Below are 56,892 nucleotides of genomic sequence, written 5' to 3'. Positions count from 1 at the left end.
CACCGGCACCGTGCTCACCCGCGACGAGCTGACCGTCATCGCTGATCTGTGCCGCGAGCACGACCTGATCGCCATCACCGACGAGGTGTACGAGCACCTCACGTTCGACGGCGTCGAGCACGTACCACTGGCCACGCTGCCCGGCATGCGCGAGCGCACCGTGATGATCTCCTCGGCGGGCAAGACGTTCTCCGTCACCGGCTGGAAGACCGGCTGGGTGTGCGCGCCCGCGCCGCTCGTGACCGCCGTGCAGTCGGTCAAGCAGTTCCTCACCTTCACCGCGAGCGCGCCCTGGCAGGTCGCCGTCGCCTACGGGCTGCGGCACGAGGGCGCCTGGGTGGCCGCGCTGCGCGACTCCCTCCAGGACAAGCGCGACCGGCTGATGGAGGGCCTGGCGGCGGCCGGGTTCGAGGTGTTCGGGCCGGCCGGGACGTACTTCGTGCAGACCGACATCCGGCCGCTCGGCTTCACCGACGGGCTCGCCTTCACCCAGCGGCTGCCCGAGCTCGCCGGCGTGGTCGCCATCCCCACGCAGGTCTTCTACGAGCACCCCGAACGCGGCCGGCACTTCGTCAGGTTCGCCTTCTGCAAGAAGGACGAGGTCATCGACGAGGCCGTGACCCGGCTCAAGCGCCTGTCGGCCTGAGCCGGGCCGGCCCCGGCTGGTCTCCTCAGCCCCGGTCGACGTCGTCGACCTCGTCGACCTCGTCAGCCCTGGTCGTCCGCCGCCAGGTCCACGATCGCCGCCACCGGCCCGCCGCCCGACGGGCCCTGGTGCACGGCCGCCACCGACACGAACACCGCCGGATCGCCCGTGACGGCCGCGGCCACCCCGCCCACCGCGGCCTTGATCTGGCGGTGCCAGTGCACGTCGGAGTCGTCCAGCATGATGTTGCGCCGCCCCCGCACCCGCCCCGACGGGTCGGCCTCGCACTTCATGAACACGTTCACCAGCCGCCCGCCCAGGTCGGAGTGGTGCGGCCGCTCCGGCAGCGCCAGGCCGGCGTCGCGGATCGCCGCCCATATGCCGTCGGCGTCCAGCGCGTCGCGCATCACCGCGTGCCCCGCCCGATAGCGCCCGCCGATGCCGCGCACGTTGCCCACCAGCACGATCTGCGCCCGGTCCAGCTCCACCCCCGACGAGCACGACGCCACCGAGGAGTAGAGCGACAGGTCCTTGTGGATCTGCTCCGCCGACGGCATCGCGATCTCCCCGAGCGCCACCGCCACCCCCAGCGCCGTGGTCGAGTTGGACAGGTCCATCGACGGGCCCGTCTCCTCGATCGCGGTGTCCTGGCCACGCTCCCGCGCCTCGGTGATCGTCGCCAGCGTCAGCAGCGGCGTCTTCGTCTGCACGTAGTGGACGTCACGCGGGTCGTCGATACCGGCGAGCTTCATCGCCTCGCGCACCCCCGCGGCCACCTTCTCCACCATGGCCGGCCTGCCGATGTCCTCCGGCAGGATCACCTCGCTCATCGCCACCCCGACCGACACGCGCGGCTCGTCCGACGGCACCGCCCGCGCCGGGTCGAGCGTCGCGAAGATCGTGGCGTGCGGGCTCAGCACCCCGTCGGTGCCGCCCGACCACACCAGCGGCACGCTCTCCGGCGCCGGATGCCCCCGCGACGCCAGCACCTCACGGAAGGCGCGGTCGGCCAGGATGCGCGTGTAGTCGTTCACGCCGCCGTTGCCCTCGGTCTTGCCCACCACGGCCAGCACCCGGTGCGCCTCGATCACCCCGTCGTCGATGAGCCGCGCCAGCCCCGACGCGTCGGTCACGCTCTCGATCGGCACCTTGCGCACTTCGATCGGATCCGGCATCCGCCCGCCCCTTCCCGCCACGTCGATCGGCATACCCAGCCTGACGCTAGTGACGCCGCCGCACGGCCACACCGGCAATGTGTGCCAGTAGGGTCCAGGTGTGATTCGTGAAACCGTCGCCAACGGGATCAAGCTGACGTACCGCGAAGAAGGCGACCCGGCCGCGCCGGCGCTCGTGCTCCTGCACGGGCGGACCGCCGACCACAACGACTGGAACGGCATCACCCAGCACCTCGCCAGGCGCCACCACGTGCTCGTACCCGACCTGCGCGGCCACGGCGCCAGCGACCGGCCCGGCACGTACGCCATCCCCGACATGGCCGAGGACGTCGCCGGCCTCCTCGACGCCCTCGGCATCGACCGCGCCGTCGTCGTCGGCCACTCCCTCGGCGGCATGGTCGCCTACCACCTGGCCATGAACCACCCCGGCCGCGTCACCCGCCTCGTCATCGAGGACTCCGCCGCCCCCGAGCCCATGCACGGCCGCGCGCCGCTCGTGGAGGACGACTCCACCGGCTTCGACTGGCGCATGATGCACGACACCGAACGGCAGTTCCTCGACCCCGACCCGGCCTGGCTCGCCGGGCTCGCCCGGATCACCGCCCCGACGCTCGTCATCTCCGGCGGCGCCGCCAGCCCCTTCCGCGCCGACCGCCTCGCCGCCCGCATCCCCGGCGCCGCCCTCGTCACCATCGAAGCCGGCCACCTCGTCCACGTCACCAACCCCAAGGCCTTCAAAGCGGCCCTGGACACCTTCCTCTCTGCCTGACTCCCGCCCCTACAAGCCCCCCACCCCGTCGAGGGAACCCGCCCTCCAGCCCACCCCGACCCCGGGCCCGTACGCACCACCGGCCTACCGAACGCCCCGCCGCTCACCTCGGGGGAGCACTGCCCCGCCCCTCTTGGGGGCGCGCCTTCGGGCTGGTGCGGCGGCCCACCCCGGGTGGTCGCACGGGTGAGGGAGGAGACGGCGTGGGCCGCGCGAGCTCGGGCCGCGCCTTCGCGCCTGGCGCGGCGGCTCCACGGGTGTGCGGCGGCGGCTCCGGGGTCGCGGAATTGGCGCTCGGGCAGTGTCCCGGACGGAGGCCCCCGGCAGGCGCTCCCCTTACGGGGTCAGCCCGGCGTGCTGCGGAGGGGCGGTGCCGTGGAGGCCGGACGGGGTCAGGTGAGGCAGGCGCGGAAGACGGCGGTGAGCCGTTGGACGACCTTGTCGCGGGGCGTCGTCGTGGCCGGGCCGAAGAGCTGGCGGAACTGGCCGCTGCCCATGACGATCGCCGTGGCGATCGTGGCGCGCAGCTCGGCGTCCTCACCCGGCAGGCGGTCGACGAGCGGCTCCAGGATGGCGGTGCGGACCCGGTCCTTGGTGATGCTGCGGATCTCGGCGCTGGACCCGGACCGGGTGAGGGTGGCGAGCACCGGGCTGTCGGCCTCGGAGCCGAGCCGGTCGGCGACGTACTCGGCGAGCCGCACGGCCAGGTCGTCGCCTTCGTCGAGCACGCCGGGGAAGCGCCCCTGCTGGGCCAGCACCTCGGCGAACAGCTCCCGCTTCGACCCGAAATATCGGTTGATGAGCGCGACGTTGGCGTTCGCCTCGGCGGCGAGCATGCGCATGGTCACCTCGTCGTAGCCGTGCTCGGCGAACAACCGGCGGGCCGCGTCGAGGATGCGCCGCCGGGTGCCCTCCCGGCTCCTTGGTTCCACGATGACGACAATAGGGGGCCCGCCAAGCGCCCCAGGCCAACGCGACGCGGGAATACTGGCCGTTATCGCCCGCCTTGGACTGTGTGACCGTAATGTCATAAAGATCCGTCAGGGTGGGAAGGGTGGGTACGAAGCTCGGCGATCACATGCGGGAGCGGCTGCGGACGTTCGGGCTGACGGCTCCCTCGATCGCGCAGTCCGCCGTGGGCTCGGCCGTGGCGTGGATGATCGCCACGCAGTTCCTCGGGCACACGCGTCCCTTCTTCGCCCCGATCGCGGTGCTCATCAGCGTCGGCATCGGCCTCGGCCAGCGGCTGCGCCGGGTGGCGGAACTCGTCGTGGGCGTCAGCCTCGGCGTCGGCGTCGGCGACCTGCTGGTGGCCTGGATCGGCTCCGGCCCCTGGCAGATCGCCCTCGTGGTGGCGCTGGCCATGGCGACCGCCGTGCTGCTCGACAGCGGCGCGCTGTTCGCCGCGCAGGCCGCCTCCTCGGCCGTGCTGGTCGCGGCGGTGGTGCCCGGCGACGACATGGGCGGCTTCGACCGCATGCTCGACGCGCTCACCGGCGGCGTCGTCGGCCTGGCCGCCGTGGCGCTCATGCCCGCCAGCCCGCTGACCATCGCGGCCAAACACGCCTCCGGGGTGCTCGACGCGCTGTCCACGGCGCTGGAGCAGGCGGCGGTGGCGATCGAGAAGCGCGACGCCGACCTGGCCGCCGAGGCGCTGGAGGAGGCGCGCGGCACCCAGGCGGCGGTGGAGGAGTTCGAGCAGGCGCTGCAGACCAGCAAGGAGATCATCATGATCTCCCCGATGCACTGGCACCGCCGCGCCAGGCTCGCCCGGTACGAGACGGCCGCCGAGCCCGTCGACCACGCGCTCAGGAACGCCCGCGTGCTGGCCCGCCGCACCCTGGCCGCGCTCGGCGAGTACCCGCCGCCCCCGCCCGCGCTGGCCGACTCGCTCCGTGAGGTGTCGGAGGCGGCGCTGCTGCTGCAACTGGAGCTGGGCGCGGGCCGCGAGCCCGTGCTGGCCAGGCAGGCGCTGCTGGCCGTCGCCACCCGCCAGCGCCCCGAACGCCTGGGCTTCTCCGCCGACGTGATCGTGGCCCAGCTCCGCTCGATCGTGGTCGACCTGCTCCGGGCGACGGGCACCGGCGAGGAGGAGTCGACGGCCGCCCTGCCCCCCGTGAACGTCCCACCCCGCCCCTGACCCTCCCGTCCCTCGCTGCCCCGTCCGCCCCTGACCCGTCTCACGGCCGCACGTCATGGAGTCGTCGTACGGGATCGGCGGCGTGAGCCTGGTGGGCGGGGCGGGAGGGGGCGCGGGTAGTCTCGGACGCTGTGCCGAGCATTCCGCAACCCCTCGACCCCGACGACGACGGCGGCGTCGCGCCCGCCGTGGCCGCCGCGCTGGACGACTACCAGCGGGGTGCGGCGGGCCCCGACCGGGTGCTCAACGCGCTCACCGGCGCCCGCCTCCTGGTGCCCGTCGTGGCCCTGCTCACCGAGTCCGAGGTGGGCGAGCACGGCCTGCGGCAGGAGAAGGAGAGCGAGATGGCCCTGCCCAAGCTCGTCGGCAAGGACGGCAGGCAGGCGGTGCTGGCGTTCACCGGCACGGAGGCGCTGATCAGGTGGCGTCCCGACGCCCGGCCGATCCAGGCGAGCACGCTGCAGGTGTGCCGGGCGGCCGTGGGGGAGGAGGCGGCGGCGGTGGTCGTGGACGTGGCGGGCCCGGTGACGTTCGTGATCGAGGGTGACGTGCTGCGGGCGCTGGCCGCCGTCGAGTCCGGCACGCTCGACCAGCTCCCCGGCGTGACCGTCGCCCGCGTCGAGCCGGTCGCCCGACGCCGCTGGTTCCGCCGCCGCACGAACTGAGCCCGCACGAACTGAGCCCGCGCGGACGGGACGCGGGTCAGGAGCCCGACTCCGGCCACTCCTGCTCCTCCTGGTCGACCATGGACACGCAGCTGCCCTCGATGTACCGGGCGAGGGGCTCCAGCAGGACGGGCGCCAGCACGAAGGTCGAGAGGACGACGGCGATCCTGGTGAATTCGTCCCCGCCCATCTGGAAATCCTCCGACGGCCGGGCCCGCGCCCGCAATAGTGTCGGGCCGTGCTCGCACTGCTGGGGGTGCTCGGCCTCGTCGCCGGTCGCTACGTCAGGACCCTGGCCGCCGCCTTCGCCCCCGACCCCGCCGACCATCGGGCCGAGGCCCGCGCCGCGCTGCGCGCCCTCGTGCGCACCGTCCCGGTCCCGGCCTGGCCGCCGCTGCCCGAGGTGGTCACCGCGGTCGTGACCGTGCTCGTGGCCTGGCGGGCCGGTCTGCCGTACGTGTACGCGGCGGTGGCGGGGACGGCGCTGGCCTTCGTCGACTGGCGCACCAGCCGCCTGCCGGACGTGATCACGCTGCCGTCGTACCCGATCCTGGCGCTGACGCTGCTGCCCACCGGGGAGCTGCCCAGGGCGCTGCTCGGCGGGCTCGCGCTGGCCGCCGCGTACGGCGTGCTCTGGTTCGTCAGGCCGGCCGATCTGGGGCTGGGCGACGTCAAGCTGGCCGGGCTGATCGGCCTGGCGGGCGGGGCGCTCGGCTGGCAGGCGTGGGCCGTCGCGGCGCTGGGCGGGCAGTTCCTGGGCGCCCTGTACGCGGTCGTCCTGCTGGCCACCCGGCGCGCGACACGCGCGACCCAGTTCCCGTTCGGGCCGTTCATGCTGCTCGGCGCCCTGGCCGGGCTCTGTCTCGGTGGATGAACGCCGGACATCCCACTGGGCCGCGCATGGAAGACTTGGAGGCATGTTGCGCTGGTTGACTGCCGGAGAGTCTCACGGCCCCGAGCTCGTTGCCGTTCTGGAAGGCCTGCCCGCCGGGGTCGAGGTGACCACGGCCGCCATCGACGAGGCGCTGCGCCGGCGCCGCCTCGGCTACGGGCGCGGCGCCCGCATGAAGTTCGAGCAGGACGAGGTGACGATCGTGGGCGGGGTGCGGCACGGCCGCACCATGGGCAGCCCCGTCGCCGTCCGCATCGGCAACACCGAGTGGCCCAAATGGGAGAAGGTCATGTCGGCCGACCCGGTCGACCCGGCGGAGCTGGAGGGCCTGGCGCGCAACGCGCCGCGCTCGCGGCCCCGGCCGGGCCACGCCGACCTGGCCGGCATGCAGAAGTACGGGTTCGACGACGCCCGCCAGGTGCTCGACCGGGCCAGCGCCCGCGAGACGGCGGCCCGCGTCGCGCTCGGCGAGGTGGCCAGGCGCTTCCTCAAGCAGGCGCTCGGCGTCGACATCGTCAGCCACGTCACCTCCATCGGCGACGCCGTCACGCCGGCCGACGAGCTGCCCGGCCCCAACGACCTGGCCCGCGTCGACGCCGACCCGGTCCGCTGCGCCGACCCGGCGGGCAGCGCCGCCATGGTCGAGGTGATCGACCGGGCGCACAAGGACGGCGACACGCTCGGCGGCGTCGTCGAGGTGCTGGCCTACGGCCTGCCGCCCGGCCTGGGCAGCTACACGCACTGGGACCGGCGCCTCGACTCGCGGCTGGCCGGCGCGCTCATGGGCATCCAGGCGATCAAGGGCGTGGCCGTCGGCGACGGCTTCGAGACCGCCCGCAGGCCCGGCTCGCGGGCCCACGACGAGATCGCCTACACCACGGGCGACGGCGTGCGGCGCGTCACCAACCGGGCGGGCGGCGTCGAGGGCGGCATGACCAACGGCGAGATCCTGCGCGTCAGCGCCGCGATGAAGCCCATCTCGACCGTGCCCAGGGCGCTGGCCACGATCGACGTCAAGACGGGCGAGGCCGCCAAGGCCCACCACGAGCGCTCCGACGTGTGCGCGGTCCCGGCGGCGGGCATCGTCGCCGAGGCGATGGTGGCGCTGGTGCTGGCCGACGCCGCGTTGGAGAAGTTCGGCGGCGACTCCGTGGAGGAAGTCGCCCGCAACCTGTCCGGCTACCTCTCATCCATGGTGATTAAATGACCAAGGCCGTGCTGATCGGCCCGCCCGGGTCGGGCAAGACCACTCTCGGCCGCCTCCTCGCCGAGCGGCTCGGCGTCGCCTTCCGCGACACCGACGCCGACGTCGAGGCCGTCGCGGGCAAGCCCGTCAGCGAGATCTTCATCGACGACGGCGAGGAGCGCTTCCGCGAGCTGGAGCACGAGGCGGTGCGGCGGGCGCTGGCCGAGCACGACGGCGTCCTGTCGCTCGGCGGCGGCGCCGTGCTGCACGAGGAGACGCAGGCCCTGCTCGCCGGCCACCCGGTCGTCTACCTTCAGGTCGGCCTGGCCGACGCGGTGCAGCGGGTCGGCCTCGCCTCGGCCAGGCCGCTGCTCGTGCTCAACCCGCGCAGCCAGCTCAAGCGGCTGATGGAGGAGCGCCGGCCCGTCTACGAGCGGCTGGCCGTGCTGACGGTCGACACCGGCGGGCGTGAGCCCGACGAGCTGGCCGACGAGATCCTGAAGGGCCTGGGGGCATGAGCGTGACGCGGATCGCCGTGCGCGGCGACAGCCCGTACGAGGTCGTCGTCGGCACGGGCGTGCTCGGCGAGCTGCCGGGGCTGTTCAAGCCCGGGGTGCGCACGGTGGCGGTGATCCACCCGGAGAGCCTGCCGGAGATCTCGCGGCCGGTGTGCGCGGCGCTGTCCGACGCCGGGTTCGACGTGGTCGCGCTGCCGGTGCCCGACGGCGAGCAGGCCAAGACCGTCGAGGTGGCCGCCCAGCTCTGGTCGGCGCTCGGCCGCCACGGCGTCACCCGTTCCGACGCGGTCGTCGGCGTGGGAGGCGGCGCGACCACCGACCTGGCCGGGTTCGTGGCCGGGACGTGGCTGCGCGGCGTGCAGGTCGTGCTCGTCCCCACCACGCTGCTGGCGATGGTCGACGCGGCCGTCGGCGGCAAGAACGGCATCGACACCCCCGAGGGCAAGAACCTGGTCGGCACCTTCCTGCCTCCGGCGGGCGTGCTGTGCGACCTGGCGACGCTGCCCAGCATGCCGCGCGCCGACTACGTGGCCGGCCTCGCCGAGATCATCAAGGGCGGCTTCATCGCCGACCCGCGCATTCTCGAGCTCATCGAGGACGACCCCGACGCCGCCACCAGGCCCGAGGGCGGCCACACCCGCGAGCTGATCGAGCGCAAGATCCAGGTCAAGGCCGACGTGGTCGGCGCCGACCTGCGCGAGGCCGGGCTGCGCGAGATCCTCAACTACGGCCACACGCTCGCCCACGCGATCGAGCGCGCGGAGAGCTACCGGATGCGCCACGGCGAGGCGGTCGCCATCGGCATGGTGTTCGCCGCCGAGCTGTCCCGGCTCGACGGCCGCGTCGGGCCCGACCTGGTCGAGCGCACCCGCGCCATCCTGACGTCGGTCGGCCTGCCCACCGCCTACCCGGCCGACGCCTGGCCGAGGCTGCGCGACCACATGCGCCTCGACAAGAAGAACCGCGGCGCCAAGCAGCGCTTCGTCGTGCTCGACGGCCTGGCCCGGCCAGGCCGGCTGGAGGACCCGCCCGAGGAGCTTTTGGAAGCCGCCTACCGTGCCGTCGCGCGTGTCACCGGGCATTAACGTGTGTGGGCCACTACAGTCGTGGCCCACGCCGCGGCACGACGAAAAAGCGGAGATGAACAGCAGGTCATGAGGCATTACGGCTCCTTCGTGGCGCTCGGTGACAGTTTCACCGAGGGCTTGAACGACCCCGGCACCAACGGCCACTACCGAGGCTGGGCCGACCGGGTCGCAGAACGGCTCGCACAGGACGATCCGTCGTTCCGCTACGCCAACCTGGCGGTGCGCGGCAGGCTGCTCGACCAGATCGTCGCCGAGCAGGTCCCCGCGGCCGTGCAGATGGCTCCTGACCTGGTCAGCCTCTGCGCCGGCGGCAACGACCTGCTGCGGCCGGGCAGCGACCCCGACGTGATGGCCAAGCGGCTGGCGGGCGCGGTGCGCGAGCTGCGCTCCTGCGGCGCCGACGTGCTGCTGTTCACCGGCGTCGACCCGCGTGACATGCCGCTGATGCGGCGGCTGCGCGGCCGCTTCGCCGTCTTCTACCTGCACGTGCGCTCGATCGCCGACCTCTACGGCTGCCACTTGGTGGACCAGTGGTCGATGCAGGGCCTGCGCGACTGGCGGGCGTGGAGCGAGGACCGCCTCCACATGAACGCCGACGGTCACCGGCTGGTGGCCGCCCGCGTGCTCGACATCCTCGGCGTCCCGTTCGACGACTGGCACAAGTCGTGGCCGGAGCGGGCCGTGGATCCGCGCGCCCGCCGCAAGGAGGACGCCCAGTGGATGCGCGAGCACCTGGTGCCGTGGGTGTCGCGCCGCCTGCGCGGCGTCTCCTCGGGCGACGGGCTCGCGCCCAAGCGGCCGGAGCTGTCGGTCTGGTCCTGACCGCCCGCCCGCTCACCTGACGATCCCGTACGGCAATCCGTACGGGATCGTGTCATTCGGCGGCGAGCCGTTTGAGGGCGGCGCGCGGGACGGCGGGGTCGGTCGTGCGCCAGAACGGCGGGAGCGAGCCCAGCAGGAAGCCGCTGTAGCGGGCGGTGGCCAGCCGGGGGTCGAGGACGGCGATGACGCCCTTGTCGTCCTGGGAGCGCAGCAGGCGGCCGGTGCCCTGGGCGAGCAGGAGCGCGGCGTGGGTGGCGGCCACGGTCATGAAGCCGTTGCCGCCGCGGGCGGCCACGTGGCGCTGCCGGGCCGAGGTGAGCGGGTCGTCGGGGCGCGGGAACGGGACGCGGTCGATGATGACCAGCCGCAGCGACGGGCCGGGCACGTCGACGCCCTGCCAGAGCGACAGCGTGCCGAACAGGCAGGTCTTCTCGTCCTCGGCGAACTGCTTGACCAGCAGCATGGTCGAGTCGTCGCCCTGGCACAGCAGCGGCACGTCCAGGCGCTCGCGCAGCGCCTCGGTGGCGGCCTTGGCGGCCCGCATGGAGGAGAACAGGCCGAGCGTGCGCCCGCCCGCGGCCTCGATCAGCTCGGTGATCTCGTCGAGGTAGGCCTGGGGGAGGCCGTCGCGGCCGGGCTGGGGCAGGTGCTTGGCGACGTAGAGGATGCCGGCGCGCGGGTGGTCGAACGGCGAGCCGACGTCCATGCCCTGCCAGCCCTTGTCGCCCAGCCCCCACTGCCGGGCCATGCCGTCGAACGTGCCGCCGAGCGCCAGCGTGGCGGAGGTGAGCACCACGGTGCGGTCGCCGAACAGCTTGTCGCGCAGCATGCCGCCCACGTTGAGCGGGGCGACGCGCAGCATCGGCGGGCGGCGGTCGGTGCCGGCCTCCAGCCACACGACCTCGGCCCGGTCGGCCTCGGAGGCGTGGCCGTAGGCCTCCAGCATGCGCACGGCGGTGTCGTGGACCTCGTCGAGCGCGGTGAAGGCGGCCTTGCGCTGCCCGGCGCGGTCGGGGTCGTCCTTGTCGCCGCCGCGCGGGCCGAGCGCGGTCAGGCAGCGGGCGGCGCTGTCGCGCACCAGCGCGAGCGTCAGGCCGAGCACCTCGGGCAGCTCGTCCACGCGGCCGGGCGGGGCGGCGGCCAGCAGCGCCTTGAGGTCTTCGCCGGCCTCCAGGAGCTGGTCGGCGATGGGCTGCTCGATGAGGCGGCCCACCCGGCGCACGGCCAGCGCCACCGAGCTCTCCGACAGCTCGCTCGTCACCACCGAGGTGACCCGGTCGACCAGCTCGTGCGCCTCGTCGACGACGACGAGGTCGTGCTCGGGCAGCACCGGCAGGTCGCCCATGGCGTCGATGGCCAGCAGCGCGTGGTTGGTGACGACGACGTCGACCTCGCCGGCCCGCGCCCTGGCCAGCTCGGCGAAGCACTCGGCGCCGCTGGGGCAGCGGGTGGCGCCCAGGCACTCCTGGGCGCTGACGGAGAACTGCCGCCAGGCCTGCTCGCTCACGCCGGGCACCAGCTCGTCGCGGTCGCCGGTCTCGGTCTCGTCGGCCCACTCCTGGATGCGCTGGACCATGCGGCCGGTCGCGCTGACCTCGCGCGGGTCGAACAGCTGGTCCTGCTCGTCGTCCTCGGGCCAGCCGGCGGTGGCCTTGTAGCGGCACAGGTAGTTGCGGCGGCCCTTGAGGATGGCGAACGTCGGCTCGTGCGGCAGCTCCTTGGCCAGCGCCTCGGCCAGCCGGGGCAGGTCGCGGTCGACGAGCTGGCGCTGCAGCGCGATCGTGGCCGTGGAGACGACCACGGGGGTGTCGGTGTCCATGGCGTGCCGGATCGAGGGCACCAGGTAGGCCAGGGACTTGCCGGTGCCGGTGCCCGCCTGGACGGCCAGGTGCTCCTCGGCGTCGATGGCCTGTTGCACGGCCTTGACCATGCTGATCTGGCCGTGGCGTTCGCTCCCTCCGAGAGCGTCGACCGCGATGCTGAGCAGTGAGTCCGCTGACGGGAGATGGGAGTCCGGCACGGCAGTAAACGCTACCCGCATTCCGAGGTCGCCGCGCCGAACGCGGTGTGATCGGCCATACGCATCCCGGCGTTCGCGGGCCCGTCCGCCGTCGCCCGTGGCACACTGGCCGTCGGTGCTCCAACTGGTCGTGGAGTGACCTGCGGGGGTGTCGGTGGAGATGGTTTTGTAGGCTTCTCCGGGGTTGAGTGGACGTATTAGGGCTGGATGTGCAGGATGTCTGCCATGTCGGAAGTTGTCCCGTTGCCGTCGTTCGGCGAAGTGTTCTTCGATGCCCGAGGCCAGGAGCGGTGTCTCCGTGTCACCTGGCACGAGGGCACGCTGGTGCTCAGCCTGTGGCGGGGGGAGATGTGCACGGCGAGCTTCCGCATGCCGATGGACGACGTCGGCCGGCTGCTCGACACCCTCGACGACGGCTTCGCCGAGGCCACCGGTGAGCAGCCCGCCGTGCCCGCCCACGACCCCGGTACCGAGGTGATCCCCGGCACCGGGACCTACCACCGGCCGCCGCAGACCGGCCAGCACCAGCCGGCCCCCGACGACCGGCCGGCCGCCTCGCTGTCGCCCAACGACGTGCTCGTGGCCCGGGGCAACCCGGCCCACCAGGACAAGCTCGTCGCCTCCTACGGCGACACCCGCGAGCAGCAGCGCCAGCCCTTCTCCGGCCCGCAGTACAGCGACCCGCTGACCGGCCCGGCCCCCGCCGAGCCGTTCACCGGCCCGCAGTACACCGACAGCGGCTACCACGACCCGCTGTCCGGCCCCCACTTCACGCAGGACCAGCAGCCCTTCACCGGCCCCCAGTACGCCGAGGAGTCGCCCACCGCCTCCACCGGGCCCGTCTACCAGCTGCCCGGCGACCGCCCGTCGCCCCTGTCGACCGACCCGCTCGGCTTCCCCTCCCAGGCCAGTACTCCGTACCAGAGCGACTCCTACCAGGCCGACTCCTACCAGGCCGGGTCCTACCAGAACGAGCCGTACCACTCGGGTGAGACCTACCGGCAGCCCGACCCGTACCCGCAGCACCAGGCCGACCCCTACGCGGGCCGGCAGGCCCCCAGCCGTCCCCAGCCGCCCGTACAGGCCGCCGCCGGGCTCGGCACCCCGATGCACGGCATCCCGGGCGCGGGCCGCCGCCAGGACCCCTTCCAGGACCGTGCGTACGGCCAGGAGCCGTCCTACGGCCAGGACCCCGGCTACGGGCAGAGCGGCGCTTACGGCCAGGACCCCGGTTACGGCCAGGATCCCGGCTACGGGCAGGGCGGCGGTTACGGGCAGGACCGGGCCGACGGGCGCACGCCGCCCAACCCGGTTGACCCGCTGCTCGCCCTCGGCAAGCAGGCCGAGCCGTACCACCCGCAGGACTCCGACATGACCCGCCCGTACGTCGGCGACCCGATGTTCTCCACCGGCGAGCGGCTGCGCCCCGAGCAGCAGCCGTACGACGATCGCGGCGAACGCCGCGAATGGTGATCGCCACCCGCTAGCGGCGTTTCCTACACTTGGCCCGACAAATTGGGCGCCATATGTGGAGGAGCCGCCGGTGAACCCGTCGACTGGCCTGCAACTGCTGCTGCTGGCCGGGGGCGCCGTCGCGCTCGCGGCCGTGGCCCGGCGCCGGGGCTGGCCCGCGCCGCTGCTGCTGGTCGCGGCCGGGCTGCTCGTCTCGCCGCTGGTCCCGGCGGTGCGGCTGGACCCGGAGCTGGTGCTCTACGTGTTCCTGCCGCCGCTGCTCTACTCGGCCGCGTTCGACAGCTCCTACCTGCGGCTGCGTGACGCCCGGGGCCCGGTGGCGCTGCTGTCGGTCGGCCTCGTGCTGTTCACCACGGTCGTGGTGGGCCTGGTCGTGCACCTCATGCTGCCCGCCGTGCCGCTGGCGGCGGCGTTCGCGCTCGGCGCCGTCATCGCGCCGCCCGACGCGGTCGCCGCCGTGGCCGTCGGCAGGCGGCTCGGGCTGCCGCGCCGGACGCTGACCATCCTCATCGGCGAGAGCCTGTTCAACGACGCCACCGCGCTGACCGCCTACCGGGTGGCGATCGCGGCGGCCGTCGGCGGCAGCATCGACCTGCTGGAGGGCGGCTGGCAGTTCCTCGTGGCCGCCGCCGGTGGCGTGCTGATCGGGCTGGCGCTGGCGTACGCGTTCGCCTGGCTGTTCCGCCACACCCGCGACTCGCTGGTCGAGAACACGCTGATGCTGCTCATCCCGTTCGCCGCCTACCTGGCGGCCGAGAGCGTGCACGCCTCCGGGGTGATCGCCGTCGTGATCGTGGGGCTCCATCTGGGCAACCAGATGCACCTGCGCGGGTTCGGCACCCGGCTCGTGTCGGACTCGGTGTGGAAGGTCAGCGACTTCTTCCTGGAGACGATCGTCTTCGCGCTGATCGGGCTGCAGCTCGTCACCGTGGTCGAGGGCATCGTCGGCTACAGCCCGTGGGAGGTCGCGCTCTACGCGCTCGTGGTGTTCCTGGTGACGGTCGCGGTGCGGTTCGCCTGGGTGTTCGCCGCCGCCCACCTGCCGCGCCTGTTCAGGCGGGGGTACGAGGCGCCGTCGCCGCAGCAGCTCACGATCGTCGGCTGGGCGGGCATGCGGGGTGTGGTCTCGCTGGCGGCCGCGCTGCTCATCCCCGACATCCCGAACCGCGAGATCCTGCTGTTCCTCACCTTCACCACCGTGATCAGCACGCTGCTCGTCCAGGGCCTGACGTTCCCGGCCCTGATCAGGCGGCTGCGCGTGTCGAGCGAGCAGGAGCTGTACGAGGACCGCCTCGCCGAGGCGTCGGCCCAGCAGGCGGCGCTGGAGGCCGGCCTGGCCGAGCTGGACCGCCTGGTCGCCGCCGAGGGCGAGCCGGACGAGATCCAGCGGCAGGTCATCGACCAGCTCAGGGAGAAGTCCTGGCGGCGCTCCCTGTCGGCCTGGGAGCGCCTGGGCGGCGGCACCGGCCACGGCGGCGCCGAGACGCCCAGCGCCCTCTACAGGCGGCTGCGCCGCGACATGCTCCAGGCCGAGCGGCAGGTGTTCGTCCGGCTGCGCGACGAGCGGCGGCTGGACGACGAGGTGCTGCGCGAGGTGATGGCCCAGCTCGACTTCGAGGAGGCCATCCTGGAGCGTTAGCCCATCGAGCTGTCGACGAAGCACCACCGCCACTTCTCGTTCGGCTCGAACGACTGCACCACCGGGTGGCCGGTGCCGTGGAAGTGCGCGGTCGCGTGCTTGCCGGGCGAGGAGTCGCAGCAGCCCACATGGCCGCACTCCAGGCAGCGCCGCAGGTGCACCCAGCGGCCGCCGGAGGCCAGGCACTCCTCGCAGCCCTCGGGAGTGCGCGCCTGCGGGTCGTCAGCCTGGGAAAGATGCTCACACATAGCCATGAGCCGATCCTATTTCGGGCCGGCCGGCCGCCGGATGCCGGGCGCCGTGCCGCCCCAACCGGCGGCCCGTTGGGTAGGGTCGAGATATGTCTCGCCCACGCAGCCGCTTCGTGCCCCTGCTCGCCTTCTCCGCGTTCGTGTTCGCCGCCGGATGCGGTGAGGTGAACGACACGATCGACCGGGCCCAGGCCTGTCTCGAAGCTCCCAAGATCGTCGGAGAGCTGACCGCGCAGCTCACCTCCCTGGCCAACGACCCGCAGGCCATGGAGAAGGCCCTCGACAGCACCGCCACCAAGCTCGGTGAGGTCGCCGACGGCGCGGCCAACACCACGCTCAAGGAAGCCACCGACAAGCTGGCCGGCACGCTGGCCGGCATCAACGTCCAGAATGCCAACGACGCGGTCGACGCCGTCCAGAAGGTCGGCACCGACACGGCCGTCTATCTGGAGAAGGTCGCCACGGCCTGCACCGGAGGCTGAATCCCGGTTTCTCTAGGGAGAATAGGTACGAACTACCGTTTTTCTCATGGAGCCCGACCCGCGTTTCACCCTCGCCAACGAACGCACGTTCCTCACCTGGCTGAGCACCGCCCTGGCGCTGAGCGCGGGCGGCGTGGCCATCGCGGCGGTGCCCGCCGACGTGTTCGTCCCCTGGCTGCGCACGGTGCTCGCGGTCGTGCTCGTCACCCTGTCGGCGCTGGCCGCGGGCCTGGCCTACCCGCGCTGGCGCAACATCCAGCGCGCCCTGCGCGCCGAGGCGCCGCTCCCGCCGCCCGCGCTGGCCGCGGTCTTCGGCTACGGCGTCGCCGCCGTGGCCGTGCTCGCCCTCGTCCTCATCCTGCTCGCCGCGTGAGGGCCAGGTCGCGCATGCCGTCCCGTCCGGCGTCGCAGGCAGGGAGGTGAGATGTCGGAGGAGATCTGGGACCGGGGGCTGCAGAGCGAGCGGACGCGCCTGGCCTGGGTGCGCACCGCCGTGACGCTGGCCACCGGCGGCCTGGGCGCCACCGGGCTGGCCGCCCGCGCCGGGCTGCCCCTGCCCGCCCTGGCCGCCTTCGCGCTCGCCGCGCTGTGCGGGGCCGTCCTGCTCATCAGGACCCACGTCCGCTTCCGCCGCGTCCAGCAGGCGCTGCACGGCGGCCACCCGCTCGACAACGGCGCCGACGCGCTGCTCGCCTGGCTCGGCACCCTCGCCGTCGTCGCCGGCGCCCTGACCTTCGTCATCGCCGTTCGCTGACCCTGCTTGCGGGTACTCCGTCAGCAGGCGGACACTCGAAGTGAGGAGGTGACCTCCATGGACGAAGAGCGCAGGACCGTGCCCTTCGAGTGCCGGAGCTGCTGGCATGTCTGGGAAGAGGACTACCTCGTCCGGCACGTGCCGGGGCGGCACGGAGCCGAGAGCGAGGTGTGGATGCGCGGGGGAGTGGCGGTGCCGCCGCCCGCGCCGAGCGGCGTCGTCTGCCCGCGCTGTGGCTGCCAGGGGGCTGTCATGTTCCCCGACGGCTACCTCGCCCACCATCCGGAGCTGGTCGAGTCCGGCGAACCCGCGCCGCCCGACCCCACCCCGCTGCTGAGCCCGGTGCCCAAACGGTTCTATTGACTCCATAACATGACGGAGGGTGAGCTTTCCCTAACGGAAGGTGTCACAAGGCCCATCTTGCCGGTGGTATGAACCGGGCGGACACTCGGTGCGGATGGCGGTCCGTTACCGGGGGGGTGGTCCTGGTGCACGATGGTTTCGACACTCATCAGCTGTGGCCCTACGAGTGCCTGCGCTGCTGGCACGTATGGGAAGCGCGCTACACGGTCAGGCGGCTCGACGACGGGCACGGTCACCCCGTCGAGGTGTGGCTGAGCAACGGCGTCCCCGTGCAGCCTCCCTGGGCCGGGGCGTGCTGTCCCGGCTGTGGAGCGTTCCACGTGACCTCGTTCCCGCCGGGCTACCTCAGCCGGCACCCCGAGCTGGTCTCGGCGCCCGAACCGGCGCCGGTTCCGGCCCCCGCGCCCGTCGAGCCGCTGCCCGCGGCCACGCCCGTGCCCGCGATGCGGCCCAGGCGGCTGCTCCTCGGGCTCGGCGTACCGGTGCTGCTGATCGCCGGGTACGAGCTCTACCGGGTGGTTTTCGCGGTCGCGCACACCAACTAGCGGCCGTGCCGACCAACTGGCGGCGTACGCCGGCCGGCCGGTGCGCGGCCGGCCGGCGTACGCCTGCCGGGAGGGGCGGGCCGCCTCAACGGAGAGGCGGCCCGGCGGAACGAAGAGGCGGCCCGGCGGAACGGAGAGGCCGCGCGATGCTCAGCTGAGGCTGTCGAGCCAGGCGCGGTGCAGGCTCGCGAACCGGCCGGAGGCGGCCACGAGCTGGCCGGGCGCGCCGTCCTCGACGATCTCGCCCCGCTCCATGACCAGGACCCGGTCGGCGATCTCCACCGTCGACAGCCGGTGCGCGATGATCAGCGCCGTGCGGTCGGCCAGGATCGTGCGCAGCGCCCGCTGGACGAGCCGCTCGCTCGGCACGTCCAGGCTGGACGTCGCCTCGTCCAGGATCAGCACGGCCGGATCGGCCAGGAACGCCCGCGCGAACGCGACGAGCTGCCGCTGCCCGGCCGACATGCGCCCGCCGCGCTTGCCGACCTCGGTCTCGTACCCGTCGGGCAGCGCCGAGATGAACTCGTGCGCCCCGATCGCCATGGCGGCCTCGCGCGCCTCGCGGTCGGACGCGTCCGGCCTGCCGAACCTGATGTTCTCCATCACCGTGCCGCTGAACAGGAAGTTCTCCTGCGTCACCATGACCACGGCCCTGCGCAGCGTGGCCTCGTCCAGCGTGCGCAGGTCGACGCCGTCGAGCAGCACCCGCCCGGCCGTCGGGTCGTAGAAGCGGGAGATCAGCTTGGCCAGCGTGGTCTTGCCGGCCCCGGTCGAGCCGACCAGCGCCACGCTCTGCCCGGCGGGGATCGTCAGGTCGAGCCCCGGCAGGATCGGCATCTCCTCCACGTACGCGAACCGGACCCCCTCGAACCGCACCGCGCCCCGCGCCTCGGCCAGCGCGTGCGGCTCGCGCGGCTCGGGCACCGCGGGCTCCTCCTCCAGCACGCCGGACAGCTTCTCCAGCGCCGCGCTGGCCGACTGCAGCGTGTTGTAGAACTGGCTGATCTCCTGCATCGGCTCGTAGAAGCCGCGCAGGTAGAGCAGGAACGCGGTGAGCACGCCGACCGTCACCTCGCCGTGGAAGGCCAGGTAGCCGCCGTAGAACAGCACCACCGCCACGGTCACGTTGCCGATCAGCTTGATCCCCGGCATGAAGATCGCGATGAGCTTCATGGCCCGGACGTTGGCCTGCCGGTAGTCGTCGTTGAGCTGCTGGAAGATCTCCTGGTTGCGCGGCTCGCGGCGGAACGCCTGCACGGCGCGGATGCCGGTCATCGACTCCACGAAGTGCACGATGACCAGCGCTACCGTCTCGCGGGTGCGCCGGTAGACGAGCGCCGACTGCCGCCGGAACCAGCGCGTGAACAGCAGCAGCAGCGGCAGCGGCACCAGCGCCACCAGCCCGAGGTGCACGTCCAGGACCAGCAGCAGCGCCGCCGTGCCGAACATCGTCAGCACCGCCGTCACCAGCCCGTCGAAGCCCGACTGCAGCAGCTCGGCGATGGCCTCGATGTCGGAGGTGAGCCGGGAGATGACCCGCCCCGAGGTGTACTTCTCGTGGAAGCTCAGCGACAGCCGCTGGAAGTGGTCGAACACCCGGCGGCGCAGCTCCAGCAGGATGTCCTGGCCGATGCGGCCCGACAGCTTGAGGAACCACTGCCGGGTCACCGCCTGCGTGGCCGCCGCCGCCAGGATCACGCCGACGACGGTCAGCAGCGTGCCCGGCCCGGTGCCGCGCAGCATCGGCGGGATGCCCGCGTCGATGCCGACCTTGACCAGGTACGGGATCGCCAGCCCCGCCGCGTTCGAGACGACGATCACCGCGGTGAGCAGCGCGATCGCCTTGTGGTGGGGTTTCAGCAGGTCACCGAGGAGCTTGCGGGAGCGTGCCCGCAGCAGCCCGCTGACCTTGTCCGTCAGCTCGTCCTGGTCCTCCGAGGCGACCCCGCGCCAGGTCGTCGTCGCGGTCATCGCAGCGCTCCTTCGGACGGGTCGAGGTCGGCGTCCTGGGCCAGCAGCTCGCGGTAGGCCGGGACCTCGTTGAGCAGGTCCTGGTGACGGCCCACGTGCGTGATCGTGCCGCCGGACAGCAGCGCGACCTTGTCGGCCAGCAGCACCGTGGAGGCCCGGTGCGCGACCACGATGCCGGTCGCCTCGCGCAGCACCTCCCGCAGCGCCTCCTCGACCAGCGCCTCGGTCTCCACGTCGAGCGCGGACAGCGTGTCGTCCAGCACCAGGATGCGCGGCCTGCTCAGCACGGCCCGCGCCAGGGCCAGCCGCTGCCGCTGCCCGCCGGACAGCGACAGGCCCTGCTCGCCGATCCGCGTGTCGAGGCCCCACGGCAGGTCGTACACGAACATCGCCTGCGCGGTGCGGATCGCGGCGGCGAGCTCCTCCTCGGTGGCGTCGTGGCGGCCGAGCGTCAGGTTCTCGCGCACGCTCATCGAGAACAGCGTCGGCTCCTCGAACGCCGTGGCGACGATCGAGCGCAGCTCGGGCAGCGCCAGCTCGCGCACGTCGCGGCCGTCGATGGTGACCCGCCCGGCCGTGACGTCGAGCAGCCGCGGCACGAGCGCCGTCAGCGTCGTCTTGCCCGACCCGGTCGCGCCCACGATCGCGACGGTCTCGCCGGGCCGCACGTCCAGCCAGACGTCCCGCAGCACCGGCCGGTCCGCGCCGGGGAAGCGGAACTCCACGCCCTCCAGCCGCAGGTGGCCGCGCGGCCGTTCGATCGCCGCCTGCCCGCCCACGATGTCCGGGACGGTGTCCATGACCTCCAGCACGCGGTCGGCGGCGGTCATCGACTCCTGCGCCATCGCCAGGATGAAGCCGAGGCTCGCGATCGGCCACACGAGCTGCAGCACCAGCGTGGTGAACGCGAGCAGCGCGCCCAGCGTCAGCGCGCCCTGGCCGACCGCCAGCGCGCCCAGCAGCAGGACCAGCGCCAGCGTGAAGTTCGGGATCATCTCCAGGAACGTGAAGAACCGCGCCGACAGCCGCACCTTGCCCATCGAGGTGGCGTGCAGCTTGCGCGCGGACTCGTCGAACGTCTCGTACACGTGGTGGCGGCGGCCGAACGCCTTGATCGTCCGGACGCCGATCGCCGCCTCCTCGACGAACGTGGCCAGATCGCCCTGCTCGTCCTGCACCTGCCGGGAGATCTTGATGTAGCGCTTCTCGAACCGCAGCGACAGCAGCACGATCGGCACCGCCGAACCGGCCACGAGCAGCCCCAGCGGCCAGTAGAGGTTGAGCAGCAGCACGGTCACGGTCACGAGCTGCAGGATGTTCATGACCAGGAACAGCATGCCGAAGCCGAGGAAGCGGCGGATCGTCGACAGGTCCGTGGTCACCCGTGACAGCAGCTGACCCGACTGCCACTCGCCGTGGAAGCTCATCGGCAGCCGCTGCAGGTGCGCGTACACGTCGTCGCGGATGCTCGTCTCCAGGCCGAGCACCGGCCCGGTCTGCGTCCACCGGCGCAGGAACGTGAGAAGCGCTTCGACGACGCCGAGCCCGAGCGCGATCAGCCCGAGCGTGAGCAGCGCGCCGGAGTCACCGGTGCGCACGGGTCCGTCGACGACCCGCTCGCCGACGAGGGGGAGCGTGATGCTGACGCCGATGCCGGCGATCGCGGTCAGCCAGATGAAGATCAGCTTGCCGACGTAGGGGCGGAGATAGTGCCTCATCCGCCAGAGGGAGATGGATTCGAGCAGGGGACGGCCAGGGGAGCTCGTATCTGGAGGCATTCCTCCAAGGCTAGTACGGCCGATCAACCCATTTTCGGGCGGTGAGGAGGTCGTGGCGGGCATGGCAGGGTGGCGTGGCAGGGTGGTTCCATGAACGAGACAGACCTTCGTCACCTGCGCCGATGCGCCGAGCTCGCCGCCGAGGCGCTGGCCGCCGGCGACGAGCCGTTCGGCTCCCTGCTCGTCTCGGCCGACGGCGCCGTCCTGCTGGAGGACCACAACCACGTGGTGGCCACCGGCGACCACACCCGCCACCCCGAGTTCGAGATCGCCCGCTGGGCGGCCGCCCACCTCACCCCCGCCGAACGCGCCGCCGCCACCGTCTACACCTCCGGCGAGCACTGCCCGATGTGCGCGGCCGCGCACGGCTGGGTGGGCCTGGGCCGGATCGTGTACGCGTCCTCGTCGGAGCAGCTCGGGCAGTGGCTCGCCGAGATGGGCGTCGCCGGGCCGCCGGTCCGGCCGCTCGGCATCCGGGAGGTCGTCCCGGACGCGGTGGTGGACGGCCCGGCCCCGGACCTGGCCCCTCAGATCCGCACCCTCCACCGCCGCTTCCACGGCCTGACTTGACCGGACAGTTTGCAGGAATCGGAGCGGGAAGTTCGAAATGTCCGGGCGGGAATGGCGGAGTGTCAATTATCCGCGAGCGCGCCGGATGATATCCGCGCGGTGAGGATACGGTTACGCGCCTGCCATCCTCGGTGAATTTCCTCTTTATGGTTAATGTCCTCATAGCGTAGAGACATGGAGTTGGTGGCGACGATCGCCGGTGTGATCGCTGCTCTGCTCGCGGTGCCCGCGGCGCTGATCGCGGTGCCGCCGATGGCGGGCCTGTGGCGGGACCGGCGCCGCAGGCGCGCCACCCTGGCCAGGGGAGTTTCCGGTCACCGCCCCACCGTGCGGGCCGACGCCCCCGACGTCCCGGGCGTGATCGGCTCGGTCGAGGCGCCCATCGGCCGCCTGCCGGGCTCCGTCCGCGGCCGCGAGGACCTGATGCGGCGGCTACGGCAGGCGGCCGCGGCGCCGGGCGCGCCGGTGCAGGTCCTCGGCGGCATGGGCGGCCTGGGCAAGACGACGATCGCGCTCAAGCTCGCCGAGGAGTTCCGCCAGCAGCAGCGGGTGGTCTGGTGGGTCGAGGCCACCAGCCGCGGCCAGGTGGAGACGCTGCTCCTGCAGGTGGCGCAGGACGACCTCGGGGTCCCGCCGGAGAACGTCCAGGACGCGCTGGCGGGTCGCCGCAACGCCGCCGACGTCTTCTGGGGCGCGGTACGGCGCACCGGCAAGGTCGGCGGGTTCGCGCTGATCCTCGACAACGCCGACGACCCGCACGCCGTGCTGGCCCCGCCCGGAGGCGCCGCCGGCGAGGGCAACGGGTGGATCCGCACCAGCCAGATGTGCGTGACCGTGGTGACCTCCCGCGACCGTGACCCCCGGACGTGGGGGCCGCTGTGCGAGGTGCACGCGATCGAGCCGATCGACGAGGGGGCCGCGGCGCAGATGCTGCGCGACCTGGCCCCCGAAGCGCCCGACAAGGACCGCGCCGCCGAGCTCGCCCGCAGGCTGCAGTGCCTGCCCCTGGCGCTGCACCTGGCCGGAACCCTCATCGCGTGGCCGCACAGCGCATTCCGCACCTTCGCCGCCTACCAGCAGGCTCTCGAAGGGGACATGGTGGGCATCCTGGACCTGCGCCCCGACACCTCCCAGCCGCCGCCGGACCGGCAGGTGGTGGCCAGGACCTGGCAGCTGTCGTTGCGCACGCTCCGGGACCAGCAGGTGAAGGAGGCCTCCACCATCGCCCTGGTGATGGCCCAGCTCGCCGACGCCCACACCATCCCCTCCGGCCTGCTGCACCCGGGCCGGCTCGGCGCGCTCATCGGAGCCACCTCCAACCAGGTCGCCGTCGCGATCGAGGCCTTGGCCAGGGTCGGTCTCACCGACCCGACCTCCGACGGCGACATCCCCGGCTTCCGGCTGCACCCGCTGGTGGCCGAGACACTGCGGGTGGCCAGGCCGCCGCGGCTGCGCATCCCGCCCCAGCGCAGCGACGTCCAGCAGCGGGCCTGGGCGATCGCCCTGCACCTGCTGCACGCCGAACTGGGCGAGCTCGACCCCGCGCAGCCGTACGACTGGCCGATGGGGGTCCTGCTGGAAGCCCATCTGCGCGCCCTCATCGGCCGCTGCCCCGGCAACCCTCCGCGCGACCTCCTGCGCGGGCTGGCCTCAAGCACGTCGACCGTCATCGACGTGCTGCGCGAGTACGGCTCCTATCCCGACGCCTCGCAGCTCGCCGACGAGGCCGTCCGCGTCACCGGGACGCTGTCGGCCCGTGACCCGGCCCTGCTCCAGCTCCGGCACAGCCTGGCCATCCTGCTGCACAAACGGGGCAGCTTCCGGCAGGCGGAGGACGAGCTGCGCAAGGTGCTGGCCGACCGGGAGCGGGTGCTCGGCCCCGACCATCCCGACACGCTGCTCACGCGGCACAACCTGGCCGCCAACCTGCACCGGCAGGGCAATCTCCGCGAGGCGGAGAAGTACTACCGCGAGGTCCTGAACGACCGCAGGCGCGTCCTCGGCGCCGACCATCCGGACACGCTGCTCACCGGGCACCACCTCGGCCGGGCGCTGCAGTCCCGCGAGGAGTTCCGCAAGGCGGCGGAGTCGTACCGGGACACGCTGGACAACCAGCGGCGCGTCCTCGGCCCGGACCACCCGCAGACCCTGAACACGCGGCACAACCTGGCCACCGTCCTGGCCGACCTGGAGCTGTACCAGGAGGCGGAGACGGACCTGCGGCAGGTGCTGGCCGATCGTAAGCGGGTCCTCGGCGAGGAGCACCCCGACACGCTGCTCACCCTGTACGACCTCGCCACCACCCTGCACAAGAGGGGCCGGTTCGAGGACGCGAAGGAGGCGTACGAGCGGGTGCTGGCCCACCGGGAACGGGTGCTGGGCGCCGACCACCCCGACACCTCGCTCGCCCGGCACGGCCTGGCCCTCGTGCTCATCGATTTCATGGAATTCCGCGACGATCCACCGTGATTAATGGCCGCGCTTTTATGGGCGTTAAGGCTGGTCTCCTCAATCGGCCGGGACTCGGCTAGCATTGCGGATTACACAAGTTCCCGGGGCAGGCACGGGGTGTTGCGCGATGACATTCCTAGAACCAGCACGAGAGTGGCCCGCCACCCTCGATGTGCCCCAAATGCTGCAGGACGGCTGGGAGCCCCGGCCCTTCCGGCAATTTCTCCTGAAAGTGCACAGCCGGTGCAATCTGGCGTGCGACTACTGCTACGTCTACACCCTGGCCGACCAGAGCTGGCGATCACGCCCCAAGATCATGGCGCCCGAGCTCATCACCACCGCCGCCGCCCGCATCACCGAGCACGCCGAACGCCACCAGGTCGACTCCGTCCGGCTCATCCTGCACGGCGGCGAGCCGCTCCTGGTCGGCCACGCCTACCTGCGCGACGCCGTGGAGACCATCAGAGCCCACGCCGGTCCTGGCCTGCGCGTCGACGCGGCGGTGCAGACCAACGGCGTCCTCCTCGACGACGACGCGCTGCGCTGCTTCGCCGACCTCGACGTCAAGGTCGGCGTGAGCCTCGACGGCAGCCCGCGCGGCAACGACCGCAACCGCCGCTTCTCCGACGGCCGCGGCAGCTACGAGCCGGTCGCCAAGGCGCTCCGCCTGCTGACGAGCCCGCCCTTCGAGCACCTCTACAGCGGCCTGCTGTGCACGGTCGACCTGGCCAACCACCCCGTCGAGACCTACGAGGCGCTCCTGGAGTTCAGGCCGCCGATGATCGACTTCCTGCTGCCGCACGGCACCTGGGAGTCACCGCCGCCCGGCCGCTCTCCCGACCCCAAGAAGACGCCCTACGGTGACTGGCTCGTCGCCGTCTTCGACCGCTGGTACGGCTCCAGCGGCGAGACCGTCGTCCGCCTCTTCGAGGAGATCATCCACATGCTCCTGGGCGGCAAGTCCGCCAGCGAATCGGTGGGCCTGACCCCGACGAGCCTCGTGGTGATCGAGACCGACGGCACGATCGAGCAGACCGACGCGCTCAAGGTGGTGCAGCACGGCGCGCCCGCCACCGGCCTCAACATCGTCGACCATCCCTTCGACCTGGCCCTGGAGCATCCCGGCATGGTCGCCAGGCAACTCGGCTGGGAGGCGCTGAGCGACACCTGCAAATCGTGCCGGTTCGGCAGGGTGTGCGGCGCCGGCCTCTACCCGCACCGCTACCGGCCGGGCACCGGGTTCCGCAATCCCTCGGTCTACTGCTACGACCTCTACCGGCTGATCGGGCACATCCACTCGCGTCTCGTCAGAGACCTGCGGCGATCCTCCACGTGAAGGGAACTCCATGGAACCACGCTCCCACCGCTTGCCCGGCGAGGTGCTGTCCCGGCTGGCGGCCGGCGGGGGCGGGGCCGCGGCCATGCGCCACCTCGTCGCCGCCGAGCGCAGCAAGCACCGCCTGCTGGTGCTCGGCGTCGCGCGGCTGGCCGGGGCGAAGGAGGTGGAGCACGCGTACGACGTGCTCGCGGGCATCGAGAAGAAGCGCCCGGACGCGGTCGACGCCGTGCTCGGCCACCCCGCCGTCGGCGGCTGGGCCGCGCACACCGTACAAGCCCTGACCCGTGGGGACGGGGCACCGCCGGACGATCCCGCGTCCGGCCCGTACGGCGGGGCCGCGCAGCTCGGAGCGGTGGCCGCGGCGGCGGCCGTGCGGGCCGGGGCCGCGTGCCGGACGGAGGCGCCCGCGCCGCGGGGCCGGGTCACATTGCCCTCCCTCGGACAGCTCGTCCTCCCCGGCGCCGCCGACCTGGTCGAGCTGCGCGTGCACGCCGACGGCGTGGTCGAGGCCGGCGGGAGGCGCGTCCTGGCCGGAGAACGGGAGCAGCCCGGCTGGGAGCCGCTGGCCCGGATCCGGACCGGCGACGAGGGACTCAGCCTGCTCGTCGACGACCTCGACCCGCACCGGTGGACCAGCGAGACGGTCGTCGACGGCCGCCTGCCCGCAGCCGAGCTCCGTGCCTGGCAGGCGTGCCTGGACGCGTCATGGCGGATGCTCCTGCGGCACCACTGGACCATCGCCCAGGAGCTGGGCGCGATCATCACCGTGCTCACCCCGATCCGGCCCCCGGCCCAGGGCATGAACAGCGCCTCGGCGGCCGGCCGGTTCGGCGCGATCGCGATGTCCACCCCGCCCGACGGCCGCTGGCTGGCCTCCACCTTCGCCCACGAGGTGCAGCATGCCAAGCTCGGCGCCGTCCTGGACGTCATGGACCTGCTGGAACCGGACGACGGCCGCCGCTACTACGCCCCCTGGCGGCCCGACCCGCGCCCGCTGTCCGGCCTGATCCAGGGCGCGTACGCGTATCTGGGCGTGGCGGGGTTCTGGCGGCGGCAGCGGGCACACGAGACCGACCTGCGCCCGCACATCGAGTTCGGCCGGTGGCGCGAGTCGGCGCACGAGGTGACGGGGACCCTGCTCGACAGCGGACGGCTCAACGCGGCCGGCAAGCAGTTCGTCACCGCCATGCGCACCACTCTGTCGGCCTGGCTCACCGAGCCGGTGCCCGCCGAGGCCCTGGCCGCGGCCAGGGCGGAGGCCGGCGGGCACCGCGAGGCCTGGATCGCCAGGAACGGGCGCATCACAGCGTGAGCGGGTCGAAGTCCCAGTTGAAGCGCTCACCGGTCGTGGCGTGGAGCCGTTCGGGATGGTCCTTCGGGAACTCCCTGTAGCGCGCCAGGGTCGTCTCGTACAGGTCTTCGGCCTCGGCGACGCTGCCCGAGGCGCGCAGGTCCATGGCCAGGTTGACGGCCGCCGAGAGCGTCAGCGGATGCCGGTCGCCGAAGAAGTCGTGCACCTGCTGGTAGGTCCGCCTGCCCAGCTCGCGCGCCCCGGCGACGTCGCCGAGGGCGGCCAGGTCACTGGCCAGGTTGACGGAGCCCGCGAAGGTGTAGCGGTGGCGCTCGCCGAGCACCTCCCGCAGCCCGTCGCGCGCCTCGCGGTCGAGCTCGCCGGCCCGTCGGACGTCGCCGCGCAGACGGTAGAGCAGGGCCAGGTTGATCTGGCAGCCGTAGGTGAAGGGGTGCTGCGGGCCGAAGACCTCCTGGTAGCGGGGGAGCACCGTCCGGGCCAGCGCCATCGCCTCCTCCTCGCGCCCGCTCTGGCGCAGCGTGTTGCTCAGGGCGACCATCGCGGCCATCGTCTCGGGATGCTGGGAGCCGAAGAGCTTGACCAGCCGCGCGTGCGTCTCCTCGATCAGCTCCAGCGCCCCGGCGACGTCGCCGATCCGCCGGCGGGCGATGGACAGGTCACGGGCCGTCATGAGCGTGAGCTGGTGCTCGACCTGCAGCTCGCGGCAGCCGTGCGCGTAGGCCTCCTCGCCGAAGTCGCACGCCTGCGCGTGGTCGCCGCAGGCCCGCACCACCCGGGCCAGGCCGTTCCAGTACATCTGCACGTCCCACTTGCTCACGTCCGCGCGCGTGCTCGACAGCTCCAGGAAGGCCAGCTGCTGGAGCCTGCGGGCGGTCTCGTACTCGCTGAGCAGGGCGTGGTCGAGCGCGAGGTTGTTGATCACGCGCAGGGTGGCCGGGTCGGTGGCGCCGAACACCCTCTCGTAGGCGTCCAGCGTGGCGGTGTCCTGCTGGAACGCCTCACGGAACTTGCCCTGGGCGCGCAGGTTGGCGCCGAAGGTGAGGGCGACGCCGAGCGTCTCCGGATGCTCCGGGCCGAACTCCTCCCGCATCAGCTCGAGCGTCTCCTCGTTCAGCCTGCGGGACTCGTCGTAGCGGCCGATCTGCCACAGCACGTTGCCCAGCTGCCTGCGGATGCGCAGCACGTTGTGGTCTCGCGGGCCGCCCCGCCGCGACCAGCTTTCGAGGAACTCCTCGGCGAACGCCTGCGCCGAGTTGTAGCTGGCCACCCGGTAGAGGTAGCGGACGATGTTGATCGCGAAGTCCTGCACGGCCTCGTGCGTGCTCGTGGCGATGCCGACCGGCCTCAGGTGCGGCACCAGGTCGTAGAAGGCCGGCCACTGCGTGGTGTCCTCGGGGTTCGTCGGCGCCCCGCCGGCCAGCAGCTGGTGCACCTCGTGCCGGATGGCCTCGCGCTCGTCCTCGGCGAGCGAGTCGCGCAGGAGCGCCTGGACGAGCCGGTGGACCTGGACGGTGCCGGCCTCCTGCTCGATCTTCACCAGGGCGAAGCGGTTGAGCTCGGCCAGAGCCTGGCTGAGCATGAGCGGGTTGGCCAGGATGGGGCCCATCCGCGGGGTGCCGGTCTTGTTGGCCCGCCGGAAGATGTCGCGCGGGATCGGATCGGGGCCGAAGAAGGCCAGGCAGCGCAGCACCTCGGCCGCCTCGGGCAGCCGGGCCTCGATCTCCTGGACCGACAGCTGCCAGGCCGCGGTCATGGAGAGCGGATACTCGGTGGACTTGCCGAGCCCGAGCACGGCCCGGGTCTGGCGGGCGAGCTGCTCGATGTACTCGTCGGTGGTCATGCCGGTCATGACCTGCAGGGCCGCCGCCTGCTCCAGCGCCAGCGGAAGGTCGCCCAGCTCGGTGGCCAGGTGCTCGGCCTCGTCCTGCTCGATGGCGCGCTGGAGGCGCTTGCGCAGGAAGTCGACGCTCTCGCCCTTGGTGAAGACGTCGACGGGCACCGTCTCGGCGACCCCGCTCCAGCGGCTGTTGCGCGAGGTGATCAGCACGTGGCCGGGCCCGCCCTCGGGGATCAGGTCCCTGATGCCCTCGGGGTCGTCGGCGTTGTCGAAGATCAGGAGCCACTTGTCGACCGGGTCGCCGCGCTGAAGGGCGTCGCGCACGGACGCGGCGGCCTCGTCGATGCCGACGCTGCTGGGGGAGCGCAGCTTGAGATCGTCGGTGAGCGCCGCCAGCGTGCTGGGGACCAGCATCGGCTGGTCGGCCGGCACCCACCACACGAGGTCGTAGTGGCCGCGGTAGCGCCAGGCGTACTCGATGGCGAGCTGGGTCTTGCCCACGCCGCCGAGCCCTTGCAGGGCCTGGGGGAGCGGGACGACGGCGGCCTTGGTGGAGGTGGTGATGCTCTCCCGCAACTGGGCGAGCAGGCTTTCGCGCCCGGTGAAATTCTTGTTGCGACCCGGGATCTTCTTACCCCAGATTGCGGGCATCCGTGCCGGTTCCGGCGTGCTGACCTGCTCGTCCACGGCGCCTCAGCCCCTCTCGTCTTCCCCTTATTTTCGCTCCTGAGATTGATTCTGGCGAGAAGCGGTCACAGAATCACATAGAGGAAACCAGGGGTGCGCTCAGGGTGCAATTCACCGCATTTGCGGGCGGCCGTAACCAGGCTCAGGGAGGGCCGTATGGAGGATGCGAACGGGTCCGGGCTCATCGATGTCAGCGACATCGACCTGGAAGATCTCAAGAGCTTGGCGATACCCGCCCTGGACCGGGCGTGGCGCAGGTGCGCGGGCCAGGAAGGCGGGACGGTGGCCGGCTTCTCGTCGGCGCTGTGAACATCAGGACCGACCGGCGTGGCGTGAGACGGTCCCGCGGCGACCGCGCACCATGACGAGATGACGGCCACGTACGTTCCGCGGTGAGCGTACGTGGGCGTGCGCCTGTTCCGCCCAGCTGGCGATGCCGGGCGCACGGATGTGCGATGACATCGCATTTGCTCGAAATCGGGCTTTATCGGATTAAATCCGGAGTCGCATGAATTGCCGCCCTATCCTGTGGGCTGGCGTATACCCTCTATGATGCGACAGGCGCGGCATTGTTGCCTGCCGCAAAGGGTCTCTCGTTTGACGTGATTTGACCGAGTATGAGCGCATTGTCGCTGTGTGACGTGTTGTCTTGCTGATCTCCGGAGAATGTGTCGCGACTGATGTCATACGCAGCTGGGCGGAAGCGTGCTTAAGTTTGTTCACATCATGCCGTTTTTGGCAGATTCGCCTGGATTTAAGGGTGTTTTATGGGCGTCGGGCAGCTCTCTCCTCAGCACGCGCACGCTGAACGTCACCTATCCGCTGCTGGCCGTCGCGCTGACCGACTCCCCGGCGTGGATCGGGTGGGTCATGTTCGCCTCGACGGTGCCCGGGCTGCTCTGCTACATCCCGGCGGGCGCGCTCGTCGACCGGCTGGGCGCCCGCAGGGTGCTGGCGTGGAGTGAGACGGCCCGCGCCATCCTCATCGGCTGCCTGTGCGTCGCCATGGCCTCCGGCGTGCTCGGACTGTGGCATCTCGTGGTCGTCGCCCTGGTCGAAGGCGTGCTGTGCGTGATCTCCAATGTGGCCGAGACGGCGCTGGTCCCCACCACGGTGAGCTCGGACCGGGTGGACACCGCTCTGTCCACGCACGAGGCCATGACGCATGCCACCGTTCTGCTGGGGCGGCCGCTCGGCGGACTGCTGCACGGCATCGGCGTCCTGGTGCCCTTCCTGGCGAACGCCGCCATGTTCGCCGTGGCCGCGATCATGCTCCATCGGCTGCCCGACCGGCACCAGGAGCGCACGCGGAAGTCCCCGGCGCAGCTCGGCGCCGGGCTGGCCGAGCTCTGGCGGAACCGGTTCCTGAGGTCGGCGACCCTCGTGACCGCCTGCACGAACCTCATGGTCCAGTGCCTGATCGTGGTGCTCCTGATCACCGCGTCGAGAGAGCGCCTTCCTCCGCTGTACGTCGGCGCGGTCCTCGCCTGCCCGGGGCTCGGCGGCATCGTCGGCGCGTTCATGGCGCCGAGGCGGCACGCCATCTCGCAGTGCATCGGCGCGTGGGCGGGCGAGGGCCGCATGTCGCGGCTGTTCGCCCGGGCCGGGCTGTTGGGGGACGGCCGGTCCACGATGCTGCTGCTCGTCTGGGCGTGCGCGGCGGGGGTCCTGCTCACCCTCGTGTTCCGGCAGAGCTTCCTCTCCTTCGCCGGAGCGCTGGTCGTCGTCGGGCTGGCGGGCGGGCTCAGCAACGTCACCGTGCGGACCGCGCTCAGCCGGGAGCCCGCCCGCGTGACCGCGGCCTCGCGGCTGGGCAGCTACAGCGCCGTCGTGCTCGGGCCGGTCCTGGGCAGTCTCCTCCTCATGCACGTCGAGCCGGCCGTCGTCCTGGCGATCCTCGCCGGCGGCATGCTCATCCTCGCCGGCCTGTTCACGGTGGTGCCCACGTTCAGGAGAAGCCTTTCCCCCCGGGAGGCCGGGCGCTGAACGACGCCCCGGCCCGCCGACGTATGCCTTCGCTCAGTCGTGAGCGTCGAGGGCGCCGAGGGTGATGGTGTCGGCGACCTCGGCGTGGCGTTCGGCCTCCTCCTCGGCGAAGCGGGCCGCGTCCAGCTTCTCGGCGATCTCCTCGTCCTGCCGCATCAGCGCCTCCAGCGACTGGCCGGCCATCTCCAGCACGCCCATGTCCGCGTACGCCTGCTGCAGCCGGGGGCTCCACAGGCCGATGTCCTTGACGCACGGCACGATGCGGCTGAACAGCAGTGAGCGGAACAGCCGCAGGTACTCCGACTCGTCGACCGCCCGCATGGCCTCGTCCACCTCGGCCTTCGTCAGGCCGAGGTTCTCCCACGTCTCGCGTCCGCGCAGCCGGTCGCGCATGAGGTAGCAGCCCTCGATGACGAAGTCCTCGCGCTCGCGCAGCTCCGGCTCCGAGAGCTGGCGGTAGTAGTCGCGCAGCGCCATCCGGCCGAAGGCGACGTGCCGGGCCTCGTCCTGCATGACGTAGGCGAGGATCTGCTTGGGCAGCGGCTTGGTGGTGATGTCGCGCATGACGCCGAACGCCGCCAGCGCCAGGCCCTCGATGAGCACCTGCATGCCCAGGTACGGCATGTCCCAGCGGGAGTCGGTCAGCGTGCTGTCGAGCAGCGCCTTGAGGTGTTCGTTGATCGGGTAGGCGAGGCCGACCTTCTCCTGGAGGAAGCGGGCGTAGGTCTCGGCGTGGCGGGCCTCGTCCATCGTCTGGGTGGCGGCGTAGAACTTGGAGTCGAGGTCGGGCACCGATTCGACGATCCGCGCCGAGCAGATCATCGCGCCCTGCTCACCGTGCAGGAACTGGGAGAACTGCCAGGCGGCGCCGTGCAGCCTGACCTCCTGCCGCTGGCGTTCGTCCATCCGGTCCCACAGCGGGGTGCCGTGGATGGCGATGGTGTGGTCGGGGATGCCGAGCACGTCGTACGGGTCCACTTCCAGGCCCCAGTCGATGCGCTTGACGGAGTCCCACTGCTTGTCCTTGCCCTTCTGGTAGAGGGCCAGCATCCTGTCCCGGCCGTCGTCGTACTCCCAGGTGAACTTGCTGGTTCCGGCCATGTCCACGTTCCACGTGGAGAGCCCGGCGGGGATGGTGTAGAGATCGTGGGTCGACATGGGGACCTCCGGGGGGTCACGTACACCGTACGTCCGTAATCGGAGCTTGCACGTACGGTGTACGTACGTCAATAGAATGAGCTATGAGCACCGAGCCCCTGTCGAGGGCGCGCATCGTGGCCGCGGCCATCGAGCTGATCGAGCGGGAGGGCGCCGACGCGGTCTCCATGCGGCGCATCGCGGCCGAGCTGGGCGTCGGCGTGATGTCCCTCTACAACCACGTGCCCAACAAGGACGCGCTGCTCAGCGGCGTGGCCGAGGCTGTGCTGAGCGAGATCGAGTTCACCGACGACCCGGGCGCCGACTGGACCGACCGGGTGCGCGTGCAGGCCCGCGCCTTCCGGCAGATCGCCCACCACTATCCCCGCTGCACGATGCTCGTCGTCAGCCGGCAGGTCCACTCGCCGGCCGGGATGCTGCCGGTGGAGCGGGCGCTGGCGACGCTGCGCAGCGCGGGGTTCGACGGGGCCGACGCGGTGCGGGTGCTGCGGGTGTTCATCGCGTTCGTCGTCGGGTCGCTGCTGCGGGAGGTCGGGGTGACGCCCGCGTTCGCGCCGCCGCGTGAGGACGCGGCCGATCCCGGCGTGGTCGACCCGGCGCTGTTCCCCGAGGTGCACGCGCTGTCGGCGCTGCTGGACGGCTGCGACCACGAGGGCGACTTCGAGTTCGGCGTCGAGCTGATGATCCGGGCGATCGCCGTGCACCCGGCACGGCGGGAGGGCACCCGCACAGCCGCGGATGCCCTCGGGAAAGCCGACGTCGACACCTGACGTCAGTACCAGTTGTGCGACCGGAAGTGCCCCCAGGCGCCGCACGGCTTGCCGTACCTCCCCTTGATGTAGGCCAGGCCCCACCGGATCTGCGTCTCCGGATTGTGACGCCAATCCCTGCCCGCTCCCCGCATCTTTCCTCCGGGGAGCGCCTGCGGGATGCCGTAGGCGCCTGACGATCTGTTGTATGCGCGGTGGTTCCAGTTGCTCTCCCTGGTCCACAGGTTGTCCAGGCAGTGGAACTCGCGCAGCGGCCACGACCGCTGCACCACCTGGTTCAGGGCGAAACCCTTGCTCCTGCTCTTCGCGTTCCCGGCGACGACCTTCGGCTCGGCGGAGGTCCGCCAGACCCCGGTCCTGACGACCGGGGCGTCCCCGGTCTCGGCCCAGGCGACCGTCGGCGTACCGCTGAACGCGGTGAGGCCGGCGACGGCGGCGAGAGTGATCTGTAGCGTGCGCTTGCTGTCCAATTCAGTCCTCGCGGTCGGGTCGCGTGCGGACGGGCGCTCTCGCTTCCCCGGCGCCCCTGCCGATCCGCGTCCGTGGCTCGCACGCGGAGGGTCCGCGCGGCCCTCCGGGATCCTTGGTTCCGTCCGATCACGCTGGACGGCCCGGAGGGCGCCACGACATGTCCTCTTAGCCGGTTGTAGTACGCGGCCCGACCGGGCTCCGGGACCTGGGACACGCCCCGGACAGGTGTTTGCCGGACGGTGGCCGACAATCGGCGCTCCCGTTGGGCCGGGTTGGCGCGGCCCGGGGCGCGGATGGCCCGCCCTTGCCGCGAAACGGGCGCGCACCTGGGGTTTGAACCGCTCTCGAAGGTGGGATGGCGAGTAGGGTCGGGCGCATGAGTGTTCGAGAGATCCCGGTCCGCACCCTGGCGGACGTGCCCACCACCCTTGCGGACCTGGCGGGCGACGCCGCCCTCCTCATCGTGAACGTGGCCTCCCGCTGCGGGCTGACCCCGCAGTACGCCGGCCTCGTCGAGCTGCACAAGCAGTACGGGCCGCGCGGGTTCAGCGTGGTCGGCGTGCCGTGCAACCAGTTCATGGGGCAGGAGCCGGGCAGCGCCGAGGAGATCCAGGAGTTCTGCTCGGCCACCTACGGCGTCGACTTCCCGCTGCTGGAGAAGGCCGAGGTCAACGGCCCCGGCAGGCACCCGCTGTACGAGAGCCTGACGGGCGTCCCGGACGCCGACGGCGAGGCCGGCGACGTGCAGTGGAACTTCGAGAAGTTCCTCGTGGCCCGCGACGGCACGGTGGCGGCGCGTTTCCGTCCCGGCACGGCGCCGGACGACCCGGCGATCGCCGCGGCCATCGAGAAGGTGCTGTAGGGCCGCGGGAAGCCGGCCTCAGCGGTGCGGACCGCAGCTGCCCCGGACGATGAGCTCGGTCGGCAGCACGACCGTGCGCGGGCGCCGGGCGGCGCCGGTGCGCAGGACCAGCTCGGCCGCGCGATAGCCGATGTCGCGGCCGGGCTGGGCGATCACGGTCAGCGGCGGCGCGCACAGCTCGGCCCACGGCACGTCGTCGTACATGACCAGCGACACGTCGCGGGGCACCCGCAGGTCGAGCTCGCGGGCGGCCAGCACGGCCGCCTCGCCCAGCACGTTGCCCGCCGCGACCACCGCCGACAGGTCCGGGCGACTCTGGAACAGCCCGGAGGCGGCGGCGTAGGCGGCGTCGCGGCTGCCCGTGGCGAAGACGACCAGCTCCTCGTCCACCGGGTCGCCGACCGCCTCGCGGAAGGCGGCCACCCGCCGGTCGTGCCCCGGGCCGCCGAGGAAGGCGATGCGCCGGTGGCCCAGCCCGCGCAGGTAGCGGACCGCCGTACGGATGCCGGCCCGGTCGTCGGCCAGGACGGCGGGCACGTCGACGGGGCGGGCGGGCGGCGCGGCCGGGGCGGGCACGCCGTCCAGGAGCATGAGGTCGCGCACGGTGGAGGAGCCGGCCTGCTCGGCGGCGTCGGCCGGCAGCCGGTCGGCGAACACGACCGCCATCCCCGCGCGGATCGCCGGCCGCCAGGTGTCGGCGCCGCCGGACGGCACCGCGATCACCCGGTCGACGCCCTGCTCCAGCAGCATGCCGATCATCTCGGCCTCCTGCTCGGGGTCGTCGGCGGTGGAGGCGAGCACGACCGGTTCGCCCGCCGAGCGGCCGCAGGCGAGCACGCCCTCGGCCAGCCGGCCGAAGAACGGGTCGGTGAGGTCGGGCACGAGCAGCCCCATGCCGCCGGTGCGGCGCTGGCGCAGGTTGCGGCCCAGCGCGCTGGGCCGGTAGTCGAGCTGGGCGGCGACGGCGAGCACCCGCTCACGGGTGCGCGGGCTGGCCGAGCCGCCGGACAGCACCCTCGACACGGTGGCCACGCCCACGCCGGCCGCCTCGGCCACGTCCTTGATGGTCGCCCGCTTTTCCATGGAAACGATTCCATCATGCTTTCCGGAATCCGGGAAGTCCTCAGGGACAGCAGGGCTGGTCACGCCCAAACCCTTGACACCGATGTCCGTTTCGGGTGAGATGCTTGAAAACGTATCCACGAAAGTGGAAACTCCGCACAACATCGGGGTCAAGCCCTGGAGCGCGAAGGACAGTCATGGCATCCATCGTTCTGACCAACGTCGACAAGATCTACGCCGGTGGCGTGAAGGCCGTGAACGGGCTCAACCTTGAGATCAAGGATGGCGAGTTCATGGTGCTGGTCGGCCCCTCCGGTTGCGGCAAGTCGACCGCGCTCCGGATGATCGCCGGCCTCGAGGACATCAGCGGCGGCGAGATCGCCATCGGCGACAAGGTGGTCAACCACCTGCCGCCGAAGGACCGCGACATCGCGATGGTGTTCCAGAACTACGCGCTCTACCCCCACATGACGGTCGAGGAGAACCTCGCCTTCGGCCTCAAGCTTCGCAAGATGCCCAAGGCCGAGATCCAGCAGCGCGTCAACGACGCCGCCAAGATGCTGGGCCTGGAGACCTACCTCAAGCGCAAGCCGGCCGCCCTGTCCGGTGGTCAGCGCCAGCGTGTCGCCATGGGCCGCGCCATCGTCCGCGAGCCGCAGGCCTTCCTCATGGACGAGCCGCTGTCCAACCTGGACGCCAAGCTCCGCGTCTCCATGCGCGCCTCGCTCAACCAGATGCACGAGCGCCTCGGCGTCACCACCGTCTACGTCACGCACGACCAGGTCGAGGCCATGACCCTCGGCGACCGCGTCTGCGTGCTCCGCGACGGCCTCCTCCAGCAGGTCGACACGCCGCAGAACCTGTTCGACAAGCCGGTCAACCTGTTCGTCGCCGGCTTCATGGGCTCGCCGTCGATGAACTTCGTCACCGCCGAGCTGGTCCGCGACGGCGGCGCCGCCGTCACCTTCGCCGGCATCAAGCTGCCGATCCCCGACTCCACCTTCACCGAGAAGCCGGGCCTCGACCAGTACATCGGCAAGAAGATCATCCTCGGCATCCGCCCGTCGGACTTCGAGGACGCCGCCTCCGCCGGCAACCACGCCAACGGCTGGGCCACGCTGCCCGTCAAGGCGGAGGTCACCGAGGAGCTCGGCTCCGAGATCAACGTCCTGTTCCTCATCGACGCCCCGCCCGTCGAGCACAAGGACACCGTCGCCGCCGCCGACAAGGGCGACGAGGAAGAGGCCACGCTGCCGCTGGCCGGCGACAAGTCGCTGTGGACCGCCCGCGTCAACGCCCGCAGCCACGCGCGCCCCGGCCAGAACATCGACCTGGTCCTCGACACGCACAACCTGCACTTCTTCGACACCAACTCCGGCCTGGCGATCGGGCACCCGGCCAACGTCGGCCGCTAGTCACCGACCGCCGATTCCCGGCCGCGAGCCCGCTCGCGGCCGTCCCGGGCCCTCACCGCGACCCCCTCCCGCGGCGAGGGCCCACCTCTTTTCCGGGGTACGGGCTGCCGCGTCGCGGTGTGCCGTGCCTGGAGCGTCGTGCGGTGTCGTGCCGCGCCGTCAGCGGCCGATGCGGGCGGAGATCCGGGCCGCGATGCCGTGGGGGACGAGCCGGCCGGCGTTGAGGATGACCTTGTAGCGCAGCGACGGCACCGAGACCCGCTTGCCCAGCGCCAGGTCGCGCATCGCCGTACGGGCCACGTCGTCGGCCTTCAGCCACAGGATGTCGGGCATTCCCGACATGTCCATCGAGGCCCGCTGGTGGAACTCCGTCCGCACGAACCCCGGGCACAACGCCATCACCCGGACCCGCGCGCTGCCCGCCTCGGCCGCCACCGACTCGCTGAAGTTGACCACCCACGCCTTGCTCGCGCTGTAGGTGCCCCGGGTGAAGAACGCCGCCACCGACGCCACGTTGATCACGCCGCCCCGGTCGCGCTCCCGCATCCCCGGCAGCGCCGCCAGCGTCAGCCGCAGCACCGCCTCACAGTGGACCTTGAGCATCACCAGCTCGTCCTCCACCGGCGTCTGCAGGAAAGCGCCCTTGTGGCCGAACCCGGCGTTGTTCACCAGCAGGTCGACGCCCTCCCGGCAGCGGGCCTCGGCACGCGCCAGGCCCTCCTCGGTCGCCAGGTCGGCGGGCAGCACCTCCACCGGGACGCCATAGCGCAGGCGCAGCCGCCCCGCCTCCTCGGCCAGGCGGCCCTCGTCGCGCGCCACCAGGACCAGCGAGAAACCGTCGGCGGCCAGCCGCCGTGCGAAAGCGGCGCCGATGCCGGCGGTGGCGCCCGTGATCAGTGCGGTAGGCATGCCAGAACCCTAACGCCCCCACCCCACCCCTCCGCGAACCCCCGGCCCCACCGGAAAGGCCCGCCGCGTGCTGGGGCGGGCGCCCGCTTCGGGAGGGGGCCGCCGCCCGCGTGGTGCGGTGCTCTCCGGAGGGAACGGGTGCGGTGTGCGTGTCCGCCCCAGCCCTCGCCCTCGCACCCGTGTGCGGGGGTTCGTTCCGAAAAGGGGGCCGCCTGCTCCCTGGGGGTGGGGCGGGGTGGGGGTGGGCGTGGCAGGATGGCGGGGTGGGTCTTGTGCGGGCTGTGCCGGTCGCCTTACTGGGCGTCGTTCTGGTCGCTTGTTCGGCGGGTGTGCCGGAGCGTACGCCCGAGAAGGCCGTGACGACGGCGGAGGCCGGGCCGTCCGGCACCGGCGGTGAGGCGGCGGCGGGGAAGGTGCGGCTGACGCGGGTCGCCGAGCTGGAGCGGCCCGTGGCCTTCGCCGTGCGTAAAGGGGACGACCGGCTGTACGTGGCCGAGCAGGGCGGGAAGCTGCGCACCACCGACGGCGCGACGATCGTGGACCTGTCGGGCGAGGTGAGCGACGGCAACGAGCAGGGCCTGCTGGGCGTGGCGTTCCATCCGTCGGGCCGCTGGCTCTACCTCGACTGGACCGACGCCGACGGCACCACGCACGTGACCGAGTGGGCCTACGACGGCACCAAGGCCACGGCCCGGCGCGACGTGCTGACGCAGAAGCAGCCGTACGCCAATCACAACGGCGGCCAGCTCGCCTTCGGCCCCGACGGCTACCTCTACGTCGCGCTGGGCGACGGCGGCAGCGGCGGAGACCCGGAGGGCAACGGCCAGGATCTCGGCACCCTGCTCGGCAAAATCCTGCGCATCGACCCGCGCGGCAACCCGTACAAGATCCCCGAAGGCAACCCGTTCGCGGACCGGGAGGGGGCGCGGCCGGAGATCTGGGCGTACGGGCTGCGTAATCCGTGGCGGTTCGGGTTTGACCGGGAGAGCGGCGATCTGTGGATCGGCGACGTGGGCCAGAACGCCTGGGAGGAGGTCGACCGCCAGCCGGCCGGCTCGGGCGGCGGCGAGAACTACGGCTGGAACCTGCGCGAGGGCAAGGCCGGGTTCGGCGCGGGCGGGCAGGCGAAGGACCTGGTCGACCCGGTGATCGTCTACCCGCTGGGCGAGGGCGGCGCCTGTTCGGTCATCGCCGGCTTCGTCTACCGCGGCTCGAAGATCGACTGGTTGCGCGGCCGGTTCCTGTACGGCGACTTCTGCGCGGGCTGGATCAGGGCGACCCCGGCGGACAGGCCGGGCGAGGGTGAGGAGATCGGGCGGGTGGATCAGCTGTCGTCGTTCGGCCAGGGCCACGACGGCGAGCTGTACGCGCTCAGCCTCCAGGGCCCGGTCTATCGGATAGATCCCGCCTGACCCGGTCGATCAGGTCCTCGACCTGGCCGTTGAGCCGGGCGCCGCGTGACCAGCCGGCGTAGTGGGTGAGCAGGACGACGACCTCGCGCAGTTCGCTCTCGTTCAGGTCGCCGGTGCGCAGGGCGGCGTCGAGCTGTTCGGCCACCTGGTCGTCGAGGCCCTGCCCGACGAGGAGCCCGAGCAGGACGAGGCGGCGCTCCCGGTCGGAGAGCGCGTCGCGCGACCACACCTCGGCGAAGGCGCGCTCGGCGGCCATGCCGTAGGAGTCGACGGCCGGTTCTGTCATGGCTGGCTCCGGTCGTGCGTGAGGGGAACCTCCATCTTCGGCTACTTCTCGCCGCGCACCAATGCAGGCGCGCCAAAGCCGCGGTTTCCTGTTGATCTGTAACAAGTAAGGCCGGTGTACGGCCAAGATTTGGTCAAGATTTCTCATCGTGCATCGGGCTCACCGGATCCGAAAACGGGCACAACAACGTCGGTGCCTCGTCATTGGAGGTAGGACCCCAGTGAAGATCCGGTGAGGAAGACACGGGCGTGGGTCGCGCTGACGGCCGCGATCTCTGTTGCCGGTTGCGTGCGGGCAGCCGGAGTTCACCTACGTGCGCGACAGGGACGGCACCACCTACTTCAAGGTGCCCGCCTCGTTCGCCAGGATCGACGCCTACCCGCTGGAGCTCGTGTTCAGCGGCGACAGGCCGGGCTCGCAGGCGGCGCTGGAGCGCAGGCGGCGGGTCTGGTCGGCGGCCTTCGACCAGGCGCGGGAGCCGGACGTGGACCACCTGTTCGGCTCGCGGGAGCCGTTCGTGTACGCGGCCGTGCACCGGCTGACCGGGCCGCAGCGCGACGTGGTGTCGCTCGACCGGCTGCGCGACTTCGTCCTGCCGGTGACCGAGGAGTCGCGCACGGCCTACCTGGGCCGGGTGCTGGAGTCGGGGCGGCCGCCGCTGTTCAGCGGGTTCGAGCGGCTCAGCGACGAGCCCGTCCGGCTGGACGACGGCGCCCGGGGCGTACGGGTCCGCTACAGCTACCGGATCGGCGCCGGACACCAGACCTTCGACCAGACCGCCATCCTCGACGGCTCCGGCTCCACCGTCTCGGTCATGCTCATCGCCTGCCGGCCGGACTGCCACGTGGCCCGCCGGGCGGAGTTCGACGAGATCGCGCGTTCGTTCAAGCTGCTGCGGCTGCCCGGATGAGGGAGCACCCTGTGAAGAGCACACGCCAGGCAGGGCTGCGCGCGCCCGGCAGCGGGCCCGCCGTGCCCGCCACCGCCACGCGGCCGAGGATGCGCCTGTGGGACCGCAGCAGGCTCCTGCTCGGCCTCGCGGTCGCGTACGCCGTCCTGACATGGAAGGTGATGGCCGACTTCCCCGGCATCGTCCCGTACGGCGAGGCCATGCTGGTGATCGCGCGGCAGCATCAGTGGATCTTCTGGCTGCTCGGCGCTGAGGCGGTCCGGCAGGCGCACTTCCTGGTCAGCGAGGTGTCGCCGGGCTACCACCGGTTCTGGGCCGGGCGGGTGTCCGGCGGGGTCGAGCGGTGGTCGCACCGGCGCTTCGACGACTGGGCCCGGTTCCGGTTCGCCCGGCTGCTGATGGCGGCGTTCTGGGTCGCGCTGGCGGCGCTGGTGCTGGGCGCGGTGCTCGGCACCAGCCCGTTCCTGGCGGTGTTCCAGGCGGCGGCGCTGGTCCTCGCGGCGCTGCCGTCGGTGCTGCGGGCCGTGCTGGTGGCCTGCGCGGTCGTCGTGCCGGTCGCGGGGGCGCTCTGGCTGCTGTCCAGGGGCGGCGTGGAGACGTACTTCCCGGGCGACGTCGAGACGCGCCTGGCCGACGTGTGGGGGCAGGACCACGTCGTCGAGCGGGTCCGCGAGGCCGTCGTCTTCCTGGAGCGGCCCGGCGAGATCGAGGAGCGCGGCGGCTACGTGCCCGGCGGCCTGCTGCTGTGGGGGCCGCCGGGCACCGGCAAGACGCTGCTGGCCGAGGCCGTCGCGGGGGAGACCGGCAAGCCGTACGTGCTCGTCGAGCCGGGCGCGTTCGCGAACCTGCTCCCGGGCGTCGGCGTCCTCAAGATGAAGGCGCTCTTCCGGAGGCTGCGCAGGCTCGCGCTCCGCCACGGCGGGGTGGTCGTCCACTTCGACGAGGCCGACGCGCTCGGCAGGCGCGGCAGGTCCGCCCACCAGGGCGCGGGCGGCCCGGCCCCCTGCCACGGCATGACGTACCTGTCCGAGGAGAGCCGGATGGCCCTGGCCTTCCGCGACCCCGGCAACGGGCTGCTCGCCACGGGCCGCGCGGCCCACGGCGAACCTGGCACCCTCCAGGCCCTGCTCGCCGAGCTGTCCGGGCTGAAGAAGCCGCGCGGCCTGTTCAACCGGCTGGTCCGGCGGGCGCTCGGCATGCGGCCCAAACCGCCGCCCGGCTACCGCGTCCTCGTCATGATGGCCACCAGCCGCCCCGACGCCGTCGACGAGGCGCTGCTGCGGCCCGGCCGCATCGACCGCGTCTACAAGGTCGGCCACCCGACCAGGGCCGGACGGGTGGCCACCTACCAGGGCTACTTCGGCAAGGTCGCGCACCGGCTCACCGCCGAGCAGATCGACAGGCTCGCCACCCTCACCCCGTACGCGACCGGCGCCACCATCAAGGACCTGGTCAACGAGTCGCTCATCGCCGCCGTCCGAGCCGGGCGCGACGTCATCACCTGGGCGGACGTGCTGCACGCCAAGCGGCTCAAGCAGCTCGGCCCGCCCGGCGGCGCCGAGTACGCCGGCCGGGAGCGGCACGCCGTGGCCGTGCACGAGGCCTGCCACGCGGTCGTCGCGTACGTGGCCCGCTTCCACCTGGAGATCGACGTCGCCACCATCGAGAAGGGGGCCGACCACCTCGGGCTGGTGGCCTCCATCGAGCCGGGCGACCAGTTCACCCGGTGGAAGTCGGAGTACGAGGCGGACATCATGGTCGCGCTCGCCTCGCTGGCCGGGGAGCGGATGTTCTTCGGCGAGGACAGCTCTTCCGGCGTCGCCGGCGACCTGCACGCGGCGACCTTCCTGGCGGCGCTCATGGAGTCGCACTGGGGGATGGGCTCCGGCGTCACCTCGCTGCCCGCGCTGCGGGAGCTGGAGATCACGGGCGGCAAGGCGCACCGCCGCGGGTCGCGCCGCTCCGCCCGGGCGCGGCCCGGACCGGCGCCGGACGTGCTGGGGGAGCGGATCGAGGACCACCTCGTGCGGCTGCTGGAGAAGACCGAGCGGCTGCTGGAGGAGCGCCGCAGGGACGTGCTGTCGCTGGCGCACGCCCTGGAGGCGCACCGCACGCTCAACGGGGACGACGTGGTCGCGGTCATCGAACGGGCCGCGGGGCCGCTGGTCGACGGCGCCGTGTACGCCTCGGACGACTTCTACCGGGAGCTGGAGGACTACCACCGGGAGGCGGTCCGCGCCCACCGCGAGCACGGCCGCATCGGGCGCGACCTGCCCGGCGCGAGCGCCCCTCCCGAGGAGGTGATCGAGCCCCGCACGATCGTCCCACCGGCGGCGGCGGTTCCGCCGGACGACGGGCCCGGCGTGGTGGCCGTGCCCGGGGCGCAGGGGTCCCGGCCGGAGTTCGTGCCGTGGGCCGCCGAGCCGGCGCGGGCGTACGAGCCGGTCCCCGCGCGTGGCGCCGCGCCCTTCTCCGCTCCCGTCCCCGCGTCTGGTGTGGGGCGGCGCTGGTGGCTGGCCGGGGGGAGCCTGCTCGCGCTGGTGACGGTGGCCGTCGTCTGCGGGCTGGCCGTGAGCGGCGCGCTCGCCGGCTCGGCCGGGCCGGAGCCCGGCGGCGGGATCGTCTCGCCGGGCCTGCTGGCGGTGCTGTTCCTCGTCGTGGTCGCCGCCGTCGTGGGCGCCGGGCTGGCCGCCGTCGCGGTCAGGGGCCTGCGCGCCGCCCAGGCGAAGGCCGAACGCGAACGCGACCAGGCGCATGCCCGCGCCCAGCTCCTGGCCGCGGCGCTCGACCCGGACACCGCCATGCGCCTGCTCGGCTACGACGGACAGGCCAGGCGGGAGGGCACCTGATCCGGCACCGGCTTAACACGCCGTTCACATTCGGGCAAAAACGTGGAAACGGCTGTCCTTAAGACTCGGCGTGGCTGAGAGAAACCGTGAAAGGACCGCCGTGAGCTACAAGGCTGAGTACATCTGGATCGACGGCACCGAGCCCACGGCGCTGATGCGCTCCAAGACCAGGATCCTCGCCGACGGGGCAGAGCCGCCGCTGTGGGGCTTCGACGGTTCCAGCACCAACCAGGCCGAGGGCCACTCGTCGGACCGCGTGCTCCGCCCCGTGTTCACCTGCCCGGACCCGATCCGCGGCGGCGACAGCGTGCTGGTCCTGTGCGAGGTGGAGGAGACCGACGGCACCTCGCACAAGAGCAACACCCGTGCGCTGCTGCGCCCGATCGCCGAGCGTTACGCGGCTCAGGAGTCGTGGTTCGGCATCGAGCAGGAGTACACGTTCTTCAAGGGCAGCCGCCCGCTCGGCTTCCCCGAGGGCGGCTTCCCCGCCCCGCAGGGCCACTACTACTGCGGCGTGGGCGCCGAGGCCGTGTTCGGCCGCGAGATCGTCGAGCTGCACCTGGACCGCTGCCTGGCCGCCGGCCTGGCCATCTCCGGCATCAACGCCGAGGTCATGCCCGGCCAGTGGGAGTTCCAGGTAGGCCCGGCGGGCCCCCTCGAGGTCGCCGACCACCTGTGGATCGCCCGCTGGCTGCTCTACCGCACCGCCGAGGAGTTCGGCGTGGAGGCGACGCTCGACGCCAAGCCCGCCCGTGGCGACTGGAACGGCGCCGGCGCGCACACGAACTTCTCCACCAAGGCCATGCGCGAGGGCTACGACGCCATCATCACCGCCTGCGAGGCGCTCGGCGAGGGCGACAAGCCGATGGAGCACGTCTCCCAGTACGGCGCCGACATCGAGAGCCGCCTGACCGGCGCGCACGAGACCGCCCCGTGGAACCGCTACACCTACGGCGTCTCCGACCGCGGCGCCTCCGTGCGCATCCCGTGGCAGGTCGAGGTGGACAAGAAGGGCTACATCGAGGACCGGCGCCCCAACGCCAACGTCGACCCGTACGTGGTCACCCGCCTGCTCGTGAACACCTGCTGCGCCGCGCTGGAGAAGGCCGGCCAGGTCTGACCCGGCGGACGGCGGGACGCGGACGCCGCGTCCCGCCGCCGTGCGCTCAGAGCCGGAAGTCGCGGTCCGGCGTGATGTCGGCGACGTCCATCTGGGCCTTCTGCAGCCGCCCGGAGTGGTCCCAGTTCATCGCCTGCCAGCGGGTGAACTGGTCGAGCACCCACATCCCCGACTGCCGGCTGCCGTTGCCCGACTTGCCGTTGCCGCCGAACGGCAGGTGCGCCTCGGCCCCCGAGGTGGAGTTGTTGACGCTGACCATGCCCGCCGAGACGCCCTCGCGGAAGCGGAAGGCGTGCTTGGCGTCAGTGGTGTAGATGGAGCTGGACAGCCCGTAGCCGGGCCGGTTGGCGAGCTCGACGGCCTCCTCCAGCGTGGCGAACGAGGTGACGCCGACGATCGGCCCGAACGTCTCCTCCAGGAACAGCCGGTCGTCCGGCCGCACGCCGTCGACGACGACCGGATGGTAGTAGAGGCCGCCCTCGCCGGTGAAGCCGCCGTGCGGGCTCTCGGCGGTGATGCGGCCGGTCGCGCCGGTGACGACCCGGTGGTGGGGCTGGATCCAGGTCAGGTATTCCTCGTAGCGGTCGGCGAACTTGCGGTCCAGCAGCGGCCCGGCCAGCACGTCCTGCTCGGGGTCGCCGATCCTGGCCTCCCGTACGGCGCGGGCGAAGCGGTCGGTGAACTCGCGGTGGATCGACTCGTGCACGATGACCGTGCCCAGGCTGGTGCAGCGCTGCCCGGCGGTGCCGAACCCGGAGAACAGCGCGCCCTCCACCGCCAGGTCCAGGTCGGCGTCCGGCATGATGACCATCGGGTTCTTGCCGCCGAGCTCCAGGCAGGCCGACTGCAGATGCCGGCCGGCCAGCTCGCCGATCTTGCGGCCGACCTCGCTGGAGCCGGTGAAGCCGACCTTGTCGACGTTCCCGGCGTCCAGGGCGCGCTCCAGCCCGGCGAACGTCTGCCCGCCGTCGGCGAAGACGATGTTGAGCACGCCGTCGGGCAGCCCCGCCGCCACGAACAGCCGGTAGAGGGCGTGCGCGGAGGCGGCGGCGTACTCGGCGGGCTTCCACACGACCGCGTTGCCGCACAGCAGCGCCGGCACCAGGTACCAGGACGGGACGGCCACCGGGAAGTTGCCCGCGGTGATCACCGCCGCGACGCCGACCGGGTTGCGGAAGGTGAACAGGTTCTTGTCGGGCATCTCCGACGGCACCGTCTGCCCGTAGAGCCTGCGGCCCTCGCCGAGGAAGAAGTCGCACGTGTCGACGATCTCCCGCACCTCGCCCAGCGCCTCACCGTAGGGCTTGCCGATCTCCTGGGTGACGATCCTGGCCAGCGTCTCGGTGTTGGCCTCGACGAGCCGCCCGATGGAGGCGATCACCCGTCCCCGCACGGGAGCGGGCACCCTGGCCCACTCCCGCTGCGCCTCCTTCGCCGTCGCCGCGGCGACGGCGAAGGTCTCGGCGTCGGCCAGCCCCACCTCGGCGACGACCTCGGCGGTGCGGGCGGGGTTCGTCGATGCGTACGTCTCGATCGCGGCGGCGTCCTTGCCTCCGACGACGGAGGAAATCTTGCGGCTCACAGGTGCCCTCCTCACAGGTTCTCCGGACACACAATCATCCCTCCGGATGCTTGGCCAGCCAGCGGGTGATGCCGAGCGTCTCCAGGAACGGCAGGTCGTGGCTGACCACGAGCAGCGCGCCCCGGTAGGCCGACAGCGCCTCGGACAGCCGGCGGACGCTGGCCATGTCCAGGTTGTTCGTCGGCTCGTCCAGGAGCAGCAGCTGGGGCGGCGGCTCGGCGGAGAGCAGGGCGGCCAGGACGGCGCGGAACCGCTCGCCGCCCGACAGCGTCGCGGCAGGCTGCTCGGCCCGCGCCCCCCGGAACAGGAAGCGGGCCAGCCGCGCCCGCAGCTCGCCCACGGGGACGGCCGGGGCGAACCGCCGGACGTTGTCGAGCACGCTGAGCGAGCCGTCCAGCAGGTCGAGCCGCTGCGGCAGGTAGCGCACGGGCACCCCGGGGCAGGCCCCGGGAGCGCCTGAGACGATCGCGCGCAGCAGCGTCGTCTTGCCCGACCCGTTGGGGCCGGTCAGCGCGACCCGCTCGGGGCCGCGCAGCACCAGCTCCGTCACGGGCTCGCCGCCGGCGTCGGGGCCGCCGCGCAGCTCGCTCAGCCCCGGCACGCCCGTCAGCGTCAGGACCGTGCGCCCGGCCGGGACCTCGGTGCGCGGCAGCGACACGCGGATCTCGGCGTCCTCGCGGACGGCCTGCTCGGCCTCGGTGAGGCGGTCGCGGGCCTGCTCCAGCTTCTCGGCGTGCATGGTGCGGTGCTTGCCCGCCGCCACCTGGGCCTGCCGTTTGCGCGCGTTCATGATGATCTTCGGCTCGCGCTTGGTCGCGTACATCTTGCCTCCGTAACGGGTCCGGCGGCTCAGCTTGACCAGGGCGTCGGCCAGCTCCTGCTTCTGCTTCCTGAGGTCGCCCTCGGCGACCCGGACCATGCGCTCGGCCGCCTCCCGCTTGGCCGCGAGCGCCTGCTCGTAGGCCGTCAGGTTGCCGCCGAACACGCGCACCGCCCCGTCGCGCAGGTCGGCGATCTGGTCCACCAGGTCGAGCAGGACGCGGTCGTGGCTGACCACCACCAGCACCCCCGTCCAGGAGCGCACGGCCGCGTACAGGCGGCGGCGGGCGTCCAGGTCGAGGTTGTTGGTGGGCTCGTCGAGCAGCAGCACGCCGGGCCTGCGCATGAGCAGCGCCGCCAGGCCGGTCATCACGACCTCGCCGCCGGACAGGGTGCCGGCGGGCCGGTCCAGGCCGAGGTGGCCGAGGCCGAGCCGGTCCAGCTCGGCGTGCGCCCGCTCCTCGACGTCCCAGTCGTCGCCGATGGCCGTGAAGTGCTCGGGGGAGGCGTCGCCGCCCTCGATGGCGTGCAGCGCGGCCCGCTGCCGTTCGATGCCGAGCAGCCCGGCGACGGTGGCGCCGGTGGCCAGGGGCAGGTCCTGCGGCAGGTAGCCGACGTCGCCGGCGACGCTGACCGAGCCGGCCGTCGGCCGCAGCTCACCGGCGACGAGCTTGAGCAGCGTGGACTTCCCCAACCCCGGGTTATGACACTTTCCGCGATAGAATTTGGAGTGAAAGCCCAGGTCAGAGAGGATGCAGTCAGATGGTCCGCGAGATCCAGAAGCCCGGCCACCTCCCAGCGGACGAGCAGGCGCGCATTACGTCGATCCGGGAAGCGATGCGCGAGGGCGCGCCTATGTCCATCAACGGGGTTCCCGGCCAGTGGGATCAGCGTGGCGAAGTATGGACGGCAGATGTCCGACCGCCGGGGGCAGCGCTGCTGTTGGTCCGGATCTCTGATGCTGAACCAGGCGACATCTTCGGAGTGGCCCGTCAGGTCCAAGACACCATCAAACAGGCGGGCCGGGTTGGATGGCCCGTGGGCATGATCCTTGTGGAGAACGATACAAGCGCCTTCAAACGGCGCAAGATCAAGCTCCCCAACGGTGAGACCCAGCTACGCACGGTTCGGCCGAAGTTTCGGCGTGCGCTGGGGCTGCTAAGTAAGGGCACCTTTCGGCGGTTCATGACTTACCACCTTGACCGCACCGTGCGTGACCCGCGTGACCTCGAAGACTTGATTGACGTGGTCGAAGGATCACGTCCTCGCATCGTGGTGGGGTCGTACACCGGAAGCCTTCGCCTAGCTAACGACACTGACATCACGTCGGCCCGCATCCATTGCGCCATCGCGAACCAGGCATCTCGCGATACTTCCCGGCGAGTCTCGCGCAAGCGCCGCGAACAGGCTGAGGAGGGACGGTATGGGGGCGGGCGTCGCCCCTACGGGTTCGAGTCTGACGGGGTTACGCTACGCCGCGACGAGGCTCAGCACATCGCCCACTACACAGCGGTTGCGCTGACCGACGTGTCTATGAAGGAAATCGCGCGTGACATGAAGCTGGCCGGTGTGGTTACCACAAGCGGCAAACCGTTCTCAGCGGCGGCGGCGCGGGACATGCTGCTACGCCCGCGTAACGCGGGACTGACGGTTCACCGATCGGAGCGCGACCACGTTAGCCACATGGACGACGATTACGACCAGGACGACGAGAACGCGGAGGAACCGGAGACCGGCAAGCCACTCCACTACACCCCGGATGATGTAGTCGGGACGCTCCCTGGTGAACCGATCGTGGACCCCGAGGATTATTGGGCGCTGGTACGCAAGCTGACCGACCCCAACCGGCGCACCAACTACGCGGGTACGGCCCCGGTCCTGTTGGGGGCAGGCATTTACAACTGCCCTTGTGGCGACAAGATGCGTACGCAGCCCAAGCGCCGAAAGATCAAGGACCGCCAGACAGGAGAAGTTATTCGAATCGAGGTGATACGCAATTACAGGTGTTCGTCACCAGAGAGGCCGGGCAACGTCGCATCAGGGCCAGGCCACGTCACAGTAACCGCCGACGATCTTGACCGATTGGTCGAGGCAACAATTCATGAGCTGATCGAGCTGTCCGAACCGGCTGACATCATCGGATACGAGCCTGGCAAGAAGATGGCGGATGTTCCAGCACTCCGCGTCGAGATCGCCAAGCATGAGAAGCGGCTGATCGAGATCAGCGAAGAGTACGAAGCTGATGAGATCACGAAGGCGCAGATGAAGAGCATGACGGCTACGCGGCGCAAGAAGCTCGACGATGCAAAGGCCGCACTTGACCGGGCGTTGGAGAACACCAATCCTGTCGTCAAGCTGATTGGGGTCGAGAACATCGCGGAGGCATGGGAAGACCTCAGCCTAGGGGAGCAGCGGGAAATCTGCCGCCGCATGCTGCGCGTGACGGTTCTGCCTATCGGGCGTGGTAGGAGGAACGTCCCCGTCCGTGAGCGAGTCCGCATCGAAAAGATCTGGCCCACGACCGGCCAGACTTCCAAGAGCGGAAGCTAGTAGGCCGCCACGCATGCAAGATGCCCCAGGAATGCGTTCCCGGGGCATCACTTGCCTACTGTGGCTTACCGGCGGTGATTGCTGAAGACGAGAGCCAGATAGGTCCGTACTTCCTCGCTTAACGGGCCGAGTGCCGCCGCAGTTCGCCGCGCCCATTCTCGATCAGCGTCCGACAGCCGATCAGTTGTTGAGGCTTGTTCCCGACGCGGTGCCTCGGAGCCATCCCGGGCGCGCTGGTCGGCCCGCCGAGATCCCGCCGACCTACGGCTGTCTTCCCGATCATGCTCATCAATGAGCGGGTGACTCTGCCGCGCCCTCTCGGCGGCCCGCCCGCCCGCCCTAGGGTCCGTTGTGGCTGATCGCCGCCCGCTATGATCCCTTTTGCTTACCTTTCGGCAAGAGGTGCCTTCGGCGCTGCCTTTCCTCATGCGCCCCACTCCGGTGAGCGCCTCCGCCGACCCGCTAGTTGGGCGATCTTCCTTTGCGACCTCTCTTTCCTCCAGGTCGAACAGGGACAGTTGATTCAGCGGTTGCCTCATTGCCGTGCCTCTGCATGCTGCGCTCCGGCTACGTTCTCTCCCTTCTCCGTGCTGGCCTGTGCCAGCTTCCGCCGTAGCTGTTGGCGTTCGGCCACTAGATCTAGTAGCCGGACCGCCAGTCTCGGTACATCCGGATCTGTGCTGGCAGCCAACCTCCACAGGAAGCGATCCGGATCTATCGACTCCTCTGCACCCAGGGTTTGCAGCACCCAGGCCCGCCGCTCCCGTGTGTACTCGCCCAGGGTCTTGCCTGACCACTTGCGCGAGACCAGCACCCGCCGCCCGCCGTAACCGAGGTGTTCGGCCCGGTGTGCCTTGCCCCGGCAGTGGCCCGGCAACAGCCCGACCTTTGCTCTCTTGGGCTCGACCCCGTACCTCAACCAGTTCGCACACGCTGGGGAACAGGGCTCATAGCGCAGCGCCTCCAGCAGCCGCCCTACATGCCGCCGTTGTGCCGAACGAGCATCGCCGCTCGTGTGCAGCGCCCCACCGCTGACCGCCTTGGTCAGGTACTTGGCCAGGTATCTCACGCACCGGTCAGCATCAGCCGTCCCGGACAGGACTCCCTGCATATCGACCTGGTCACCGAACTGAACCACGTGCAGCGGCTCCGCCTCAGCATCGCTGGCGAGCTGGTCTAGTGCCTCTTCCCAGGACGACAGGACTTCGCCTGTGGCCGGATCGATGTACCGCCCGGCCTCCGTCCAGACAGGCAGGCACTCCCCGTCAAACAGCACGCGATCGGCCGAGGGCCACCACACCTGGTGATAGGTGGCCGCCACCACCTGACGCACCTCTGCCCGTGCGAGCGTGCCCCGGATCGCCATGTGCAGATGCGGCGCTAGCCGCCGCTGAAACTCCACCGCCGCGAAATACTGCACCTCCCACCCTGCCACCCGGCGAAGGTTCTGTACGAACCGATCCACCAGCTTGGAGAAGTGCAGCGCATCCCGAGCCGCCCGCCGATAGTCGTAGCTGCCCGGTTCCACCGGCACCCCATCGCGCACGCGCCCATAGGAGGGCAAGGTCAGCGTGACGAACATCGATGGCCGGAGCACCTTCCCCTCCTTCGTGGTGAACGTCCGCCCCAGTGTCGTCCTGCTCTTGTCCCGCTTGGGCAGCCTCGGTGCATCTTGCCGCCGCCGCGTGGAGCGCACACGCCGCCCAGCAGACGCCGCCTGTGTACTGGCCTCTCCCGCGGACTCGATCATGCATCCGCCGGCCGATTCCGTAGAAGGCGGATTGCCGCTGCTCGGGCGCCGCTCCGGTTCCGCCTCCAAGTGCCAGCCTTCCTGACACTGCGCCATCCTGGCCAGGCGATTACGCCGGGCGCACGGGGGGCACGCACTTTCCAGTCGCGCCCCGCACGCAACGTTCACCAACCGGCGTTCGCCGCTCTGCTGATCCTGCACCCACATGGCCAATGGCCGGATGCATACCCCCGCTTGCTCTGCCACCACCCGAGCGATGTCCGGGGACAGGAGCCGCGCACCTGCAAGAGCACGCGGCATCCCCCCGACGGCGGTATCCGTCAAGCAGCCCCCCAATCGCCGCCGACCTCGATCCCGTCGATTCCCTCGATCCCGTCCAGACCGAAGGCGGCTGCCTCAGCGGCCCCGGCTTCGAAGCAGTCGCTCAGATCCTCGGCGGGCTCGTCCTCCAGCTCGCCTGAGCATGCCCGCGCTCCGCAGGAGCGGCACTCCACGAGCGCCCGAACCACGTCCAGAGCGAGCTGGTCTTCCTCGCCGCACTCCGCGCAGCGCAGCCCGTACAGAACTTCGATGAACCTGCTCACACAGCCTCCCCGGCCGCCGCGTACTGAAGAACCATCTGCCTGATGTCGCTGTCGCTGGTGAACCCCGCTCGAACCCGGATCGGCTCAGGGCGGTTCTCCAGTCGCACATACGCGACTCCCGCCCCCACGCTCGGATCCTCCGGATCACGCGGGATCTGATCGCACAGCGCGCCCCGGTCTCGTGCGCCGTCCCCGAGAACCATGTCCACCTGTTCGGCCTCATCCAGCCGAAGCGCGATCCGATCGGGGAACAGGTTGCGGATGTTGAGCACGTCCTTGCGCGGGTCCTGCAAGGCCGCCATGACCCCGACCCCGACCGCGCGCCCTTGCGTAGTCAGCGTGGACAGTGCCGCCATCGTGCGAATTTTGAGGTTCCTGTCCGGTTGATAGGCGGTCAGGAACGCCACCTCGTCCACCATGACGAGGATGAACGGATCCTCTTCGGTCGGTTCGTGATTGCGCCGTACGCCGCCGTATCGGCTCGCTCGCTCCTGCATCACCCCCACAGCCCGTTCCAGCAGATCCGCACACTCTTCGGGTGTGGCCGCGTACCGCCGGAACAGAGCGCGTCCGAAGGACAGTTCCATGTGCTTGGGGTCCAACCCCCACAGCTCCGCAAGTCCGGCCTGTGTCGCAGGCAGCAGCCCCCGCACCGCCGCCCACAGGAACGAGCCTTTACCCGCTCCCGTCCCGCCCGCGACCAGCACGTGAGTACCGTGCAGTCGCATCCGGAACCGCTGACCGTCTTCGGTCAGGCCCGCGAACGCCGCATGGACGTGCGGGTGTGCTGGGATCGGATCCGGAGGGATCACCTCTGAGAGGGCATCGTGACGCGGGAAGACCAGCCGGACCCGGCCCGGTTTGATGACCACAACGCGGCATCGTTGCGAGCCGAACCCGTGTGCCAGCCCGGCCGAGACGCGCGCCCACTCGTCCGGGTCCTGACCGGCCAGCATCCTGACCGTGACGTGATCAGCGAACTGATCACAGGAGACCTTGACCAGATCCGGCATGTACGCGCGCCCGCCCAGCGAACGGCCCAGCCCAGCCACGGCCATCACGCCCTGCCACTTGCGCCGGTAGATCCACATCCACCGGCACCAGCTCAGCGCGGGCAGGCTCACGCACGCCCGGAACGATGGCCGCCACAGCGAGAACCAGGTTGCTAGCCCGGCCACGCAGACGCCCGCGACGGACACCCAGGCCCGCCAGTCGGTGAAGTACACCAGCCCTCCGGTCACGCCCGCCAGAGCGCACGCGATCGGATGCCGGACGACCGTCCTGACCAGCGCGGTAACCAGCCGCGCCAAGTGGACGATCAGGAAGACGATGCCGGGCGTCCTGACGATCACGGGCCGCCAGTGAAGCGAGGAGTCCGGCTTGGTGGAGACGACGTTCTGAACCTCGTCACCAGGAAGTTTGCGCAGCAAAAGCAGCACCTTTCCGAGAAGCGATGCAGACAGCCCGGCACCAACCCACGGTCGGCACCAGCGCCAAGACAGGAAGATCAGTAGGGTGCGGTCCAATCAGGACCGCACCACCACCGAGCGACGAGACATGACCGGCAGGGCCACCGGAGCCGTCACAACCCCGGCGACCCACGATCAGCCGCTACATCGGAGAACGCCCCACGACCATGCGCCCAGGCGTGACCGGCTTCAGGCTGGGCGTCAACGACGATCGCAGCGCTCCAGAGAAGGTGTCGTACGATCCCGCGCCCCATGCGCGAGCCGCACTCATCGGCAGCAGCACAATCGCTACCGGCATCCCCTCACCCGCCGCAACGGCGAGCCTGCGAGGGGGCATTACTCGGCGTCCTTAGGACCGCCCTTTTTATTGAGCGTCGCAGATCGCGCCGCACGCATCCCCGTCGCCTTGTAGGACCAGGCCAACCGGCCCTGCTGATTCACATACGGCGTCGCCGTCATGCCTTCGAACTCGATCGGCACGAACGGCAGCCCCGCCAGCGCCGCCGGGGGAGCAGGGATCTCCGGCGCAACCGGAGAGACGACCTTGACCGCGACCGACTTAGCGGACGCCTTAAGCTCCGGGTCCCCATCCAGCACCGGGACGGACCACATCAGCTCGTTTGTCACCTTGTCCCGTGCAGGGACCGGGCGTTCCCTCGTACTCGCCTCGAAGTCGAGAACCGGGGAGATTTCCCCCACGACGTAGCAGCCGTGCGGGAACACCATCTCTTGTGAGACGGCGATAGGACCTTGAAGGGCCAACAGCAGCCAACTCCTTGGGTTGTCGAACGGACTCACTAGAGTAACGAACGAGTCACGCTACGTGTTCCCGGAGGTGAGGACTCCAAGAGGGCGCTCTTCACAGCTCGAAGCGGCTCAATTCGGTCCATTTGTGTATAACTAAATGGCCCCAAATCGACACAAGTTCTGACGCAATCTCTATCAGATCTGCTTGATGTGATCTATCTCACAGGCAAACTGGGTGCTGCGTCTTGGCTTGGGGTGGTTGTCGGCGGTCTCGCATGCAATGAGCTGCCGGAAGTTGACGCGCCTTGGTGTCGTGACGAGGCCGGCGGAACTCGCTATCGCTCGCCCTACGGGTGGCCTCCGGCCATTCCGCCGGCCTCGTCACTTCCGTTACATAGAAGCTACCGCTTCAAGCCCAACAGGGCCTCTGTGGTGCGCATAGCTTGTACATTGCTTTTCACGTCATGAACCCGCACTAGCCGGGCGCCCTGATAGACGCAAAGAATGTTAGCGGCCAGTGTGCCCGGCCCAACTTCCATATCTCCTCGCTGGCACCCGATGGATTCCCATATGAAGTGCTTGTTGCTGACCGCAGCCAAGGCCGGGTAGCCGATTTTTGCGATCTCGTCAAAATTCCGAGACAGCTCGTTGGAGTGGTAGGTGTTTTTGTGTAGATCATGCCCAGGGTCAATGATGATCTGATGCGGCTTGATGCCACTATTTAAGGCGTAATCGACGCGGCTTCGAAGGAACTCCGTAACTTCCTTGGTGACCCCAGTTTCATAGTCCGGCTTTTCGATATGGATGCCGGGCCCTGCCAGGCTGTGGGCGATGATCACCCCCATTCCCGTCTCCGCGATGACCTCGACCATGCCCGGACTTTGCAGCCCGTATGTATCGTTGATGATGTGCGCACCGGCTTCGTGGGCAGCAATCGCCACATCGGGAAGATGCGTGTCTACAGATATCACGGCGTCTGTTTTCTCCCGGATGGCTGCAATTGCAGGCATCACGCGGGCGATCTCTTCGCGTACTGGTAACTGTTCCTTCACTCCCACGAAGGCCCGGCCACCGATGTCGATCCAGTCCGCACCCTCTGTCATGACCTGCTCGGCCCGAGTGACGATCGAATCGAGCTCCATCGACTTATGGGGATCCAGGTTGGAGTTCGGGGTGCGATTAATGATCGCCATCACTATTACTTGCCGGGAGAAGTCGAACGACTTCTCCCCGAACACGCGCACCGGGTCGATAAGATCCGGCATGAATGGCTGCAAAGAAGTAGTCATTCTTAGTCCCTTCGCCATCGCATGATTAGTCGAAGTAGTGCAAAGAAGGCCAGTGATCCGACCCCTATAAGTGCTGCGCTTCCTGTTATCTGCTCCCAGCTCTCCGCCTTGAGCATCGCGAAGCCTCCACCGACGACGAACGCCGCTAGGGTGACGAACAGGCCCAGGATTTCGACCACTTTCAACAGGCCATCGCCAACAAGTCGCTCCGCGCTTTTAATGCGCTCGCCCATCACCTTTGTAGCGTCTGCCACTTCTTGCTGTGCAGTTTCTCTCACTTCTTGCCGGACCTGATCGAGCAGTCGCCTTCCCGCTTCTTCGAGATCCGCCCGCGTCGAAATTATCTGCATCTCACGAACGTAGTCCTGATGAATAGCGTTGTTTCCAGGCGGAAGCATATCTATCGCTCGGTAGACATCGAAGCGCGCTCTTTCCGTGTCCCCAAGGCGAGAGAAAGCTCTCGCCCGCCTAAAGTACAGGTTTCCGCCGCCCTCGCCCCGCCCAATCATGTAGCCGGATAGGTCGAGAAGCAATTGTGCTTGATCGGTAATATGGTCGCCCATCCATAGACCGTCAAGACACACATGACGGCTCACTTGATCGGCATCCGAGGCGTCTATCGACTGCCTGTAGAGGTTTAGTGCGTCCGGATGGCGTAGCCCAAGCGCGGCATATGCAGCGAACGCGCGAATAAGCGCGTCATCGTATTCCATCAGCCATGTGTGTGCGCACTCATGGAGCTGCCGAAAACGGAAGTCGAACCGCAGACGCTGTCCTCGTGTATACACCAGGATAAGCCGGAACAGATCTACGTCTACCGGCCCATCGGGCGTCAAGTCCTCCGTAGGCAGCGGATCGCCCGCATCCCGACTCGCCCATCCCAGATCGGATGTCAGTGACCGTATATCACGAGTGGCTAGATGCTGATTGTCAGCGATAACTGCCAGCTCGGTCATCCAGGGATGCCCTGAACGCCCAACCAGCCGCGCGAGAGCTTCACTGATGAGCTGTACCCTTTGCGACCTCGGCGACTTTTCTAGCGTTCGCAGCAGCTCCGCCCGAGAATAGCCTTCTAGGGTAGCGAGTCCAGCCTTTGCGTCAGTCGTCCCGGTCACGGTTGTTTTGCTCCTCTATTCACGATGAGTGTGCGCCGACCCTTGACACTCTAGCCTCCACATCAAAAATGACCACCCCACCCTAAACCCAGATGTGGAGCAGCGTGGCTTTTGAGAAGAATGGTACGCAATGCGCGCTCCGCGTACTTAGACCGGAACGCAATTTAGGGGTGGCGCGTAAAGGTCTGGCCCGGTCTGCCGCCTATTCGACGCTTGGGCCGGTTAACAGCCCGCATCGGCGCGCCCGTGGGTGCCGAGGGCAGTCAGTGCGATCTTGTAGCCGAGTTGCCGAATTGTTCTTATGGGTATCAAGGGCGGCCCCGCTCCCGGCCGCAGCGCGGCGGGCGACGCCCCCCGACCCCCCCCGCCGCCGGCCGCAGTGAAACCGCCCACCCCCCCCCCCG

General features: G+C 70.8%; 50 protein-coding genes and 1 pseudogene (1 of these 51 only partly in view). 30 read left to right on the top strand and 21 right to left on the bottom strand.

Translation table 11 applies throughout. The annotated features are described in order from the left end of the window. On the top strand, nt 1–646 hold the 3' portion of the coding sequence (locus AB0G11_RS28090; RefSeq protein WP_219506634.1) for a pyridoxal phosphate-dependent aminotransferase. 521 nt of this gene lie to the left of the window's left edge; 646 of the gene's 1,167 nt are visible here — the last part of the coding sequence; the start codon falls outside the window, past its left edge; it ends in the stop codon at nt 644–646. Between the two features lie 62 nt (nt 647–708). On the opposite strand, the gene AB0G11_RS28085 is transcribed toward AB0G11_RS28090, so the two are convergent. After that, nucleotides 709–1,821 (bottom strand): ring-opening amidohydrolase, encoded by a 1,113-nt coding sequence (locus AB0G11_RS28085; protein ID WP_357589448.1) that lies wholly within the window; start codon nt 1,819–1,821, stop codon nt 709–711. A 100-nt stretch (nt 1,822–1,921) separates the two neighbouring features. Between AB0G11_RS28085 and AB0G11_RS28080 the strand changes: the two genes are divergently transcribed. After that, nucleotides 1,922–2,590 carry an alpha/beta fold hydrolase gene (locus AB0G11_RS28080; protein ID WP_219506630.1) on the top strand — a complete coding sequence of 223 codons (669 nt, stop codon included), beginning with the start codon at nt 1,922–1,924 and terminating at the stop codon, nt 2,588–2,590. A 392-nt stretch (nt 2,591–2,982) separates the two neighbouring features. Here the strand turns inward: AB0G11_RS28080 and AB0G11_RS28075 are convergent, their stop codons facing one another. Continuing rightward, nucleotides 2,983–3,522 (bottom strand): TetR family transcriptional regulator, encoded by a 540-nt coding sequence (locus tag AB0G11_RS28075; protein WP_357589446.1) that lies wholly within the window; start codon nt 3,520–3,522, stop codon nt 2,983–2,985. Between the two features lie 122 nt (nt 3,523–3,644). On the opposite strand from AB0G11_RS28075, the gene AB0G11_RS28070 reads away from it, so the two are divergent. Next, entirely contained in the window at nt 3,645–4,730 is a 1,086-nt protein-coding gene (locus tag AB0G11_RS28070) for an FUSC family protein (protein ID WP_219506626.1), read from the top strand. A 131-nt stretch (nt 4,731–4,861) separates the two neighbouring features. Beyond that, a complete protein-coding gene (locus tag AB0G11_RS28065) occupies nt 4,862–5,395 on the top strand; it encodes an SseB family protein (protein WP_357589444.1) in 534 nt (177 codons plus the stop codon). A gap of 37 nt (nt 5,396–5,432) precedes the next feature. On the opposite strand, the gene AB0G11_RS28060 is transcribed toward AB0G11_RS28065, so the two are convergent. Then, nucleotides 5,433–5,585 carry a hypothetical protein gene (locus AB0G11_RS28060; protein ID WP_357589442.1) on the bottom strand — a complete coding sequence of 51 codons (153 nt, stop codon included), beginning with the start codon at nt 5,583–5,585 and terminating at the stop codon, nt 5,433–5,435. A gap of 48 nt (nt 5,586–5,633) precedes the next feature. Here AB0G11_RS28060 and AB0G11_RS28055 point away from each other — a divergent pair, with 48 nt between their 5' ends. From AB0G11_RS28055 to AB0G11_RS28035, 5 genes are all read left to right on the top strand, one after another. After that, nucleotides 5,634–6,269, top strand: a complete 636-nt coding sequence (locus AB0G11_RS28055) for an A24 family peptidase (protein WP_357589440.1) — start codon at nt 5,634–5,636, stop codon at nt 6,267–6,269. Nucleotides 6,270–6,312: 43 nt separating this feature from the next. After that, a complete protein-coding gene (aroC, locus tag AB0G11_RS28050; protein WP_219506620.1) occupies nt 6,313–7,494 on the top strand; it encodes a chorismate synthase in 1,182 nt (393 codons plus the stop codon). Beyond that, nucleotides 7,491–7,991 carry a shikimate kinase gene (locus AB0G11_RS28045; RefSeq protein WP_219506618.1) on the top strand — a complete coding sequence of 167 codons (501 nt, stop codon included), beginning with the start codon at nt 7,491–7,493 and terminating at the stop codon, nt 7,989–7,991. Before aroC ends, AB0G11_RS28045 begins: the two co-directional genes overlap by 4 nt. Further along, on the top strand, nt 7,988–9,076 hold the full coding sequence (gene aroB / locus AB0G11_RS28040) for a 3-dehydroquinate synthase (RefSeq protein ID WP_219506617.1): 1,089 nt from the start codon (nt 7,988–7,990) through the stop codon (nt 9,074–9,076). The genes AB0G11_RS28045 and aroB overlap by 4 nt, the downstream gene beginning before the upstream one ends. Nucleotides 9,077–9,145: 69 nt before the next feature. Then, a complete protein-coding gene (locus AB0G11_RS28035) occupies nt 9,146–9,901 on the top strand; it encodes an SGNH/GDSL hydrolase family protein (protein ID WP_357589438.1) in 756 nt (251 codons plus the stop codon). Between the two features lie 52 nt (nt 9,902–9,953). On the opposite strand, the gene AB0G11_RS28030 is transcribed toward AB0G11_RS28035, so the two are convergent. After that, complete coding sequence (locus tag AB0G11_RS28030) at nt 9,954–11,921, bottom strand: ATP-dependent DNA helicase (protein ID WP_357589437.1); 1,968 nt, start codon at nt 11,919–11,921, stop codon at nt 9,954–9,956. Between the two features lie 225 nt (nt 11,922–12,146). Here AB0G11_RS28030 and AB0G11_RS28025 point away from each other — a divergent pair, with 225 nt between their 5' ends. Both AB0G11_RS28025 and AB0G11_RS28020 read left to right on the top strand, forming a co-directional pair. Next, complete coding sequence (locus AB0G11_RS28025; protein WP_357589435.1) at nt 12,147–13,394, top strand: hypothetical protein; 1,248 nt, start codon at nt 12,147–12,149, stop codon at nt 13,392–13,394. 70 nt (nt 13,395–13,464) lie between these two features. Then, complete coding sequence (locus AB0G11_RS28020; protein ID WP_357589433.1) at nt 13,465–15,033, top strand: Na+/H+ antiporter; 1,569 nt, start codon at nt 13,465–13,467, stop codon at nt 15,031–15,033. On the opposite strand, the gene AB0G11_RS28015 is transcribed toward AB0G11_RS28020, so the two are convergent. Next, nucleotides 15,030–15,287 (bottom strand): UBP-type zinc finger domain-containing protein, encoded by a 258-nt coding sequence (locus AB0G11_RS28015; protein ID WP_219506612.1) that lies wholly within the window; start codon nt 15,285–15,287, stop codon nt 15,030–15,032. The genes AB0G11_RS28020 and AB0G11_RS28015 overlap by 4 nt on opposite strands. A gap of 86 nt (nt 15,288–15,373) precedes the next feature. Here AB0G11_RS28015 and AB0G11_RS28010 point away from each other — a divergent pair, with 86 nt between their 5' ends. The 5 genes from AB0G11_RS28010 to AB0G11_RS27990 all read left to right on the top strand — a co-directional run bounded on the left by AB0G11_RS28010 (nt 15,374) and on the right by AB0G11_RS27990 (nt 17,428). Further along, on the top strand, nt 15,374–15,766 hold the full coding sequence (locus AB0G11_RS28010) for a hypothetical protein (protein ID WP_357589431.1): 393 nt from the start codon (nt 15,374–15,376) through the stop codon (nt 15,764–15,766). A gap of 46 nt (nt 15,767–15,812) precedes the next feature. Then, complete coding sequence (locus tag AB0G11_RS28005; RefSeq protein ID WP_219506609.1) at nt 15,813–16,139, top strand: DUF202 domain-containing protein; 327 nt, start codon at nt 15,813–15,815, stop codon at nt 16,137–16,139. Between the two features lie 51 nt (nt 16,140–16,190). Then, nucleotides 16,191–16,520, top strand: a complete 330-nt coding sequence (locus tag AB0G11_RS28000) for a DUF202 domain-containing protein (protein WP_219506607.1) — start codon at nt 16,191–16,193, stop codon at nt 16,518–16,520. Nucleotides 16,521–16,577: 57 nt separating this feature from the next. Further along, a complete protein-coding gene (locus tag AB0G11_RS27995; RefSeq protein ID WP_219506606.1) occupies nt 16,578–16,883 on the top strand; it encodes a hypothetical protein in 306 nt (101 codons plus the stop codon). A 125-nt stretch (nt 16,884–17,008) separates the two neighbouring features. Then, nucleotides 17,009–17,428 carry a hypothetical protein gene (locus tag AB0G11_RS27990; RefSeq protein ID WP_357589429.1) on the top strand — a complete coding sequence of 140 codons (420 nt, stop codon included), beginning with the start codon at nt 17,009–17,011 and terminating at the stop codon, nt 17,426–17,428. A gap of 150 nt (nt 17,429–17,578) precedes the next feature. On the opposite strand, the gene AB0G11_RS27985 is transcribed toward AB0G11_RS27990, so the two are convergent. Together AB0G11_RS27985 and AB0G11_RS27980 are read right to left on the bottom strand one after the other, a co-directional pair. Continuing rightward, nucleotides 17,579–19,399, bottom strand: a complete 1,821-nt coding sequence (locus AB0G11_RS27985; protein ID WP_219511381.1) for an ABC transporter ATP-binding protein — start codon at nt 19,397–19,399, stop codon at nt 17,579–17,581. Further along, a complete protein-coding gene (locus AB0G11_RS27980; RefSeq protein ID WP_219511378.1) occupies nt 19,396–21,117 on the bottom strand; it encodes an ABC transporter ATP-binding protein in 1,722 nt (573 codons plus the stop codon). Before AB0G11_RS27980 ends, AB0G11_RS27985 begins: the two co-directional genes overlap by 4 nt. Nucleotides 21,118–21,267: 150 nt before the next feature. On the opposite strand from AB0G11_RS27980, the gene AB0G11_RS27975 reads away from it, so the two are divergent. The 4 genes from AB0G11_RS27975 (at nt 21,268) to AB0G11_RS27960 (ending at nt 26,849) form a co-directional block, all read left to right on the top strand. After that, the gene (locus AB0G11_RS27975) at nt 21,268–21,747 is read left to right on the top strand and encodes a nucleoside deaminase (RefSeq protein WP_357589427.1); all 480 of its coding nucleotides are present in this window, start codon (nt 21,268–21,270) and stop codon (nt 21,745–21,747) included. A gap of 174 nt (nt 21,748–21,921) precedes the next feature. After that, complete coding sequence (locus tag AB0G11_RS27970) at nt 21,922–24,216, top strand: tetratricopeptide repeat protein (protein ID WP_357589425.1); 2,295 nt, start codon at nt 21,922–21,924, stop codon at nt 24,214–24,216. 163 nt (nt 24,217–24,379) lie between these two features. Beyond that, entirely contained in the window at nt 24,380–25,534 is a 1,155-nt protein-coding gene (locus AB0G11_RS27965; RefSeq protein WP_219511371.1) for an FxsB family cyclophane-forming radical SAM/SPASM peptide maturase, read from the top strand. A gap of 10 nt (nt 25,535–25,544) precedes the next feature. Then, nucleotides 25,545–26,849 (top strand): HEXXH motif domain-containing protein, encoded by a 1,305-nt coding sequence (locus AB0G11_RS27960; RefSeq protein WP_357589423.1) that lies wholly within the window; start codon nt 25,545–25,547, stop codon nt 26,847–26,849. On the opposite strand, the gene fxsT is transcribed toward AB0G11_RS27960, so the two are convergent. Further along, nucleotides 26,839–29,373, bottom strand: a complete 2,535-nt coding sequence (gene fxsT / locus AB0G11_RS27955) for an FxSxx-COOH system tetratricopeptide repeat protein (RefSeq protein ID WP_357589421.1) — start codon at nt 29,371–29,373, stop codon at nt 26,839–26,841. The genes AB0G11_RS27960 and fxsT overlap by 11 nt on opposite strands. Nucleotides 29,374–29,529: 156 nt before the next feature. Between fxsT and AB0G11_RS27950 the strand changes: the two genes are divergently transcribed. Further along, nucleotides 29,530–29,682, top strand: coding sequence for a hypothetical protein (locus tag AB0G11_RS27950; protein WP_219511366.1), 153 nt, complete (start codon nt 29,530–29,532; stop codon nt 29,680–29,682). 426 nt (nt 29,683–30,108) lie between these two features. After that, nucleotides 30,109–31,359, top strand: coding sequence for an MFS transporter (locus AB0G11_RS27945; protein WP_357589419.1), 1,251 nt, complete (start codon nt 30,109–30,111; stop codon nt 31,357–31,359). 33 nt (nt 31,360–31,392) lie between these two features. On the opposite strand, the gene AB0G11_RS27940 is transcribed toward AB0G11_RS27945, so the two are convergent. After that, on the bottom strand, nt 31,393–32,517 hold the full coding sequence (locus AB0G11_RS27940; RefSeq protein WP_357589417.1) for a ferritin-like domain-containing protein: 1,125 nt from the start codon (nt 32,515–32,517) through the stop codon (nt 31,393–31,395). 83 nt (nt 32,518–32,600) lie between these two features. Here AB0G11_RS27940 and AB0G11_RS27935 point away from each other — a divergent pair, with 83 nt between their 5' ends. Next, nucleotides 32,601–33,287, top strand: coding sequence for a TetR/AcrR family transcriptional regulator C-terminal domain-containing protein (locus tag AB0G11_RS27935; protein WP_219511359.1), 687 nt, complete (start codon nt 32,601–32,603; stop codon nt 33,285–33,287). 2 nt (nt 33,288–33,289) lie between these two features. Here the strand turns inward: AB0G11_RS27935 and AB0G11_RS27930 are convergent, their stop codons facing one another. Then, a complete protein-coding gene (locus AB0G11_RS27930; RefSeq protein ID WP_219511356.1) occupies nt 33,290–33,757 on the bottom strand; it encodes a transglycosylase SLT domain-containing protein in 468 nt (155 codons plus the stop codon). A gap of 377 nt (nt 33,758–34,134) precedes the next feature. On the opposite strand from AB0G11_RS27930, the gene AB0G11_RS27925 reads away from it, so the two are divergent. Continuing rightward, nucleotides 34,135–34,620, top strand: a complete 486-nt coding sequence (locus AB0G11_RS27925) for a glutathione peroxidase (RefSeq protein ID WP_219511354.1) — start codon at nt 34,135–34,137, stop codon at nt 34,618–34,620. 18 nt (nt 34,621–34,638) lie between these two features. Here the strand turns inward: AB0G11_RS27925 and AB0G11_RS27920 are convergent, their stop codons facing one another. After that, nucleotides 34,639–35,703 carry a LacI family DNA-binding transcriptional regulator gene (locus tag AB0G11_RS27920; RefSeq protein WP_357589415.1) on the bottom strand — a complete coding sequence of 355 codons (1,065 nt, stop codon included), beginning with the start codon at nt 35,701–35,703 and terminating at the stop codon, nt 34,639–34,641. Between the two features lie 176 nt (nt 35,704–35,879). On the opposite strand from AB0G11_RS27920, the gene ugpC reads away from it, so the two are divergent. Then, a complete protein-coding gene (gene ugpC / locus AB0G11_RS27915; RefSeq protein WP_219511350.1) occupies nt 35,880–37,097 on the top strand; it encodes a sn-glycerol-3-phosphate ABC transporter ATP-binding protein UgpC in 1,218 nt (405 codons plus the stop codon). A gap of 159 nt (nt 37,098–37,256) precedes the next feature. Here ugpC and AB0G11_RS27910 read toward each other — a convergent pair whose 3' ends face one another. Beyond that, the gene (locus tag AB0G11_RS27910) at nt 37,257–38,006 is read right to left on the bottom strand and encodes an SDR family oxidoreductase (protein ID WP_357589413.1); all 750 of its coding nucleotides are present in this window, start codon (nt 38,004–38,006) and stop codon (nt 37,257–37,259) included. Nucleotides 38,007–38,335: 329 nt separating this feature from the next. Between AB0G11_RS27910 and AB0G11_RS27905 the strand changes: the two genes are divergently transcribed. Continuing rightward, complete coding sequence (locus AB0G11_RS27905; RefSeq protein WP_357589411.1) at nt 38,336–39,418, top strand: PQQ-dependent sugar dehydrogenase; 1,083 nt, start codon at nt 38,336–38,338, stop codon at nt 39,416–39,418. Here AB0G11_RS27905 and AB0G11_RS27900 read toward each other — a convergent pair. Further along, nucleotides 39,378–39,704, bottom strand: a complete 327-nt coding sequence (locus AB0G11_RS27900) for a carboxymuconolactone decarboxylase family protein (protein ID WP_357589409.1) — start codon at nt 39,702–39,704, stop codon at nt 39,378–39,380. The two genes, AB0G11_RS27905 and AB0G11_RS27900, sit on opposite strands and share 41 nt — an antisense overlap. Before the next feature lie 313 nt (nt 39,705–40,017). On the opposite strand from AB0G11_RS27900, the gene AB0G11_RS27895 reads away from it, so the two are divergent. The 3 genes from AB0G11_RS27895 (at nt 40,018) to glnII (ending at nt 44,583) form a co-directional block, all read left to right on the top strand. Continuing rightward, complete coding sequence (locus AB0G11_RS27895; protein WP_357589406.1) at nt 40,018–40,614, top strand: hypothetical protein; 597 nt, start codon at nt 40,018–40,020, stop codon at nt 40,612–40,614. 11 nt (nt 40,615–40,625) lie between these two features. Further along, complete coding sequence (locus AB0G11_RS27890) at nt 40,626–43,463, top strand: AAA family ATPase (RefSeq protein WP_357589404.1); 2,838 nt, start codon at nt 40,626–40,628, stop codon at nt 43,461–43,463. A gap of 100 nt (nt 43,464–43,563) precedes the next feature. Further along, a complete protein-coding gene (glnII, locus tag AB0G11_RS27885; RefSeq protein ID WP_219511337.1) occupies nt 43,564–44,583 on the top strand; it encodes a glutamine synthetase in 1,020 nt (339 codons plus the stop codon). 46 nt (nt 44,584–44,629) lie between these two features. Here glnII and AB0G11_RS27880 read toward each other — a convergent pair whose 3' ends face one another. After that, nucleotides 44,630–46,165 (bottom strand): aldehyde dehydrogenase family protein, encoded by a 1,536-nt coding sequence (locus AB0G11_RS27880; RefSeq protein ID WP_357589403.1) that lies wholly within the window; start codon nt 46,163–46,165, stop codon nt 44,630–44,632. Nucleotides 46,166–46,199: 34 nt separating this feature from the next. After that, nucleotides 46,200–47,681: pseudogene (locus AB0G11_RS27875) on the bottom strand (ABC-F family ATP-binding cassette domain-containing protein); the annotation flags it as partial. A 65-nt stretch (nt 47,682–47,746) separates the two neighbouring features. On the opposite strand from AB0G11_RS27875, the gene AB0G11_RS27870 reads away from it, so the two are divergent. After that, nucleotides 47,747–49,534, top strand: a complete 1,788-nt coding sequence (locus AB0G11_RS27870) for a recombinase family protein (protein WP_357589401.1) — start codon at nt 47,747–47,749, stop codon at nt 49,532–49,534. Between the two features lie 535 nt (nt 49,535–50,069). Here the strand turns inward: AB0G11_RS27870 and AB0G11_RS27865 are convergent. The 6 genes from AB0G11_RS27865 to AB0G11_RS27840 all read right to left on the bottom strand — a co-directional run bounded on the left by AB0G11_RS27865 (nt 50,070) and on the right by AB0G11_RS27840 (nt 56,086). Beyond that, nucleotides 50,070–51,584 (bottom strand): replication initiator, encoded by a 1,515-nt coding sequence (locus tag AB0G11_RS27865; RefSeq protein ID WP_357589558.1) that lies wholly within the window; start codon nt 51,582–51,584, stop codon nt 50,070–50,072. Between the two features lie 20 nt (nt 51,585–51,604). Next, nucleotides 51,605–51,868: a hypothetical protein gene (locus AB0G11_RS27860; protein ID WP_357589399.1), complete on the bottom strand. Its 264-nt coding sequence runs from the start codon at nt 51,866–51,868 to the stop codon at nt 51,605–51,607. Then, nucleotides 51,865–53,298, bottom strand: coding sequence for an FtsK/SpoIIIE domain-containing protein (locus AB0G11_RS27855; RefSeq protein ID WP_357589398.1), 1,434 nt, complete (start codon nt 53,296–53,298; stop codon nt 51,865–51,867). Before AB0G11_RS27855 ends, AB0G11_RS27860 begins: the two co-directional genes overlap by 4 nt. A gap of 375 nt (nt 53,299–53,673) precedes the next feature. Beyond that, entirely contained in the window at nt 53,674–54,135 is a 462-nt protein-coding gene (locus tag AB0G11_RS27850) for a plasmid replication, integration and excision activator (protein ID WP_357589396.1), read from the bottom strand. A 350-nt stretch (nt 54,136–54,485) separates the two neighbouring features. Beyond that, nucleotides 54,486–55,373: a dihydropteroate synthase gene (gene folP, locus AB0G11_RS27845; RefSeq protein WP_357589394.1), complete on the bottom strand. Its 888-nt coding sequence runs from the start codon at nt 55,371–55,373 to the stop codon at nt 54,486–54,488. A gap of 2 nt (nt 55,374–55,375) precedes the next feature. Continuing rightward, a complete protein-coding gene (locus AB0G11_RS27840) occupies nt 55,376–56,086 on the bottom strand; it encodes a hypothetical protein (protein ID WP_357589392.1) in 711 nt (236 codons plus the stop codon). Between the last annotated feature and the right edge of the window lie 806 nt (nt 56,087–56,892).

This window comes from Nonomuraea sp. NPDC023979, from assembly GCF_040639085.1.
Taxonomy (GTDB): Bacteria; Actinomycetota; Actinomycetes; order Streptosporangiales; family Streptosporangiaceae; genus Nonomuraea; species Nonomuraea ceibae.
This window is presented reverse-complemented; position numbering and strand designations above follow the sequence as displayed.

What these genes read in the sequence shown, in the direction of transcription:
- AB0G11_RS28025 (WP_357589435.1), top strand. Translation starts at nt 12,147, where the DNA reads ATGTCGGAAGTTGTCCCGTTGCCGTCGTTCGGCGAAGTGTTCTTCGAT.
- AB0G11_RS28015 (WP_219506612.1), bottom strand. Translation starts at nt 15,287, where the DNA reads ATGGCTATGTGTGAGCATCTTTCCCAGGCTGACGACCCGCAGGCGCGC.
- AB0G11_RS27865 (WP_357589558.1), bottom strand. Translation starts at nt 51,584, where the DNA reads ATGCCGCGTGCTCTTGCAGGTGCGCGGCTCCTGTCCCCGGACATCGCT.
- AB0G11_RS27935 (WP_219511359.1), top strand. Translation starts at nt 32,601, where the DNA reads ATGAGCACCGAGCCCCTGTCGAGGGCGCGCATCGTGGCCGCGGCCATC.
- aroB (WP_219506617.1), top strand. Translation starts at nt 7,988, where the DNA reads ATGAGCGTGACGCGGATCGCCGTGCGCGGCGACAGCCCGTACGAGGTC.
- ugpC (WP_219511350.1), top strand. Translation starts at nt 35,880, where the DNA reads ATGGCATCCATCGTTCTGACCAACGTCGACAAGATCTACGCCGGTGGC.
- AB0G11_RS27920 (WP_357589415.1), bottom strand. Translation starts at nt 35,703, where the DNA reads ATGGAAAAGCGGGCGACCATCAAGGACGTGGCCGAGGCGGCCGGCGTG.
- AB0G11_RS27950 (WP_219511366.1), top strand. Translation starts at nt 29,530, where the DNA reads ATGGAGGATGCGAACGGGTCCGGGCTCATCGATGTCAGCGACATCGAC.
- AB0G11_RS27985 (WP_219511381.1), bottom strand. Translation starts at nt 19,399, where the DNA reads ATGACCGCGACGACGACCTGGCGCGGGGTCGCCTCGGAGGACCAGGAC.
- AB0G11_RS27995 (WP_219506606.1), top strand. Translation starts at nt 16,578, where the DNA reads ATGGACGAAGAGCGCAGGACCGTGCCCTTCGAGTGCCGGAGCTGCTGG.
- AB0G11_RS27965 (WP_219511371.1), top strand. Translation starts at nt 24,380, where the DNA reads ATGCTGCAGGACGGCTGGGAGCCCCGGCCCTTCCGGCAATTTCTCCTG.
- AB0G11_RS27910 (WP_357589413.1), bottom strand. Translation starts at nt 38,006, where the DNA reads ATGCCTACCGCACTGATCACGGGCGCCACCGCCGGCATCGGCGCCGCT.
- AB0G11_RS27870 (WP_357589401.1), top strand. Translation starts at nt 47,747, where the DNA reads ATGGTCCGCGAGATCCAGAAGCCCGGCCACCTCCCAGCGGACGAGCAG.
- AB0G11_RS27940 (WP_357589417.1), bottom strand. Translation starts at nt 32,517, where the DNA reads ATGTCGACCCACGATCTCTACACCATCCCCGCCGGGCTCTCCACGTGG.
- AB0G11_RS27975 (WP_357589427.1), top strand. Translation starts at nt 21,268, where the DNA reads ATGAACGAGACAGACCTTCGTCACCTGCGCCGATGCGCCGAGCTCGCC.
- folP (WP_357589394.1), bottom strand. Translation starts at nt 55,373, where the DNA reads ATGACTACTTCTTTGCAGCCATTCATGCCGGATCTTATCGACCCGGTG.
- aroC (WP_219506620.1), top strand. Translation starts at nt 6,313, where the DNA reads ATGTTGCGCTGGTTGACTGCCGGAGAGTCTCACGGCCCCGAGCTCGTT.
- AB0G11_RS27960 (WP_357589423.1), top strand. Translation starts at nt 25,545, where the DNA reads ATGGAACCACGCTCCCACCGCTTGCCCGGCGAGGTGCTGTCCCGGCTG.
- AB0G11_RS27970 (WP_357589425.1), top strand. Translation starts at nt 21,922, where the DNA reads ATGGAGTTGGTGGCGACGATCGCCGGTGTGATCGCTGCTCTGCTCGCG.
- AB0G11_RS27925 (WP_219511354.1), top strand. Translation starts at nt 34,135, where the DNA reads ATGAGTGTTCGAGAGATCCCGGTCCGCACCCTGGCGGACGTGCCCACC.
- AB0G11_RS28060 (WP_357589442.1), bottom strand. Translation starts at nt 5,585, where the DNA reads ATGGGCGGGGACGAATTCACCAGGATCGCCGTCGTCCTCTCGACCTTC.
- AB0G11_RS28005 (WP_219506609.1), top strand. Translation starts at nt 15,813, where the DNA reads ATGGAGCCCGACCCGCGTTTCACCCTCGCCAACGAACGCACGTTCCTC.
- AB0G11_RS28045 (WP_219506618.1), top strand. Translation starts at nt 7,491, where the DNA reads ATGACCAAGGCCGTGCTGATCGGCCCGCCCGGGTCGGGCAAGACCACT.
- AB0G11_RS27900 (WP_357589409.1), bottom strand. Translation starts at nt 39,704, where the DNA reads ATGACAGAACCGGCCGTCGACTCCTACGGCATGGCCGCCGAGCGCGCC.
- AB0G11_RS27840 (WP_357589392.1), bottom strand. Translation starts at nt 56,086, where the DNA reads ATGGAATACGATGACGCGCTTATTCGCGCGTTCGCTGCATATGCCGCG.
- AB0G11_RS27980 (WP_219511378.1), bottom strand. Translation starts at nt 21,117, where the DNA reads ATGAGGCACTATCTCCGCCCCTACGTCGGCAAGCTGATCTTCATCTGG.
- AB0G11_RS28010 (WP_357589431.1), top strand. Translation starts at nt 15,374, where the DNA reads ATGTCTCGCCCACGCAGCCGCTTCGTGCCCCTGCTCGCCTTCTCCGCG.
- AB0G11_RS28000 (WP_219506607.1), top strand. Translation starts at nt 16,191, where the DNA reads ATGTCGGAGGAGATCTGGGACCGGGGGCTGCAGAGCGAGCGGACGCGC.
- AB0G11_RS28035 (WP_357589438.1), top strand. Translation starts at nt 9,146, where the DNA reads ATGAGGCATTACGGCTCCTTCGTGGCGCTCGGTGACAGTTTCACCGAG.
- AB0G11_RS28085 (WP_357589448.1), bottom strand. Translation starts at nt 1,821, where the DNA reads ATGCCGGATCCGATCGAAGTGCGCAAGGTGCCGATCGAGAGCGTGACC.